Annotated in this window: 52 protein-coding genes and 1 riboswitch (2 of these 53 only partly in view); of the genes, 37 read left to right on the plus strand and 15 right to left on the minus strand. The window is 50.3% G+C overall.

The features are described from left to right. On the minus strand, positions 1-258 hold the 5' end (the start) of the coding sequence (locus PaeBR_RS07135) for an aminotransferase class I/II-fold pyridoxal phosphate-dependent enzyme (RefSeq protein ID WP_410515111.1). The gene continues 1,044 nt to the left of window position 1, outside the view; only the first 258 of its 1,302 coding nucleotides appear in the window; its start codon is at positions 256-258; its stop codon lies beyond the left edge, outside the window. Positions 259-493: 235 nt separating this feature from the next. On the opposite strand from PaeBR_RS07135, the gene PaeBR_RS07140 reads away from it, so the two are divergent. The 3 genes from PaeBR_RS07140 (at position 494) to PaeBR_RS07150 (ending at position 3,135) form a co-directional block, all read left to right on the plus strand. After that, complete coding sequence (locus PaeBR_RS07140) at positions 494-1,279, plus strand: helix-turn-helix domain-containing protein (protein ID WP_410514158.1); 786 nt, start codon at positions 494-496, stop codon at positions 1,277-1,279. Between the two features lie 589 nt (positions 1,280-1,868). Then, a complete protein-coding gene (locus PaeBR_RS07145; RefSeq protein ID WP_410514159.1) occupies positions 1,869-2,075 on the plus strand; it encodes a hypothetical protein in 207 nt (68 codons plus the stop codon). Positions 2,076-2,268: 193 nt separating this feature from the next. Continuing rightward, entirely contained in the window at positions 2,269-3,135 is an 867-nt protein-coding gene (locus tag PaeBR_RS07150) for an SDR family oxidoreductase (protein ID WP_410514160.1), read from the plus strand. A 146-nt stretch (positions 3,136-3,281) separates the two neighbouring features. Here the strand turns inward: PaeBR_RS07150 and cysC are convergent, their stop codons facing one another. The 4 genes from cysC to PaeBR_RS07170 form a co-directional block, all read right to left on the minus strand. Beyond that, positions 3,282-3,809 (minus strand): adenylyl-sulfate kinase, encoded by a 528-nt coding sequence (gene cysC / locus PaeBR_RS07155; protein WP_410514161.1) that lies wholly within the window; start codon positions 3,807-3,809, stop codon positions 3,282-3,284. Positions 3,810-3,842: 33 nt separating this feature from the next. Further along, positions 3,843-4,433, minus strand: coding sequence for a sulfotransferase domain-containing protein (locus PaeBR_RS07160; protein ID WP_410514162.1), 591 nt, complete (start codon positions 4,431-4,433; stop codon positions 3,843-3,845). 228 nt (positions 4,434-4,661) lie between these two features. After that, the gene (asd, locus tag PaeBR_RS07165; RefSeq protein ID WP_410514163.1) at positions 4,662-5,453 is read right to left on the minus strand and encodes an archaetidylserine decarboxylase; all 792 of its coding nucleotides are present in this window, start codon (positions 5,451-5,453) and stop codon (positions 4,662-4,664) included. Between the two features lie 99 nt (positions 5,454-5,552). Further along, positions 5,553-6,638: a YheC/YheD family protein gene (locus tag PaeBR_RS07170; protein WP_410514164.1), complete on the minus strand. Its 1,086-nt coding sequence runs from the start codon at positions 6,636-6,638 to the stop codon at positions 5,553-5,555. 216 nt (positions 6,639-6,854) lie between these two features. Here PaeBR_RS07170 and PaeBR_RS07175 point away from each other — a divergent pair, with 216 nt between their 5' ends. From PaeBR_RS07175 to PaeBR_RS07195, 5 genes are all read left to right on the plus strand, one after another. Continuing rightward, positions 6,855-13,700, plus strand: coding sequence for a WIAG-tail domain (locus PaeBR_RS07175; RefSeq protein WP_410514165.1), 6,846 nt, complete (start codon positions 6,855-6,857; stop codon positions 13,698-13,700). Between the two features lie 179 nt (positions 13,701-13,879). Continuing rightward, complete coding sequence (locus PaeBR_RS07180) at positions 13,880-14,728, plus strand: glycosyltransferase family 2 protein (RefSeq protein WP_410514166.1); 849 nt, start codon at positions 13,880-13,882, stop codon at positions 14,726-14,728. 7 nt (positions 14,729-14,735) lie between these two features. Next, positions 14,736-15,755, plus strand: coding sequence for a glycosyltransferase family 2 protein (locus tag PaeBR_RS07185; protein WP_410514167.1), 1,020 nt, complete (start codon positions 14,736-14,738; stop codon positions 15,753-15,755). After that, positions 15,752-16,489 (plus strand): glycosyltransferase family 2 protein, encoded by a 738-nt coding sequence (locus PaeBR_RS07190; protein ID WP_410514168.1) that lies wholly within the window; start codon positions 15,752-15,754, stop codon positions 16,487-16,489. Before PaeBR_RS07185 ends, PaeBR_RS07190 begins: the two co-directional genes overlap by 4 nt. Positions 16,490-16,571: 82 nt before the next feature. Beyond that, complete coding sequence (locus PaeBR_RS07195; RefSeq protein WP_410514169.1) at positions 16,572-17,303, plus strand: sugar phosphate nucleotidyltransferase; 732 nt, start codon at positions 16,572-16,574, stop codon at positions 17,301-17,303. A gap of 140 nt (positions 17,304-17,443) precedes the next feature. Here the strand turns inward: PaeBR_RS07195 and PaeBR_RS07200 are convergent, their stop codons facing one another. After that, on the minus strand, positions 17,444-17,959 hold the full coding sequence (locus tag PaeBR_RS07200) for a GNAT family N-acetyltransferase (protein ID WP_410514170.1): 516 nt from the start codon (positions 17,957-17,959) through the stop codon (positions 17,444-17,446). A 161-nt stretch (positions 17,960-18,120) separates the two neighbouring features. On the opposite strand from PaeBR_RS07200, the gene PaeBR_RS07205 reads away from it, so the two are divergent. The 9 genes from PaeBR_RS07205 (at position 18,121) to PaeBR_RS07245 (ending at position 26,042) form a co-directional block, all read left to right on the plus strand. Further along, entirely contained in the window at positions 18,121-18,408 is a 288-nt protein-coding gene (locus tag PaeBR_RS07205) for a nucleoside-diphosphate sugar epimerase (RefSeq protein ID WP_410515112.1), read from the plus strand. A 22-nt stretch (positions 18,409-18,430) separates the two neighbouring features. Then, the gene (locus tag PaeBR_RS07210; protein WP_410514171.1) at positions 18,431-18,772 is read left to right on the plus strand and encodes a restriction endonuclease subunit S; all 342 of its coding nucleotides are present in this window, start codon (positions 18,431-18,433) and stop codon (positions 18,770-18,772) included. Further along, a complete protein-coding gene (locus PaeBR_RS07215; RefSeq protein ID WP_410514172.1) occupies positions 18,769-19,071 on the plus strand; it encodes a hypothetical protein in 303 nt (100 codons plus the stop codon). The genes PaeBR_RS07210 and PaeBR_RS07215 overlap by 4 nt, the downstream gene beginning before the upstream one ends. Before the next feature lie 4 nt (positions 19,072-19,075). Then, positions 19,076-19,516, plus strand: coding sequence for a hypothetical protein (locus tag PaeBR_RS07220; protein WP_410514173.1), 441 nt, complete (start codon positions 19,076-19,078; stop codon positions 19,514-19,516). A gap of 184 nt (positions 19,517-19,700) precedes the next feature. Next, positions 19,701-20,219 (plus strand): GNAT family N-acetyltransferase, encoded by a 519-nt coding sequence (locus PaeBR_RS07225; RefSeq protein WP_410514174.1) that lies wholly within the window; start codon positions 19,701-19,703, stop codon positions 20,217-20,219. 158 nt (positions 20,220-20,377) lie between these two features. Continuing rightward, a riboswitch (purine riboswitch) is annotated at positions 20,378-20,476 on the plus strand. A 76-nt stretch (positions 20,477-20,552) separates the two neighbouring features. Beyond that, positions 20,553-21,890 carry a 5'-deoxyadenosine deaminase gene (locus PaeBR_RS07230; RefSeq protein WP_410514175.1) on the plus strand — a complete coding sequence of 446 codons (1,338 nt, stop codon included), beginning with the start codon at positions 20,553-20,555 and terminating at the stop codon, positions 21,888-21,890. Positions 21,891-22,121: 231 nt separating this feature from the next. Beyond that, positions 22,122-22,259 carry a hypothetical protein gene (locus tag PaeBR_RS07235; RefSeq protein WP_410514176.1) on the plus strand — a complete coding sequence of 46 codons (138 nt, stop codon included), beginning with the start codon at positions 22,122-22,124 and terminating at the stop codon, positions 22,257-22,259. 445 nt (positions 22,260-22,704) lie between these two features. Next, complete coding sequence (locus tag PaeBR_RS07240; RefSeq protein WP_410514177.1) at positions 22,705-24,603, plus strand: LTA synthase family protein; 1,899 nt, start codon at positions 22,705-22,707, stop codon at positions 24,601-24,603. 14 nt (positions 24,604-24,617) lie between these two features. Beyond that, on the plus strand, positions 24,618-26,042 hold the full coding sequence (locus tag PaeBR_RS07245) for a hypothetical protein (protein WP_410514178.1): 1,425 nt from the start codon (positions 24,618-24,620) through the stop codon (positions 26,040-26,042). 664 nt (positions 26,043-26,706) lie between these two features. Here PaeBR_RS07245 and PaeBR_RS07250 read toward each other — a convergent pair. Further along, the gene (locus PaeBR_RS07250) at positions 26,707-27,453 is read right to left on the minus strand and encodes an AAA family ATPase (protein WP_410514179.1); all 747 of its coding nucleotides are present in this window, start codon (positions 27,451-27,453) and stop codon (positions 26,707-26,709) included. A 254-nt stretch (positions 27,454-27,707) separates the two neighbouring features. On the opposite strand from PaeBR_RS07250, the gene PaeBR_RS07255 reads away from it, so the two are divergent. The 8 genes from PaeBR_RS07255 (at position 27,708) to PaeBR_RS07290 (ending at position 36,352) form a co-directional block, all read left to right on the plus strand. Beyond that, positions 27,708-28,784, plus strand: a complete 1,077-nt coding sequence (locus tag PaeBR_RS07255; protein WP_410514180.1) for a DUF3880 domain-containing protein — start codon at positions 27,708-27,710, stop codon at positions 28,782-28,784. Between the two features lie 32 nt (positions 28,785-28,816). After that, a complete protein-coding gene (locus PaeBR_RS07260) occupies positions 28,817-29,956 on the plus strand; it encodes a glycosyltransferase (protein ID WP_410514181.1) in 1,140 nt (379 codons plus the stop codon). 192 nt (positions 29,957-30,148) lie between these two features. Continuing rightward, positions 30,149-31,723 carry a glycosyltransferase family 4 protein gene (locus PaeBR_RS07265; protein WP_410514182.1) on the plus strand — a complete coding sequence of 525 codons (1,575 nt, stop codon included), beginning with the start codon at positions 30,149-30,151 and terminating at the stop codon, positions 31,721-31,723. Positions 31,724-31,767: 44 nt separating this feature from the next. After that, the gene (gene wecB, locus PaeBR_RS07270; RefSeq protein WP_410514183.1) at positions 31,768-32,859 is read left to right on the plus strand and encodes a non-hydrolyzing UDP-N-acetylglucosamine 2-epimerase; all 1,092 of its coding nucleotides are present in this window, start codon (positions 31,768-31,770) and stop codon (positions 32,857-32,859) included. Continuing rightward, entirely contained in the window at positions 32,852-33,838 is a 987-nt protein-coding gene (locus PaeBR_RS07275; protein WP_410514184.1) for a polysaccharide biosynthesis protein, read from the plus strand. The genes wecB and PaeBR_RS07275 overlap by 8 nt, the downstream gene beginning before the upstream one ends. Next, positions 33,835-34,662 carry an SDR family oxidoreductase gene (locus tag PaeBR_RS07280; protein ID WP_410514185.1) on the plus strand — a complete coding sequence of 276 codons (828 nt, stop codon included), beginning with the start codon at positions 33,835-33,837 and terminating at the stop codon, positions 34,660-34,662. The genes PaeBR_RS07275 and PaeBR_RS07280 overlap by 4 nt, the downstream gene beginning before the upstream one ends. Then, positions 34,644-35,654 carry an NAD-dependent epimerase/dehydratase family protein gene (locus PaeBR_RS07285; protein WP_410514186.1) on the plus strand — a complete coding sequence of 337 codons (1,011 nt, stop codon included), beginning with the start codon at positions 34,644-34,646 and terminating at the stop codon, positions 35,652-35,654. The genes PaeBR_RS07280 and PaeBR_RS07285 overlap by 19 nt, the downstream gene beginning before the upstream one ends. Beyond that, complete coding sequence (locus PaeBR_RS07290; protein WP_410514187.1) at positions 35,651-36,352, plus strand: glycosyltransferase family 2 protein; 702 nt, start codon at positions 35,651-35,653, stop codon at positions 36,350-36,352. The genes PaeBR_RS07285 and PaeBR_RS07290 overlap by 4 nt, the downstream gene beginning before the upstream one ends. Before the next feature lie 167 nt (positions 36,353-36,519). On the opposite strand, the gene PaeBR_RS07295 is transcribed toward PaeBR_RS07290, so the two are convergent. Both PaeBR_RS07295 and PaeBR_RS07300 read right to left on the minus strand, forming a co-directional pair. Beyond that, on the minus strand, positions 36,520-36,975 hold the full coding sequence (locus PaeBR_RS07295) for a hypothetical protein (protein WP_410514188.1): 456 nt from the start codon (positions 36,973-36,975) through the stop codon (positions 36,520-36,522). A gap of 182 nt (positions 36,976-37,157) precedes the next feature. Next, positions 37,158-38,228 carry a glycosyltransferase family 4 protein gene (locus tag PaeBR_RS07300; protein WP_410514189.1) on the minus strand — a complete coding sequence of 357 codons (1,071 nt, stop codon included), beginning with the start codon at positions 38,226-38,228 and terminating at the stop codon, positions 37,158-37,160. Positions 38,229-38,417: 189 nt separating this feature from the next. On the opposite strand from PaeBR_RS07300, the gene PaeBR_RS07305 reads away from it, so the two are divergent. After that, positions 38,418-39,227, plus strand: a complete 810-nt coding sequence (locus PaeBR_RS07305; protein ID WP_410514190.1) for a YhcN/YlaJ family sporulation lipoprotein — start codon at positions 38,418-38,420, stop codon at positions 39,225-39,227. A gap of 113 nt (positions 39,228-39,340) precedes the next feature. Here PaeBR_RS07305 and nagA read toward each other — a convergent pair whose 3' ends face one another. From nagA to PaeBR_RS07320, 3 genes are read right to left on the minus strand one after another with little or no spacing between them, the layout of a single operon-like run. Beyond that, entirely contained in the window at positions 39,341-40,525 is a 1,185-nt protein-coding gene (nagA, locus tag PaeBR_RS07310; RefSeq protein WP_410514191.1) for an N-acetylglucosamine-6-phosphate deacetylase, read from the minus strand. Then, positions 40,513-41,241: a glucosamine-6-phosphate deaminase gene (gene nagB / locus PaeBR_RS07315; RefSeq protein ID WP_410514192.1), complete on the minus strand. Its 729-nt coding sequence runs from the start codon at positions 41,239-41,241 to the stop codon at positions 40,513-40,515. The genes nagA and nagB overlap by 13 nt, the downstream gene beginning before the upstream one ends. Next, positions 41,238-42,119, minus strand: a complete 882-nt coding sequence (locus PaeBR_RS07320; RefSeq protein ID WP_410514193.1) for a MurR/RpiR family transcriptional regulator — start codon at positions 42,117-42,119, stop codon at positions 41,238-41,240. Before PaeBR_RS07320 ends, nagB begins: the two co-directional genes overlap by 4 nt. A 744-nt stretch (positions 42,120-42,863) precedes the next feature. Between PaeBR_RS07320 and PaeBR_RS07325 the strand changes: the two genes are divergently transcribed. From PaeBR_RS07325 to PaeBR_RS07340, 4 genes are all read left to right on the plus strand, one after another. After that, positions 42,864-43,088 carry a helix-turn-helix domain-containing protein gene (locus PaeBR_RS07325; RefSeq protein ID WP_019908812.1) on the plus strand — a complete coding sequence of 75 codons (225 nt, stop codon included), beginning with the start codon at positions 42,864-42,866 and terminating at the stop codon, positions 43,086-43,088. Between the two features lie 154 nt (positions 43,089-43,242). Beyond that, the gene (locus PaeBR_RS07330; RefSeq protein ID WP_410514194.1) at positions 43,243-44,664 is read left to right on the plus strand and encodes a spore germination protein; all 1,422 of its coding nucleotides are present in this window, start codon (positions 43,243-43,245) and stop codon (positions 44,662-44,664) included. Positions 44,665-44,676: 12 nt separating this feature from the next. After that, positions 44,677-45,771 carry a GerAB/ArcD/ProY family transporter gene (locus PaeBR_RS07335; protein WP_410514195.1) on the plus strand — a complete coding sequence of 365 codons (1,095 nt, stop codon included), beginning with the start codon at positions 44,677-44,679 and terminating at the stop codon, positions 45,769-45,771. Next, a complete protein-coding gene (locus PaeBR_RS07340; protein ID WP_410514196.1) occupies positions 45,764-46,873 on the plus strand; it encodes a Ger(x)C family spore germination protein in 1,110 nt (369 codons plus the stop codon). The genes PaeBR_RS07335 and PaeBR_RS07340 overlap by 8 nt, the downstream gene beginning before the upstream one ends. Positions 46,874-46,881: 8 nt before the next feature. Here PaeBR_RS07340 and PaeBR_RS07345 read toward each other — a convergent pair whose 3' ends face one another. Both PaeBR_RS07345 and PaeBR_RS07350 read right to left on the minus strand, forming a co-directional pair. Then, positions 46,882-47,229: a hypothetical protein gene (locus PaeBR_RS07345; RefSeq protein WP_410514197.1), complete on the minus strand. Its 348-nt coding sequence runs from the start codon at positions 47,227-47,229 to the stop codon at positions 46,882-46,884. Beyond that, complete coding sequence (locus tag PaeBR_RS07350; protein ID WP_410515113.1) at positions 47,207-47,773, minus strand: serine hydrolase domain-containing protein; 567 nt, start codon at positions 47,771-47,773, stop codon at positions 47,207-47,209. The genes PaeBR_RS07345 and PaeBR_RS07350 overlap by 23 nt, the downstream gene beginning before the upstream one ends. A 165-nt stretch (positions 47,774-47,938) precedes the next feature. On the opposite strand from PaeBR_RS07350, the gene PaeBR_RS07355 reads away from it, so the two are divergent. The 4 genes from PaeBR_RS07355 (at position 47,939) to PaeBR_RS07370 (ending at position 52,840) form a co-directional block, all read left to right on the plus strand. Continuing rightward, positions 47,939-48,190 carry an FAD/FMN-containing dehydrogenase gene (locus PaeBR_RS07355; protein WP_410514198.1) on the plus strand — a complete coding sequence of 84 codons (252 nt, stop codon included), beginning with the start codon at positions 47,939-47,941 and terminating at the stop codon, positions 48,188-48,190. Between the two features lie 64 nt (positions 48,191-48,254). Continuing rightward, a complete protein-coding gene (locus PaeBR_RS07360) occupies positions 48,255-48,971 on the plus strand; it encodes a response regulator transcription factor (protein WP_410514199.1) in 717 nt (238 codons plus the stop codon). Continuing rightward, positions 48,964-50,337, plus strand: a complete 1,374-nt coding sequence (locus tag PaeBR_RS07365) for a sensor histidine kinase (protein ID WP_410514200.1) — start codon at positions 48,964-48,966, stop codon at positions 50,335-50,337. Before PaeBR_RS07360 ends, PaeBR_RS07365 begins: the two co-directional genes overlap by 8 nt. 151 nt (positions 50,338-50,488) lie before the next feature. Beyond that, positions 50,489-52,840: a YcdB/YcdC domain-containing protein gene (locus tag PaeBR_RS07370; protein WP_410514201.1), complete on the plus strand. Its 2,352-nt coding sequence runs from the start codon at positions 50,489-50,491 to the stop codon at positions 52,838-52,840. Between the two features lie 299 nt (positions 52,841-53,139). On the opposite strand, the gene PaeBR_RS07375 is transcribed toward PaeBR_RS07370, so the two are convergent. Then, on the minus strand, positions 53,140-53,967 hold the full coding sequence (locus tag PaeBR_RS07375; RefSeq protein WP_410514202.1) for a TerC family protein: 828 nt from the start codon (positions 53,965-53,967) through the stop codon (positions 53,140-53,142). A gap of 578 nt (positions 53,968-54,545) precedes the next feature. Here PaeBR_RS07375 and nifB point away from each other — a divergent pair. The 3 genes from nifB to nifD form a co-directional block, all read left to right on the plus strand. Beyond that, positions 54,546-55,928, plus strand: a complete 1,383-nt coding sequence (nifB, locus tag PaeBR_RS07380) for a nitrogenase cofactor biosynthesis protein NifB (RefSeq protein WP_410514203.1) — start codon at positions 54,546-54,548, stop codon at positions 55,926-55,928. A gap of 6 nt (positions 55,929-55,934) precedes the next feature. Beyond that, positions 55,935-56,801: a nitrogenase iron protein gene (nifH, locus tag PaeBR_RS07385; RefSeq protein ID WP_410514204.1), complete on the plus strand. Its 867-nt coding sequence runs from the start codon at positions 55,935-55,937 to the stop codon at positions 56,799-56,801. 74 nt (positions 56,802-56,875) lie between these two features. Then, a protein-coding gene (gene nifD / locus PaeBR_RS07390) for a nitrogenase molybdenum-iron protein alpha chain (protein ID WP_410514205.1) crosses the window boundary here: on the plus strand, positions 56,876-57,671 show its 5' portion. Its footprint extends 668 nt past the window's final position; the window shows 796 of its 1,464 coding nt (coding positions 1-796); its start codon is at positions 56,876-56,878; its stop codon lies off the right edge, out of view.

The raw sequence follows: 57,671 nt of genomic DNA on the forward strand, positions 1-57,671 counted from the left end.
GGCGTAGCCGTAAAGATCTTTCGGGTGGAAAGCGGACAGTTTGTCCTGAATAACGCCGAGGTGCATAGGAATCCCTTTTTCGGTAGCAATACCGATCGTAGCATTGTACTTTTTGGCATGAGCGGCTGCTTCCGCAGACTGGCTCAGAATTCCCTCTTTTGGAAAATAAATTTCCTTGCCGAGCGTAGAGAGCATTTCGTATACATGTACATTTCCGGACTTGATACTTTCATTCAATTGTCCAGCAAGTTGGTTCATCATTTTCATCCTTCCGGTATCTTGGGGATACATACTGCTAACATTGCCTAACATTATAACATCGCAGAATGCAACCGTCACTTACGAAAGCGCGTAATTTTCAAAATAGTTTGCGAATATTATTCCGTAGCCGGGACATGTATGAGCATCGTCGTCTGGTCCTCGCATGGAATGATGTGCAAAATGTCACGTGACACGGTATGATGGTGGATATAAACGTTCAGGGGGGAAGAGTATGCTGCATGCATCGCCGTCCTCTTTTGTCATCCTGCCTGCCCTTGCCAAAATTGTGTGTGAGCCGGGATGGAAATGGCAAAAAAGAGAGAAGCCGCTGCAAAATTACGATTTATTCTATGTTTGGAGCGGGGAAGGTACGGTTGTGCGCGGGGGTGTTTCTTATCAAGTCGGGAAAGGAAGCTGCTTTCTGTTCCGGCCTGGCGACCATACAAGTGCGACACATCATCCGCAAAAGCCGCTTGTGCTTACATATATTCATTTCGATGTGACCGAAGAAGTCAAGGATATCCCTCTCCCTTACAGGGAGCTTACGGAGACGGTGGAATTCGAGCATATGCTCGCCCGGTATGTGCGCCTGTTTCTGGTCAAGACCTTTGCCGCTAAAGAGGAGGGACAACTGATTCTGAAGCAGCTGATGATTCATCTGCTGCGGGAGGATCGGGTGATGCCCGTGGAGCGCAATGCCAGCAATCAGCTGACGGAAGTGATCCACGAAGTAGCGAACTATGTAAGCCAGCATCCCGGCGCATCGCACAGGGTGGAGGATCTGGCTGCCCGTGCGGGGCTGTCACCGCGTTATTTTTCGATTAAATTTAAGGAGCTAATTGGGTCCTCTGTCCAGTCTTATGTGATCCGTGCCCGTATTGAACGTGCCCAGCATTTGCTACTGTACGCCGGAATGAATGTGACCGAGGTGGCGGATGCGCTGGGTTACCGGGACATTTTCTTTTTCAGCCGCCAATTCAAGCAGCATACAGGTAAAAGCCCGTCCGAGATCCGCTGAGGCTGGGCCTTGTTTCAATATTTTAATGCACGGGTAAATACGTTGGAACCTAGTTTACAGAGATTTTACAAATCAACTGGGAAGGGGAGACTCATGGCGATGATCAACAGACGCCGAATTTGCAATATAGACTACAGGGCTGGAGGCGGGGGAATTTTTAGAAACCGCTTACGGCGTTCGAAGCCAGGCGGTATAGCGAACCATCACTGGTTCTGATTAAGCCGTATTAACCTTACAAATGAAGCTATATAAGTTGAACTAAAGAATACCGGCTCAAAACCAAAATCAGCGGTTGACCGATCGTGAATCAAGCGAATAAGGGTTCGGAGAGGCCCTCCGATCGCTGTTATAGCCGAAAACTATCGTATCTCCAGAATTCCCGTAGGGCCTCCGCTGTGTTGGCGCGTTATTAAATAACGGGAATTTCTCATCTTAATGGAGACGTAACACTCTCACGAAATGAATTAAAGGGAGTTTCTCCCTCTAATGTGAGTGTTCGCCTCATTATTGCTGGATTTAGAGGTATAATTTCCCTTTAATTCTCTTGAAAACGGTTTATTGTCTGAAATAAAGGGAGTTTTTCCTGCTATTGCTATACGCCAAGGCAAGGCCAGTAAACCAAAGAGCCGAGCTTGAGATGGACCTGAAGGGTTCACTGAACGAGCAGAGAGGACGGAACGATTGCCGAAAAGCGGCAGCGGTCGCATGGGTCTCCGGATTTCAACCGGGACAGCGGTATGCCTCAAGAAATCTGGAGATGGACAGCGGCCGGAAGTCCAACATTCGCTGTAGTTAGCAAGTAAATCCATTTTAGAAAATTCATAAGTTCAACTTATATAATAAGAATATATGCAAGGGCCGGGACCTTCAAGGTACCCGGTTCTTTATGTTGTGCGAAACCGGGATTGAAGCCGAGGTTGAAGAGCCAGGCTGCCTATGACAGAATACAAGGGTACAGCTGCTGTTCAGTTACCGGGAGGATGATGTTTATGAGGAGAATAATACCGGCAGGGGATCACCCGACAGCACTAGTTACCGGCACTTCGTCGGGGTTCGGGCTGCTGATCAGCTTGGAACTGGCGAAGAGGGGCTTTAAGGTAGCGGCCGGGATGCGCAGACCACAGGCTGCAGATAAGCTGATGGAGGCTGCGGAGCTGGCGGGAGTCGCCGGGAATATTTCGGTCATCGAGATGGATATTACAAATGAGAATCAGGTTCTGGCGGCAGTAGAAGAAGCAAAGAAACTATTCGGCACCATCGATGTGCTTGTCAATAATGCGGGCGGTGTATGGGGCGGTTTCGCGGAAGAGGTGCCGCTTAATCTATGGCGGGAGCAGATGGAGACAAACTTCATCGGTAATGTCAGCGTGACCCGGGCGGTGCTTCCCTTGATGCGGACTCAGGGCCGGGGGAAGATTATCCAGATGAGCAGTATCAGCGGATTGATCGGATTTCCCGGGTTCGGACCGTATGCAGCCTCCAAGTTTGCGCTGGAGGGCTTCAGCGAATGCCTTGCGCTGGAGGTGAAGCCTTATGGCATCGACGTGGTTCTGGTAGAGCCGGGCTCGTATGGGACAGATATATGGGAAAAGGGCTTCGCGGCCATGCAGGCCCCGCCCCATTCTCCCTACCTGAGCATGCTGGAGTCTGTGCTCGCTTACGCCCGGCGCAGCGCTTCTGCCAGCGGCAATCCGCAGGAGGTAGCGGATCTGGTAGGCGATATTGCCTGCTCGCGCCGTCCACGCTTCCGCTATATGCTGCCCCGGTCCACGGTGTGGACCGCCCGCGGCAGGAAGTGGCTGCCGGACTCCCTATTCCGCATTGTTCTTATGTCTGCACTGAAGCGCAAGGCTTAGGAGGGGAGGGAGGTTCCTTGGTTTTATTGTTGCGGACAGCATCTGCGCGTCATGGCTCCAGAGCTGTGCGGGCTCACCACTCTCCCAAAATAATAAACAAAAACCAGCCGCCCGCTTAATTTGCAGACGGCTGGTTTACGTAGATGCTATCCAATAAATCCATTCGTTTTCAGGTATTCCATGACGCGGGCGGCGCTTTGATTGATCGTCTCCTGATCGGTGTATAACACGAGTTCTGGAAATTCCGGATCCTCGAACGGATCGGATACTCCGGTAAAATGTTGAATTTCTCCGCTGAACGCTTTCTTATAAAGCCCCTTCACATCCCGCCTTGCGCATTCTTCCAGCGGACAGCGGACATATACTTCCGCGAATGATCCGATCGATGCTCGAGCCGATTCCCGCATTGACTTGTAGGGTGAAACAAATGAAGCGAGCACAATGACGCCGTTACGAGTTAAAAGACGAGCGACATAAGCAGCCGTCGCCACATTCTTCCGGCGGTCGTCTTTGGAAAAGCCGAGCCCTGCATTCAGCTGCTCTCTCATCTTGTCGCCATCCAGCAACTCAACCTTCAAACCGCGAAGCTTCAACAGACGGCCGACTTCAAGGCATACTGTAGTTTTGCCGGCTCCTGACAGTCCTGTGAACCACAGGGTCACTCCTTTCTGCAAGGGTCTCCTCTCCTCTCCTTTGTCTGCTTCACTTCACCAATCATTGTTTTTTTCGTATCCGTCTGCGATTAGCCATTTTCCCGCAGTTTGTTTAACGATTTGCTTCACTTCGTCGTCAAACTCATGCTTCCATTCGCCGCTGACGCCTTTGCGAAATGTCAGGGAATTCGATGGATCGATACGGCTCTCCATCGCATTCAACACCGCTCGAAGCGATTGCCGGGCCAGTATATTTCCCGAGAGAAAACGCAGCAATCGTTCCAGCGCTTTCCGGCGGGTCGCTTTTGAAGTCATCAGCTGCTCAAAAGTCAGTCTGCACACATCCTCATGATTCGACCAGCCGTGAAATTGCTGATACCATGATCCGATGTCCGGATATTGAACGGTTTCGGTACGAACCCCCTGTATGAGCGCCAGAAATTGCTCTTTACGGCTTCCGAGCTGAAGCATATGCTCCCGGAGGGGGTGGTAAAGATAAGGGCCGGAAATAAAGTAGGTATACGATACAACGATATCCCGCAAATCGCGAGTCAGGAATACATGCTTGATATTATTGCGCTTCAGCATGTCGGCATAATCAGGTGAATAGTACACATGACCCGATACAAAATTGCCTTGCTCCAACCTCCTGAAGATGGTTTCATGCGGATTGAGGTCGCGCGGATACCCATGAAAAATGGGTTTGTACTGTAACGTATGCTTATCCGGCACCTTTGGAATCGGACAAATACCAGAAATTAGCCTGTACATTTTTCAAAGGGGTGAATACTCAAACTGTCCACAAAAAGAAGAGGCTGCCCCATAAAGCCGTTTTTAACGACCTTTTGGGACAGCCTCTTTCTGGTTTTCAATCTACTGGGGAGGATGCAGAGTTCCCAGCCACTCGCCCATCTTCACCTTGGTATCCGCCGCCAGACCCGGACGCGGGGTAAAGGTTCCGGTCTCCGTAAGCAGCACTACAGTTGATCCGAACTCGAAATAGGCAAGATCAGCACCCTTCTGCCAGGCTTCTGCGTTGTCATCCGAGTAGCGGATACTGCTGACGTTCATGGCGCCCACCTTCACGACTGCGGCTTCTCCGTAGTCCCCCGCAATATAAGTAATGAGCCGTTCATTGCGGCTCAGCACGCTCTTCATGTGTCTCATGCCGAATTCGTTGACAGGATATGCACGGCCCCGGACATAATCACTCTCAGCCTTGCGCCCCTTAAGAGGCGAATGGATTCGGTGATAATCGGTGGGGCTCAAATAAAGCACAAAAAAGAAGCCTTTCTTGTAAAGCTCCAGATGCGGAGAGTGATTAAGCAGATCCTCCAGCTGATAATCCTGTCCTTTTACATTCATAATCGTTCCTGCCGTAATGTCTCCCATCGCGGTTATCATTGCATCCACAGGGCTGACCAGAGCATCCGGCTCTGCTGCAACAGGCCGCATTCCGGACTTCAGCCGGCGGCTGAAAAATTCATTAAGGGAACGGTATTCTTCAGGGTTCTTCTCCGCTTCAGCAGCGGGAATATGATAAATACGAATAAATGCCGGGATAAAAAAGCGGCTGAGTCTGCTGTGGGACAAATAACCCATCAGCCTGGAAAGCCATCTGCGTGAGGACAGCTCGGTCATCAGCCGCAAAAATTGTTTAACCATGCCCATCTCCCTTCCATAATGCAGCAGTACGGTCCTTATGGATAGACTGTCTCCGCTCTGCATTATATTGACATAGAATAGAAGACAAATCAATAAAAGTTATCCCCGTTCAACCCTTTCCAGCAAATAACGGGCATAGCTCATGGGCCGGTTGTAGCTCTCCTTCCACGTCTCTGCAAGCCCTGCCTTGTGAAATCCATAACGCTGATCGCGGCCGTTGCATTCAATGAAATAAGGATGCCCTTCTCCCGTGATGCCGATATCCAGTCCGATATCGGCCAAACCGGGGAGACTCTGCTCAAGACACCGAGCGATTGCGAGTCCCAAACTCCCGGCGGACATCCGGATATTCGAAGCTTTCTCTCCGGAAAAGACGCGCTCCAGAGCCAACGAAGAGGGGACTGCTTCGCCGCCCCGGGCGATATTGGAGACAAAGCCTCCCGGTGGAGCAAGCTTGGCGAAGAGACCGGTTATCTGCCACTCTCCTCCCCACCCGCGCTGTACCGTGACGCGCAGATCGAAAGGGCGGCCTGTAATCTCTGCAAGCGGAATACGCTCCTGTACCAGATAGGGGACGACAGCAAGACGATGCAGCAGCTGCCTTGGCAGGGCATCCTGATCTATGGGGACACTTACCCAGCGCCTTGCCAATTGCGATCTGTAGCTCCAGCTCCAGCCCCCGTTTTCCCTACGGGTCAAGCGCATGACTCCATTTCCTACACTTCCGCGGCAGGGCTTCAGAATGAGATCCGGGAACCGGGTCATCATGTACTTCAATCCGCTCATTCCCTTTTCAGTTGCCGGCAGGAAACGGCGCAGCTCAGGATTTAGTCCAAGCAGCTCATGAATTACATCTTTTCCGTAACGGTTACACGTATTGAACACCAATGGTCCCTTGCGGATTAGCTGCTCCATTCCGGCATTCTCCCGGCTGTAAATAGCCCGGTTGTGAATGACATCCGGTATCGGAATAACCGTTCTCCGGTATCCTTGGGACTCTTTTATATAGGCATAGCAGAATCCTGAATGTGTATCTATATCTTCCAACTTCAGGTAGCAAGGGGTCATGTCATATACGGAGGCGGCTTCCTCATAATTCAAAAGGGATTCCTGTCCCGTTTTTCGCCGGGGAATGCCCCGGTGCATAGCGGAATTAAGCAGTATTCCGACGCGCTTGCGCCCCATGTTGGTCCCTCCTGTCATCCTCTGTCGTTCCGGCGGTTCCCTACTACTACAGTCAGTGTATGTGTGTACGTGCCCGACAGGATGGACGAATGAGGTGCGGCAGATGCCCTTTTTTCGGGAAGGTAAAATGCTGGGGTTTATTTTGAGGGTGTCATCAGCCCACTTCACTGCATATGATGCCTAGGAGAAACAATAGTTGGAAGGAGGAGACTGCTTGTGAGGGGTTCCAAAAAAAAGCAGCCGCGCAGTGCGAAAAATCGACTTTATTATGTTGATAATCCCAATACAAAAGAACTGAGTATGCTGGAGAGCAGTCCAAAAGCGTTCAGGGGTACAGTGACGGACAACGATGAACAAGTGGTAACGCTTGACCAGGCCTTGCAGGTACACGGGGAAGGGACAGCGGAAGCAAGCGAGGTATCGCTGCATGCTGCGCCTGCCCTGCTGCCGGAGCCCGTAGAGACGATCCCGCTTCCGAAGCAGGTGCTTGACCTTGAGCAGGAGCAGGAGCAGGAAAAGGAGCAGGAGCAGGAGCAGGAACATATTCCCGCACCCGTATTCGCCGCACCCATTCCTGTTCCAGAGAAGGAGCGTCTGAAACCGATTTACACAGATGACCTGTCCGATGCAGCAGTGACCGGAGCCAAGATCGCTCCCCGCACGATTGACGGTACCAAGCTGAAGTTCGGTATTATTGGTACACCTTGGCTGCAGGATTACGCTGTACAAAGTATTAATATTGCGGACAAGGCAGTGACCTCCTCCAAATTAGCCCCGGAATCCGTTTCGGGAGAGCATTTGGCGGAAGGCAGTATATCCGGGGGCAAGTTGCTGGATCATTCCATCAGCGGAGAGAAGCTTAGGGATGACAGCATTGGTCCGGAGAAGCTGGCTGACCGGATTATCGGCGGCAATAAAATTGCGGACCGGTCGATTGAGAGCCGGCATTTGAGTGAGTTCGTGATTACAGGTGAGCTGCTGGAAGACGGGGCGGTATCCGGTGACAAAATACTCAGCGGCGGCATAGTCAGACGGCATTTGGCGAACGGCATCATTGACCGCTCCAAATTGGCTGATGAAGCGGTATCCGCCGATAAAATCGCCGATGGTGAGATTACCGGTGCCAAGCTGAAGGACGGTATCATCGATAGCCGTCACTTGACTGAGGGTTCTGTGACGGCGAAGCATCTGGCACCGGGGGCTATTGGCCGGGAGCAGCTGGGGAACCGGCTCATTGGCAAAGAGCAGCTGCAAACAGGAAGCATCGAAAGCGGGCATTTGGCCGATGGTGCCGTAGGATCACGCCAGCTCGGGTCAGAGTCCGTGCGAAGCCAGCATCTGAGCCCGGAAAGTGTAAGCGGACTTCACATTGCGGAAGGGGAGATCCATGGGCATCATCTGGCCGACCGGAGTATTTCCTTTGTGAAGCTGGCTGAGGGGGCTGTCGGTACTGTTCAACTCGTAGAGCAAGCGGTCACCTCCTCGAAAATTGCCGACCAAAGTGTACTGACGCATAAGCTTGCTGACGAAGCTGTGCAAACCCGGCATATCGCCAAGTCTGCCGTACGCGGACCGCAAATCGCACCTCAGACGGTGTCCGGGGCTCATCTGCAGCGTGAATCGATAGACAACACTCACTTAGGAGCAGCTGCTGTAGGGTCCACTCAGCTTCAGGATGGTGCTGTGCAATCCCGGCATATTTCAGATGGAGCAGTGGGTGGCGGACAGCTGGCAGCTGAAGCCGTGACCGAAGGGCATCTTCACCCGCTTAGCGTTACTGCAGGAAAGCTGGCCGACGGTGGTGTTACCTTCACAAAGCTTGCAGCCGGTGCAGTGACGGGGAATGCGATTTCACGGGAAGCCGTAAGCGGAGAACATATCGCTTTTTGTGCAATCGGAGAGAAACATTTAAATGATTCAAGTGTCAGCGGCCGTGTTCTCCAGGGAGCAGTCGTGAATGCTGAGCATTTGATGCCGGGAGCGGTAGAACGCCGACATTTGGCAGAGAACAGCGTAACTGCCAGTGCCCTTCAATCCGGTTCGGTATTGGCAGATAAGCTGGCTTCCGGTGCGGTGAAGGAGACTCATATTGCAGCAGGATCCGTGCAGCCGCATCATCTGGCTGATCATGCCGTAACTTCACTAAAGCTTTCACCGGAAAGTGTATCCACGGACAAAATCAGTGACTTGGCGGTGACCACAGGCAAGCTCGCCGACGGCAGTATCAATTCTGCTAAGCTTGCGGAGTCAGCGGTTCTGGAGGAGCATCTATCTTCAGGCGCTATAGGTTCGGATGCAATCCGTGACAATGCGGTACAGGGCAGGCATTTGTCACCCGGCAGTATCGGCGGGGCGCAAATCAGGCCGCTAACTATAGGCAACGGCCACATTCTTCCGAATGCAGTATCGTCCATTCAGCTGCAGAAGGGAAGTATTAACGCCGACAAGCTGGCGAAGTTGTCCGTGGATTCGTCACACCTGTTGCCGGAAAGTGTGGAAGGGGAGCATCTGGCCAGTAAAGCGATTGAAGGCCGTCATATTGGCTACGGGGAAATCACCCTGCAGCATTTGGCTGAGGAGGTGAGGAGCCCTGACTTGCTGCCGGACGGCAGTATTACCGGCGATAAGCTGGCAGAAGGAACAGTTGACTCATTCCAGTTGGCACCGGGCAGTGTGAATGGAGATCACCTGGCACCTGAGGCAGTAGACAGCCGCCATATAAGTTCAGGCAGTATTACGATGGAGCATCTTGCGGAAGAGACAAAAACTTCCGAGCTGCTTCCGGATGGGAGTATTACCGGCGATAAGCTGGCGGAAGGAGCAGTCGGCTCTTTCCATCTGGCTCCGGGCAGCGTATTTGGAGGTCACTTGACGGCGGAGGCTGTAGACAGCCGCCACATCCGTTCCGGAGGGATTAGACTGGAGCATCTGGCGCTTGAGGTAAGAACTCCCGAGCTGCTGCCGGATGGCGGCATCACCGGAGATAAACTTGCGGTAGGATCAGTCGGCTCACTCCATCTGGCGCCGGACAGTGTGTATGGAGATCACTTGGTACCGGAGGCTGTAAACAGCCGCCATATAAGTTCAGGCAGTATTAAGCTGGAGCATCTTGCGGAAGAGACAAAGACCTCCGAGTTGCTGCCGGATGGCAGTATTACAGGCAATAAGCTGGCGGTAGGATCAGTCGGCTCACTCCATCTTGCACCAGGGAGCGTGTATGGAGATCACCTGGCATCGGAGTCGGTAGACAGCCGTCATATTAACTCAGGCAGCATTACGCTGGAGCATCTTGCAGAAGGAGCCGTAGGCTCCCTACAGCTTGCGCCGGGCAGCGTGTATGGTGGTCACCTTGCGTCGAAGGCCGTAGAGAGCCGTCATATTCGGGCAGGTGGCATCAAGCTTGACCATCTGTCGCTTGAGGTGCGGACCCCTGAGCTGCTGCCGGATGGGAGTATTACCGGCGATAAGCTTGCAAAAGCAACGGTAAGCTCCATTCATCTTGCACCGGACAGCGTCCAGGGAAATCATCTGGCATCTGGGACGGTAGACAGCCGCCATATAAACGCAAGCAGTATTAAGCTGGAGCATCTAGCGGAAGAAGTGCGTAGCCCGGAGCTGCTGCCGGATAGCAGTATTACCGGTGATAAGCTGGCGGAAGCTGCGGTAAGTTCCTTCCATCTTGCCCCTGAGAGCGTGTATGGAGATCATCTGACAACAGAGTCGGTAGACAGCCATCATATAAACGCAGGCAGTATTAAGCTGGATCATCTCGCAAAAGAGGTGCGGAGCTCAGAGCTGCTGCCGGGTGGCAGTATTACCGGGGATAAGCTCGCGAAAGGAGCAGTAGGCTCTCTCCATCTTGCCCCTGGCAGCGTGTATGGAGGACATCTGGCGCCGGATTCCATAGAGAGCCGTCACATTCGAGCCGGAGGCATTAAGCTTGATCATCTGTCAATGGAAGTACGCACTTCCGAGCTGCTGCCGGATGGCAGTATTACCGGTGATAAGCTGGCGGAAGGAGCGGTTGGCTCATCCCATCTTTCACGGGGCAGTGTGTACGGAGATCATCTGCGATCGGAGACTGTAGATAGCCGCCATATAAGTTCAGGCAGTATTAAGCTGGAGCATCTTGCGGAGGAGACGAGAACTTCCGAGCTGCTGCCGGATGGCAGTATTACTGGCAGTAAGCTTGCGAAAGGATCAGTTGGCTCTATCCACCTGACACCTGGCAGCGTGTATGGAGGACATCTCGCGCAGGATTCCGTAGAGAGTCGTCACATTCGAGCCGGAGGCATTAAACTTGATCATCTGTCGATGGAAGTGCGGACTCCTGAGCTGCTGCCAGATGGAAGTATTACCGGCGATAAGCTGGCGGAAGGGGCAGTTGGCTCTATCCACCTGGCACCTGGCAGCGTGAATGGAGGACATCTCGCGCCGGAGTCGGTAGTTAGCCGTCACATTCGAGCCGGAGATATTAAGCTGGAGCATCTTGCGGAAGAGGTGCGGAGTCCAGAGCTGCTGCCGGATGGCAGTATTACCGGCGATAAGCTGGCTGAAGGGGCAATCGGCTCATACCAGCTTGCACCGGGAAGTGTGTATGGCGGTCACTTGACTGCTGAGGCCGTAGAAAGCCGCCACATTCGAGCCGGAGACATTAAACTTGATCATCTGTCGATGGAAGTGCGGAGCCCTGAGCTGCTGCCGGATGGCAGTATTACCGGCGACAAGCTGGCGGAAGGGGCGGTAGGCTCTTTCCATCTGGCGCCGGACAGCGTGTATGGAGATCATCTGATAACAGAGTCTATAGATAGCCGCCATATAAGTTCAGGCAGTATTAAGCTGGAGCATCTTGCGGAGGAGACGAGAACTTCCGAGCTGCTGCTGGATGGCAGCATCACCGGTGATAAGCTGGCGGAAGGGGCGGTTGGTTCCTTCCATCTGGCACCGGGCAGCGTGTATGGAGATCATCTGACAACAGAGTCTATAGATAGCCGCCATATAAGTTCAGGCAGTATTAAGCTGGAGCATCTTGCGGAAGAAACGAGAACCTCCGAGCTGCTGCCGGATGGCAGCATCACCGGAGATAAGCTGGTGGAAGGAGCAGTCAGTGCCTTCCATCTGGCGCCGGGCAGCGTGTATGGAGATCATCTGACAACAGAGTCTATAGAAAGCCGTCATATAAGTTCAGGCAGTATTAAGCTGGAGCATCTTGCGGAGGAGACGAGAACTTCCGAGCTGCTGCCGGATGGCAGCATCACTGGCGATAAGCTGGTGGAAGGAGCAGTCAGTGCCTTCCATCTGGCGCCGGACAGCGTGTATGGAGATCATCTGACAACAGAGTCGATAGAAAGCCGCCATATAAGTTCAGGCAGTATTAAGCTGGAGCATCTTGCCGAGGAGACGAGAACTTCCGAGCTGCTGCCGGATGGCAGTATTACGGGCGGTAAGCTGGCGGAAGGAGCAGTCGACTCGTTCCATCTGGCGCCGGGGAGTGTGTATGGCGGTCACTTGACTGCTGAGGCCGTAGACAGCCGCCATATCCGGGCCGGAGGTATTAAGCTTGATCATCTTTCGATGGAAGTTCGGACCCCTGAGCTGCTGCCGGATGGCAGTATTACCGGCGATAAGCTGGCGGAAGGGGCAGTCGGCTCGTTCCATCTGGCGCCGGGCAGCGTGTATGGAGATCATCTGACAACAGAGTCGATTGACAGCCGCCATATAAGTTCAGGCAGTATAAAGCTGGAGCATCTTGCGGAGGAGACCAGAACTTCCGAGCTGCTGCTGGATGGCAGTATTACCGGCGGTAAGCTTGCGGAAGGATCAGTCGGCTCCCACCAGCTTGCACCGGGAAGTGTGTATGGAGGTCATTTGACTGCTGAGGCCGTAGACAGCCGCCATATTCGGGCCGGAGGCATCAAGCTTGAGCATTTGTCGGGAGAGGTGCGGACCTCTAAGCTGCTGCCGGACGGCAGTATTACCGGAGATAAGCTTGCGGAAGGATCAGTCGGCTCTTTCCATCTGGCGCCTGGCAGCGTGTATGGAGGCCACCTTGCGTCGGAAGCGATAGACAGCCGTCACATCCGGGCTGGAGGCATCAAGCTTGAGCATCTGTCGTTAGAAGTGCACACACCTGAGCTGCTGCCGGAGGGCAGTGTTACCGGCGATAAGCTGGCGGAGGGGGCAGTCGAGGCCTTCCATCTTTCGCCGGGAAGTGTGTATGGAGGCCACCTGACCGAAGAGGCCGTGGAGAGCCGTCATATTAGTTCAGGCAGTATTAAACTGGAGCATCTTGCGGAAGAGACGAAGACTTCTGAGCTGCTGCCGGATGGGAGTATTACGGGTGCGAAGCTTGCAGAAGGTTCAGTAGATTCGCAACATCTGCAGCCGGAGAGTGTATTCGGCGAACATCTGGCCGAGGATATCGTAGATGGCCGTCATTTACGGCATGGCATTATTACACTGGATCACTTTGCTCAGGAGACTCGCATCTCCGAGCTATTGCCGGACGGCAGCATTACCGGCAATAAGCTGTCGCATGGAAGCGTCGGGATGGCTCAGCTCACGCCTGGAGCAGTAGGGAGTACAGAGCTTCAGGATGAAGTTATCGATTCGTCCAAAATTGCCTCCTTCGCCGTTCAGTCCCACCATCTTGAGGAAGAAAGTGTGCAAAGCTTCCATATCGCACCGGCAGCCATTGGCGGTGAGCATCTGTCACGCGGTGCGGTGAAGAGTGAGCATCTGGCCTTTTGTCCGGTGCAGAGCGCCGGGAACCGGGAGGCGCTGCAGCAGTTCGGAATGACGGCGTTCATGTTCAATGGAGACAGTATTAGCGTGGATGTAACTGTGTCTTTTGACGAAAGCTTTGGCCATACCGGCTATGTACTTGTTGCCATGACCAATCAGCCCTTTTTCCATGCTTCATTGAAGAGCAGGGGAAGCGGAGACGCCGTCATACAGGTAGTACGGCTGCGTGAGACACCACAGTTCTACGGTGTAATTTCATGGATCGCCATAGGTACGCCTCTTTATAAAACTGCTGCCGATGACAGAGTTTTTGATTAAACGCCCCATCATAAAAAGAACTTAAACATAAGCGCAGCCGCAGGCTGCGCTCTTGTGTGTGGATACGGCCATTTGTCCCGTTTTCTTGGAGAAGGAGACATTGGCCGTTACCCTGCGTGGCCAATTACATAAACTGTGTTGTACCCTCAGCCTGGGAAAACGCCCTGTAAGGAAGGTGGATGAGCTTGAAAACCCGAAGATCTCTTACCCGCCGCATGGGGCGGAAGCTTTCCCGTACATTGCGACGCCCCTCTCGTCCTGCGCGGCAAACAGCTGCACCGCCCCCGGTTAACCATCCTGAACCCTTGGTTTCGGTCATCATTCCGGCCATGAATGAAGCACGGACGATTGCCAGGGCTATTGCCGGAGCCAGAAGAGTCCACCCGCGCTGCGAGGTAATTGTGGTCGCTAATGGCTCTGCAGATGGTACAGCGGAAATTGCCCGGTCGTGCGGGGCGCACGTAATTGCGTATGACGAACCGCTCGGACATGATGTCGGACGAAGCGTTGGGGCGGATGCTGCAAAAGGTGAAATTCTGTTGTTTACCGATGGTGATTTGGTACTTTCTGCTTCCCAGCTGCGCCCCTTTGTCATGGCCGTAAGCGGTGGCGTGGATGTAGCCTTAAATGATTATTCCGGACCGGTACACCGTTCTCATCCCCACCCGGTCGTGCTCTCCAAGCATGTGCTGAACGTACTGCTGCATCGTCCCGACCTGAAGGGCAGTTCCATGACTGCGGTTCCGCACGCTCTGAGCCGCAAGGCATTTCAAGTGCTGGGTAGCGGCCTGCTGTCCCGGCCTCCGGTTGCTCATGTCCATGCTGTTATGGAGGGTCTCCGGGTAGAGCCTGTGCATATTGTGCCTGTAGGAAAAATGAATGCTGCCCGCCGTAAAAAGGGCGGGAAAGATCCCCTTCAGCAGCTTGTGATCACAGATCATTTGGAAGCTGTAGCTTTATTGCTCAGACGTCGGGGAAGCAGGGCCGGGTTCAGTGACGGCATCAGGCGCCGGGAAATGGTGAGGTGATGCTTATATGATCAGATCCAGTCTAAAACCAAACATCAAGGTGAGTCTGGGCAGCAACCCCCGTGCGGCGCGGATCCCATCATCCACAAAGCGCTCTAACCAGTCATCGGGGTTCGCGAAGACACGGGGCTCAGCGGCGGGCAGGAGGGCGGTTCCGGCGGACAGCTCTTTAGCCAGAACCGGCAAGCCGGGAGTCTCGTCTAGTACTTCCCGTCATCCGAAGTCCCGAAAGTCCAAAACAGGACGATCCTCCCGTTTGTTTTCCGGCTTTCGCGGCACGCTATCGGTTATTATTTCGGCACGCAACGAAGAAGACACGTTATTCCAAGTCATGGAGCAGGCTTCGCTTCTCCGGCCAGCGGAGATTATCGTTGTGCTGAATGGATGCAAGGACCGCAGCTTTCGACGTGCCAGGCTGTGCAAAGAGGCGATCGTCGTGCATTGTCCGGAATCGGCCGGGCATGATGTAGGCCGGGCTATCGGGGCCAAGCTCAGCCGGGGTGATATCCTGGTGTTCCTCGATGGAGATATGGTTATTCCGGCTCCTTTATTGGCCTCTTTTCCTGCTGCGATTGAGCGGGGTATTGATGTGGCACTTAACGATATTGATCCACTCTTGCCCGCGTTTTCCCTATGGGATGATGTGACACGCTGCAAGCTGTTTCTGAATTTGATTCTGGAACGAACCGATCTTGGCACCGGCTCCATGACGGCTGTACCCCATGCATTGTCCCGGCGTGCGGTGGAGGTGATCGGCTGTCAGCATCTGATGATTCCTCCGAAAGCACAGGCTGTTGCCATTATGGAAAAGCTGCGGGTGGAAAAAGTAAGCACCGTGGATGTGATTAAGCAAAATCGGCCGCGAAAGGCCAATACGGGCGAAGGCAACGCTATGGCCAGACTGATATCGGGCGATCATGCCGAGGCGCTTCATGAGGTGCTGGAACGGGGCGGGAGCAGTCTTTCGGATAGCAGCAACGCTGCGGAGCATCGCCGGCAAACGGCGTCATGGAGGAATGGTCTATGACAATGACCAGCATCATTATTCCAACCTATAACGGTCTCGATCTGCTCCAGACCTGTGTGGAATCGATCACAGCCCATACGGATACGCCATACGAAATCATCGTTGTAGACAATGGCTCGGAGGATCGGACAACAGCCTATTGCCGCTCTAAAAAGATAACGTTCATATCCATGCCTGCGAATGCCGGATTTCCGGTTGCCTGCAATGCCGGAATAAATTTGGCTTACGGTGATGAACTGCTGCTTCTGAACAATGATGTTCTCGTCTCCCGGGGGTGGTTATCCAATATGAAGAGAGCCCTGTACAGTGCCCCTGATGTCGGCATCGTCGGACCCGTGACCAATTACGCCAGCGGCAGGCAGCAGGTGGAGACCTTTTATGAGGGAACGGCAGACTTCTATCTTGCAGCAGAAAAGGCCAACATTCCCGATCCTTCCAAATGGACAGAGACCAGGCGGCTGGTGGGTCTGTGCTTTTTGTTCAAAAGAGAAGTGCTGGATAAGGTAGGTTTGCTGGACGAGAGGTTCTCACCCGGACATTATGAAGATGATGATTATTGCTTTCGTGCCCGCTTGCATGGCTACCGGTTGCTTATTGCCGGCGACACCCTGGTTCATCATGAAGGAAGCGCAAGCTTTAAGCAGGTTTTTAACGAAGGGTGGCAGGGACTTGTTGAGCGCAATCGCAAGCTTTTTATAGATAAATGGCATACAGATCCCGCAGTCTTTATATAGGGCTGCGGATCTGAAGTCAGCTTTGTTGTGAAAGAAGGTGCTGGGAGCCCTACACTCCACTACATGTTGAGGAGGAAAGTAAGTGAAAGGAGTCATACTGGCGGGCGGAACAGGATCAAGGCTACATCCGCTGACCCGGCTTATGAACAAACATTTGCTTCCGGTCGGCAATTATCCTATGGTGTGCTACGGCATTGACCGGCTGCGCCGGGGCGGTATAACGGATGTGCTTCTCGTCATCAGCAAACAGTCAGCCGGGCTGTACACGGATTTTTTAGGAAGCGGCGCTGCTTTTGGCGTATCCCTGACCTACAAAATCCAGGAAGCTGCCGGAGGGATTGCGGAGGCGCTGGAGCTGGCGGAGGGATTCATATCCCCCGGTGAACGATTTGTCGTGCTGCTGGGAGACAATCTTTTTCTGGATGATCTCACACCTTATGCCGAGAGTTACCTTCGGCAGCCTGGGGGGACGGCGAAGGTACTGTTGAAGCCGGTAGAGGACGCCCGCAGATACGGAGTGCCAGTCTTCGATAGCATGGATTCAGCCTGGATTGCTTATATAGAAGAGAAGCCGCAGCATCCCAAGAGCGGTTACTGTGTAACAGGCATTTATATGTATGATGATTCCGTGTTCGACATTATCCGGCGGGTATCCCCTTCGAAGAGGGGGGAGCTGGAAATTACCGATGTGAATAATATATACGCTGCGGACCGCAGGCTCAGCTATGATGTGTTGAAGGATTGGTGGAGCGACGCAGGTACGTTCCAGTCTCTGCGCGAGGCCGGCGAGAAGCTGAAGGATACGCTGCCTTAACAAGCTTCACAACCAAGCCCCACTTTGTGGGGTTATTTGGAAATATAAGGAAGTATAAGTTTTACTCCATACTTTTTTCTTATATTTTTACGAGAAACGGGTGCCGTCCTTTTAAGGACGGTAAGGCCGTTTCTTCTTACTTAAGAGGATATCCCGGACTTTGCGATTCTCCACCAGACAAGATCGTCCGTTTCCTGAAACCTCTGTGCGCCTAAATGCTCCAAAACTTTATGTGAGGCTACATTATCCTTCTCGGTATCTGCGACTACATATAGTACTCGGGGATCACTTAATATCCACTCAGTGATCACCTGCAGGGCCTCCGTTGCATACCCTTGCCTTCTATAGTCTTCATCTATAACGTACCCTGCGATAACCTCGCCTTTTTCCTTGGGGCCCTTCAAGATGACAAACCCAATAATACATCGTTCTTCTGAATGAACAATCGCCCAGTTGGTTAGCCACAGGAAGTTCTCCTGATCCTGCAGTACCTTTCTGCGCCTTACGGTCATTGCATATTGCATCTCCTCATCTAGCGCCGCGGCGGTGTCCTTCAGACCTAACCTGCACTGAAGCTCTCCGTAATTCTCAACGGCTAATAACAGCTCCGCTGCTGATAAAGGCACTAAATAAACGCGCTGGCCTTCCAATCTCATAATTTTTCCTCCTATCGTTTCAAAAAAGTCCTTGGTACAAAGCACATCCCATATCCTGATCTCCATTATATGCTCCCGACAGCTTGATGAGTATACCCGGCACCGTCAAGGCTTCTGCCGCATATGCTGTAGCAGGGCGTTTGAGCAAAGGAGACATGAAGGTGCAGAATAAAATTACTAAAGTGCTGCAGCACATGGCCCATACGCACGAGCAGATGGCAAGAATTCTGGATGCTGAACGCCACGTGGCTGTCCGGATGTCGCAAATCGTTCACGATCTGCCGGATGAGCAGCCTGATTTCGGGGATACCAGCGGTTTGATCGAAAGCTCGGGTCAGGTTAACAAGAATATTATTGCTTACTTGAACGCGCTTGCCGATCTGGAAGAGGCCATGGCCGAAGGGGTAGGCAGAGTAATCAAGGAATTAAACGGCCAGGAAGAAGAGTAGCATTAAGAGCGGGAGGCGGATAATGAGCAGAGAAAAGGCTTATCTGCAAATGCTGGAGTCGTCCGCCACCATCCAGTGGAACATCGCAATGATTCTGGAAGCCAAAGCGGTGGAAGCGGAGAAGGTGAAGCTGTGGACGCAGCATCATATCCACGCAAAAGCGTTCGACAATCACGAGGAGCAATTGAAGGAATCCCTTACCATCCATGAACAAATCGTGGAACTTGTGGAGGGGCTGACTAAGCTTGAAAATGGACTGTACAGTAATTTGAAGGCCGTGCTTGGCAGCGGGGAGGAAGAGGGCGGCGGGGAAGGTTTTGGCGGTATGGGTGACGGCTTTGGGTTTGGGGAAGAGAGCAAATGAGCGGCCTGATGCTCTCGGAACGTGCCGTCAAGCTGGAGATGATCCGGTCTATCGCCCGTAGTCAGGCTGCACTGGCGGCCATTCTGGAGAGTATCGCCGAATTAACCGATCATTCCGAACTAACCGCCCGCAAGCTAAGCGACAATGTCAGAATATTAAGCCAATACCAGAGCGCCATGTGCAGGATGATGTCCGGTATTTCGCTGCACCGGCCCAAAACGGGGCTTCCTGCTGCGCCATGGCTGAGCCATTCATGCGCCGGAGGAAGCCGGAAGAGTCACGGAGTACAGGAGGAGTAGAGCGATGAAGAGAAACAAGAGCAGTAGAGTACTGCGCTTAGGGGTAGCCTCACGCAGAAGGACACTTTTACGCTTGCGGAAAGCCAGGGTCCGCAGAGGCCTTGTCCGTAAAGGCCTTGTCCGTAAAGTCCGCAGAGGCCTTGTCCGTAAAGTTGTCCGTTATGGAAAGAGCAAGAAAAGCCTTCTGCTGCGCAGGAAAAGAAGGATCCGCCGCCGTCGTATTGTCCCCAAAGCACAGGTTGTTCAGCCGCTGGTTAGTGTAGCGCCTGTTGTCCTACCCCCTCCGGCAGCAGAGGTAATTGCGCTCCCCCCGGATCTCGGCGTCTCGCCGGAAACGCCGCCGGGAGACGCCTTTCAGCAGGGTTACACCGAAGCATACAACGTGGGATTCGACGCCGGTTTCGCCAAGGGCTTCGAGGACGGGCATAAATTGCAGCTCGGTTGAGACCGGCGGAGGCCAGCTTAATTAATGGTATATTTATCGAGAGAGTACCCTGCCCTTTTAAGGATGCAGGGTACTCTCTTTTTTTGTTTGACGTAATAATTGAGGGCGTTATTAAACAAGTATGGTAGACTTCTTACATAATCATAGGGGTTCAATATACTTGAGACGAGAGCAGGTGCACAGGGTGACAAGCGTAATCAGAGCAGGACGCCAAGATGAAATCGGACAAATTATGGAGCTGATTGCCCGGTGCGTCAAGGTGATGCAGGATAGCGGAAGCGACCAGTGGGACGAGAGCTATCCGAATCGGGAAGTAATCGCACAGGATCTGGAGCGGGGCACACTGTATGTATGTGAAGAGGATGGAGCAGTTACCGGAATTATTGTATTGGATGAGAATCAGGCTGAGGAGTATGGAACCATCCACTGGAAGCAAAATAAAGGCCCTAATTTGATTATGCACCGGCTGGCCGTTCATCCGGAGGTTCAGGGCAAGGGATTGGCACGCAGGCTGATTGCTTTTGCCGAAGAATATGCCGCGCACAGCGGGTATGCCAGTATCCGTTTGGATAGTTACACGAAAAATGCATCCGCATTGAGGCTGTACAACAGCCTGGGCTATGATCGCAGGGGCGAAGTGAACTTTCCGGGGAAAACGGCAAGCTTTCCCGTATTTGAGAAGGTGCTGGCTGCCGCGGAATGATCCGGTTATTGAATCCTCAACTATTATTTTGTGTTATATTATATAACTCGAATACTATATAATCTAAGATTAAGATAAATTATTATGTTTACATGTTAATTTATATCACCTTTGTTGACAAATAAGTTGTCCTTGCTTTAAAATTGAGCTATTCGATGGGCAACTGAATAGCTCAATTTCGTATATCCTTAATAATTGGATTAAGGGTCTCTACCGGGAACCGTAAATTTCTGGCTACGAAAATATGCTCCGGCATATTTTTGTGGCCTTTTTGTGTTAGTTTAATGAACCTGCTGCTGTAAGCGGATCGATCCACAAAGGGGGAGAAAGGCTATGGGAAATATCCTGATCAAAAATGCGGAAATTGTAACAATGAACAAGCAGGAGGAAATTATACAGGGTGATATTAGAATCAAGGACAGCTTGATTGTTGAAATCGGCAGCGGTCTGACTCCCCAAGGTGACGAGAAGATTATAAATGCCTCCAACCGCACGGTCATTCCGGGCTTTGTACAAACGCATATTCATTTATGCCAGACGCTATTTCGGGGCAAGGGTGATGATCTGGAGCTGATGGACTGGCTGCGCAAGCGGATCTGGCCGCTGGAAGCGGCGCATGATGAAGAATCGCTGTACTACTCGGCCATGCTCGGGATCGGGGAGTTGATTACAAGCGGAACAACGACGATTGTCGATATGGAGACTGTGCATCATACGGATTTCGCTTTTCAAGCCATCGCCAAGAGCGGAATAAGAGCATTATCGGGTAAGGTGATGATGGATCAAAGGGGTGGGGATGTTCCTGAAGCCCTTCAGGAGGACACCGCATCTTCCCTTCAAGCAAGTGTAGATTTACTGGAGAAATGGAACGGTTACGGGGGCGGCCGTATACAGTATGCATTTTCGCCGCGATTTGTAATCTCCTGTACGGAACCGCTGTTGACCGAGGTGCGCGATTTGTCGGCACACTATGGGGTCAAGGTTCACACCCATGCTTCCGAGAATTTGGGAGAGATTGAAATTGTGCAGGCCATGACCGGTATGCGCAATATTGTCTATCTGGATCATCTGGGACTTGCGAATGAGCGTCTCATTCTAGCCCACTGTATTTGGCTGGATGAGGAAGAGCACCGAATTCTGCATGACAGGGGAGTTCACGTCAGTCATTGTCCGGGTTCTAATCTGAAGCTGGCTTCAGGGATTGCTGACACCCCCGGAATGCTGAACGGGCATATTTCGCTCAGCCTTGGCGCGGATGGAGCGCCCTGCAACAATAATCTGGATATGTTCAACGAGATGAGACTGGCTGCACTCATTCAAAAGCCGCTGCACGGGCCGACCACGATGGATGCCAGAAGCGTATTCCGCATGGCGACCATAGGCGGGGCAAGAGCCGTGGGGATGGAGGATCAAATCGGCAGCATTGAAGTGGGCAAAAAGGCCGATCTGGCCATTCTGAATTTATACAACTTTCATACATTTCCTTCCCATGATGTGGACCCGATCTCCCGTATTGTCTATTCAGCGACCAGAGCCGATGTGGAGACCACCATTATTGACGGCGAGATCCTGATGGAGAGAGGAATACTCAAGACTGTCGATAAAGAGATTGTGCTGCGGGAAGCAAACCGTTCCATAAAAAGACTGCTCACCCGCACCTCATTGGGTTAACCTTTGTGGAGTAGGATTTAAGTGGGTCCATAGATGGACGCTCCGCGAACGGACCGTTGCTCCAATCGCTGTGCTCGTAAGAATTTTATTTATTTTCCTTAACGGTAAAAATCTGGAGAGCAAGGCGACCGCTGCCGCTTTTCCGCAATCGTTCCGTCCTCTCCGCTGCTTTCAGCGGGAACCATTCTAGAAACTATCTGAAAACAGCAAAAAGAACCTCTCTTTGGTAAAATGAAAGTGCGACCAATCGTTAACACAGTCGTCAATCGGCTGGACGACTCCATTTTTGCCGCCGCTTATCCCGGTGGCGGTCGGGACGGCTACCACACCAAAATGCTCACCAAAGTTATCATATACGCTTACATTTAGCGAATTTACTCGTCTGCAGGACGCTATGGATCAAAAACGCAAATGGCAAGCCTCCAATAACTCGGAGGTTTGCCATTTTTCTAATTTTGAGAGTCATCGAAACGAAGAGAAGTTTGCGCATTCGTAGAGAAATTCACCTTATAGGACAGCCTCTTCTTTTCGTTATTTTTAGTAGTGAGGTAACGCTGACAGCAGCGGAGAGAACGGAACGATTGCGGAAAAGCGTCAGCGTTCGCCTTGGTCTTCGGATGGTTCCCGTTAGGGATAATTTCAAAACCATCTGAAGACCACAGCGATTGCAGCAACGTTCCGTTCGCGGAGCGTCCCCCAGAACACCCAAATTTAATCTTTTGATAAACAAATTAAGTATTGCTATACTAGAAAAATCTGATATTTACAAAAATGAAGAATGAAATTTACAAATTGAGAAGTAAGAGGAGAATGTATGAAGAACAGAATGTATGGGCTGGGCAGAGCCCAATTCTATATGGTCTCGGGTTTACTGCTGTTGAAGCTGCTGCTGCTTAGAATGTTGTTCTTTGACCGGATTGCCTGGGAGTGGGTGGCGGCGGATGCTGCCCCGGTGCTGTTGCTAATGGGAGTTTTGTATCTCATTACACCAGCCAGAATGAAGACCGGAGTATTCTGGACATTTAATATGCTTCTATCCCTATTGCTATTTGCGTCCAGTGTTTACTTCAATCACTTCGGGTCGGTTCCAACCTACCTGGCGCTTTATGAATTAAATCAGGTATTCCAGATCAAAGAGAGTGTAGAATCTACTGTAGAGCTTGTCGACTATTTGTTTTTTGCGGATATCGTGATTTTCCTGGGGCTCTCTTTCTTCCGTAAATGGACCCGGGGAAGGGATTTTTACCGCAGCTCTTATATTTCACCGGCTGCACGCCGGGTTCATTTTATGGTAATCATGGTGGCTATTATTGGAGGATTGTCCTTATCCACTTACTCCATTCACGCAACGCGCGGGATAACAAATGAGCTTGTCCAGGCTGAAAGCGCCGGATTTCTGAATTATGAGGTCGTCGCTGCGGTTAAAGTTAAAGAAGACAATGGACTCATCGAAACGGGTGATATCAAGGACACGGTTGCAAAAGTCGCCGCTCTGGAGTCATCATATAGCTACAGTGATAAAACTGCGGCAGCAGTTCCGGCCTATTTTGGCTCGCAAAAAGGCAAAAACGTAATTGTCATCCAGATGGAAGCCTTTCAGAACTTTCCTCTCTTTCAGTCGTTGAACGGTCAAGTGCTGACGCCGGTGCTGAACAAGCTGGCAAAGGGCGGCCTTTACTTTCCTCGTGTCTTTCAGCAGATTGGCCCGGGGAATACATCGGATGCAGAGTTTATGAGCAATACGTCAATCTATCCCATAGGATCGCAAGCGATGTCGACCGGATTTGGAGACAGGGTGCTGCCGAGCCTGCCGCGGTTGCTGAGGGAAAAGGGATACGGCGCCTATACCTTCCATGTAAATGATGTGTCCTTCTGGAACCGAAAGGAGCTCTATCCGGCCATCGGTTTTGACAGCTATTTTGATAAGGGGAGCTTTACGGACGACCAATTTAATGCATTTGGCGCATCTGATGAGCAGCTATACATCACCGGGGTAAAAGAGCTTGCAAAGCTTAAGGAGAAAGGAAAGCCTTTCTACGCACAGTTTGTTACCACTTCCGGGCATCATCCATTCAAAGTGCCGGAGGCCTTCCAAAAAATCACTGTCCCCGATCATTTGAAAAATACGATGCTGGGTGATTACTTGACAGCGATCAATTATACGGACTATTCACTGGGTACGTTCATTGACGGCTTGAAGAAAAATGGATTATGGGACAATACGGTGCTGGTGATGTACGGTGACCATTTCGGCCTGCAGCCGCAGGCAGTTGACCCTGCGAAGATTGAAGCTGCGCTTGGCATTAAATACGATTTCCGTATCAGCCGCTACAATATCCCCCTTATTATTCATGTACCAGGCATGCAGCAGGGGCAGGTTGTGGACCAGACAGGCGGACAGGTGGATATTATGCCAACAGTGGCCAACCTGCTCGGTGTTTCCCTTCAACAAGAGCGCTTTACGGCATTCGGCCATGATCTGCTGAATATTGATCGTAATGTAATCGGCATGCGTTATTATTTGCCGACAGGTTCTTTCTTCAATAACGACATCCTGTTCGTTCCCGGCAAAACCTTTAAGGATGGGGTGGCAGTATCGCTTGAAACGCTGCAGCCGGTAGCGGACTTCTCCAAGTACGAGAAGGATTATAACTATATATTAAAGTTAATGAGTCTTTCGGATGAATATGTTAAGCTGTTGCCAAAGCGATAAGAGAGGTTAAATTTATGAAAAAACTGTTTAGGCCGGAAAATATTACTGTGCTGGCGGGGTTCGCTCTTGCCGTTTTTCTCCTGTTCTCCCCGACGTTCATCGGAGTCGCTGATAACGGGGATTTCCTGCGGATGATGAATACGATCGGGCTGAATTACTACGATGCAGCCGAGTCCTATGCCGACCGCTTCTTTGGCTTCAGCCATTCCCGGTTTGCGTATGAGAATTTATTCAGAGGCTTCTATCCCTCCAGCCAAATCTTTCTTGTGCTTCTCCCTAGACTGGTCGGGGGCTTGTTCCATGGCAGTTACTTTGATATCCGTTTACTGGGCGCGGTATATGTTGTTTTGCTGCTGGCGGCTACGTGGCTGCTAGTGAAGACTCATGCCCGCGGCTCCTATCTAACGGGACTGCTGCTTGGAGGAAGTCTATTGTTTGTTTTCTACGATATCGGCTATCTGGCCTACTTCAACTCTCTTTTTGGCGAGCCGGTATCCATGGTGTTTATGCTGTTGACCTTCGCGCTTGGATTGCGGCTAACGGGTCAGGAGAACCCCACCGTGAAGGGGCTGACGTGGTTCTTCATAGCAGTGCTCTTTCTCACCAGCTCCAAAATCCAGAATGCGCCTGTAGGAATCGCCTTTGCCCTGATTTTTCTGCGGTTTGCCGCCCTGAAGGGTCAAGGGAACTGGAGGAAGGTGGCGCTAGGGTTCTCAGCTGCTATGTTCCTTATCTCCGTCATTCTTTATGTTACGGCTCCCAAGGATCTGAAGCACATTAACCTGTATCAGACGGTGTTCTACGGAATTCTGAATGAATCACCCGATGTGAGAGGGGATTTGCAGCAGCTTGGACTGCCGGAACGGCTGGAGGTTCTGGCGGGGACGAATTATTTTCAGCAGGATACAGCGATTAAACAGAATGATCCTTCACTTGTGCCTGATTTCTATGATCGCGTATCGCATAAGGATGTGTTGTTCTTTTATATGAAAAATCCGGGCCGGCTGATAAACAATATGAAGTATGCGGCTGCCAACAGCATGTCGATTCGTCCATATTATCTCGGAAACTATGAGAAGGCAGAGAATAAAACCAAGGGTGCCTTATCCTATACGTACAGTACTTGGAGCCAGTTCAAGAACAAACACATACCGCATACGCTAGGATTTCTCTCTATTTTTTATGTCCTGTATTTTGCCGGAGCATGGTTTCAGTATTTCCGCAGCAGGAATATCCGGGAAAGAGTTGCCGGAGAACTGCTGATGCTGCTGGGGCTGATCGGGATTTTTTCGTTTCTGATCCCGATTCTCGGCGACGGAAGGGCGGATATCGGCAAGCATCTGTTCATGTTCAATGTCTGCTTCGATATGATGGCGGTTGTCATGTTCGGGTGGGTAGTCCATAAGCTGGCTGCTGGAATTGGAAAACGCAGGATATAGGGAACAATTTAGCAGTTTCATGAAGTGCAAAGGATTGGAAATGAAAAGCAGCAAATCTCAATAATCGAGATTTGCTGCTTTTCTATTTTTTGAGCTTGGTGCGCTGCAGACATTGGGGCAGAAGTAGCAGCTAATCCATCCTCATGAGTGAGTCATAGAGCGCAGCTGTCAATGCTGCAAACGCACGGATTCAGGCAGTTAGTTGAGGTTCGATGCTGCTAATTGTATTTCGTGCAATTATCTGCTTCATTCTGCTCCCTTTGGTGCATATAACTGCACTTCGTACAGCTAAAAATGAGTCTATATAGTGTTTTAAGCCTATTCCTCAGATTTAATTGTACGCAATACAGTTAAATGTTAATTTGTCACTCCGTTAGGCAAATAATTGCACGTTGTGCAATTAAGGCCTGACGCAGGGGGCAGTTATCAATTTTTCTTAATTCTTTTATTCCTTACCGCAGACGGCGTGAGCCCGTCGTCCCTTCAGGGGCCAAAACGTGGAACACGAAGGTTTAGGGTTTAGGGTTTAAGGTTTTTAAGGTTTAGGGTTTAGGGTGTAATCTTGTATGTTCCCCAGCAGGAGCGCCATTAGTTCAAGTGCTCCCGCAGGGATTAGCGGTCATTTTCAAGAGAGAGCGGGGAGGTCAACTTGATCAGTATATTCCTAGTCCAATAACTGTTTCAGCATGCCTTTCCTGTCATTCATAAATGCTTTCGTGACCGTGTAATGCTCGGTCTCTTCCAGGGCAACCCGGCGGATTCCCTCACCCTCCAGCAGAAAAATATCCGCTTCAGGATAGGACATCAGGATAGGCGAGTGGGTAGCGATAATAAACTGAGAATTCTGCTGCACCAGCTCATGCATGCGCACAAGCAGCGACATTTGCCGCAGAGGGGATAGAGCCGCCTCCGGCTCATCGAGGATGTAAAGACCACGCCCGCCGAAGCGGTGAACGAACGCAGCGAAAAAGGATTCACCGTGGGATTGCTCATGCAGGGACTTGCCGCCGTAGGAGTTTTTAATGGGTGGCCCGCCGCCCCCTTCATCCAATTGATCAATATAGGATGCCACATTGTAAAAGCTCTCCGCTCGCAGGAAAAAGCCGTCTTTCGGGCGTGTAACCCCCCTGGCTATTCTAAAGAACTCGTAGAGACTGGAATGAGAGGGGCGGGTATTAAAGGAAAAGTTAAGCGTCCCGCCCTCGGGGTTAAAGCCCCATGCGGCAGCGATGCCTTCCAGCAGAGTTGATTTTCCTGTGCCGTTCTCCCCTACCAAAAAGGTAACCTGCTTTTGAAAAACAAGGCGTTCCAGTGTCCGCACAGCAGGCAGATCGAACGGATAACAATGGAATGAAGCAACTTTCTCCCGGAGCAGTTCTGCATGGCGCAGGTACAGCTTGGCGTTATTCATGTCTTCCTCCCTCCCGGTCGCTAAGAACAAGCGGCAAGCAGCCGCCTGTCCGAATGGATAGATGATCTTCCGATTATAACAGCTTTAGTTCATAAACTTGATAGCGGCAGCTGCCGCATCGGGCGAAAGACAGGGGGCATGTGCCAATTTTCGCCCTCCCACAGACAGATGTCCATGAGGCGGGTGCTGACTCCGCATATAGTTATACTGTCTTGAGAATATGACAGGGCAAAGTGAAGGACGTGAAATTAAAAATGAAGAGAGACCGTAAGCGGGAATACCGCAATGGCTATCAGGAAGGATACCGTCTCGGAATGTGCGAAGCTGTGCGGAAGCTAAATCCTGAGAAGGTAGAACCATGCAGGCCATTTAAGCTAATGTATGTACCTCAAGGCTTTGAGGCTATCGACACCGGTGTAACGGAGGCGCTGAGTCAGCTGGTCAGTGAACTAATTCTAAGCACTCCGGAGGCCATGCTGGAAACCGCCGCGCGGGAGCTGCCCGGGGCAGTACTCGTTATGAATGGACTCCACGTGTTTCCCGAAAACCATTTAGATCAAATCTCGGAAATACGCAGTATGGGTATCCCGACCGCAATCTGGTTTGTCGATGATCCTTATTTTTCGGAGGATACCTCGGTCATTTGCAAGCATTACGATCATGTGTTCACACACGAAATGGGATGTCTGGAATTCTACCGCTCTCTTGGTGTTGGTTCGGTTCATTACCTGCCGCTGTGTGTGAATCCGCAGATGTTCTATCCGCGCCGGACCGGACCGCAGTACCAACACGACATTGTGTTTATCGGCAACGCCTTTTTTAACCGGACAGAGCTTTTTGACCGGCTTGCGCCCTTTCTCAGTCTTAAGAAGACACTGATTGCAGGGGGCTTTTGGGAAAGATTGACCACTTACGACAAGATGTCTCCTTTTATTAGCAGCGGCTTCATTCCTCCGGAGGAAACGGCCAACTACTACAGCGGAGCTAAGCTTGTAATCAATATTCACCGCCCGTGGGAGGCCGGGCAAGATAACCGGAATTCGTTCCAGCTGCCTTCGCGCTCCATTAATCCCCGCACCTATGAGATCAGTGCCTGCGGTACTATGCAGCTTACAGATGTACGGGAGGATCTGGGCAACTTTTACCGGCCAGGTTATGACCTGGATACCTTCGGGTCAGCCGAGGAACTTAAGTTCAAGATCGAATATTATCTGAAGCATGAGAAGGAACGCCGGCTTTTTGCCTTGAGAGGGCTGCATACAACGCTTAAGAACCATACATTTACTGCCCGTCTGCCACAGCTGCTCGATGTTATTGCCAAACGTGTTTGAAATACAGCCTCGTACAGAAGGAGCGACAACCCATGAATAATGAATTTATATTGCCAGTTCCCCCGTTCCCGCTGACGGTTGCGGAGGAAGAAAAGCTGAGAGGCAGATTGACCGGCTTCAAGGGCGGGTACGATGAGGGCTACCTTAGAGGGAGACTTGCCGTTCTTAATGGCCGTCCGGAGGAACCGATTCCTGTAAGGAATATTCATGTCATGTATGTAGCATCGGGAAAGGGTTACCCCTATTCTCCCCTGGACGATGCCGTTCTCTCCTCCCTGCAGAGCTTAACTGCGGAAGTTACGATAACGGATGTCCGTCAAAATCTGGTGGAGCTCGCCGCAGGTAAACGCCCGGATTTGGTGCTTGTTCTGGATGGAATGGATTTGCCTCTTGAACAGATTGCCGTACTCCGGGGGTCCGGCATACGGACAGCGATCTGGCTCACGGATGACCCGTACTATACCGATTTTACGATGAAAATCGTCGCCCACTATGATTATGTATTCACCCTTGAGCGTAATTGCATTGATTTCTACCGGGGAATGGGCTGCGCCGAGGTGCATTATTTACCCTTTGCCGCTCATCGGGATCACTACCGTCCAACGACAGCGCGTTCGCCCGTGACCCGGGATATCAGCTTTATCGGCTCGGCTTACTGGAACAGGGTAAACTTTTTCCGGCCTATTATGCCGGAGCTGATGCAATTCAATACCGTAATTAACGGGATCTGGTGGGACCGTTTGCCTGAGGCGCCGCTTTACGGGGAACGAATCGAGATCGGCAAATGGATGTCTCCGCAAGAGACAGCTGTAACCTACAGCGGATCCAAAATAGTCATCAATCTGCATCGCTCCCATATGGATGAGGTTGCTAACAATAACACACTATTAATTACTGCAGCTTCGCCCAATCCGCGCACCTTCGAGATTGCTGCCAGCGGCACGCTTCAGTTAAGCGACGTTAGAGAGGATATGGCCCGCTTTTATACACCTGGTGAAGAAATTGAAACGTTCAGCAACCCGCAGGAAATGATGGACAAAATTCGCTTCTATTTGACCCATGAGGAGGAACGCCGGGCTATTGCCCTGCGCGCCCTCGAGCGTACGCTAAAGGACCATACGTACCCTAAACGCCTGAATCAGCTGTTGACTATTATCTTTGGACCGCAGTGATATGTGCGAATACCGGGGGGACAGGTGTCGTTCCGGCATGCTTTCCCTGTGCAATATACTGTAGTACCGGAATGCACATGCTTTCAGGAAAGCTTCGCGCAACTTAAGCACATGCTTACGAAGAAAGCTTCGCAAAACTTAAGCACATGCTTACGAAGTCAGTTTTGCTTCGCAAAACTTTTAGGGAGGTGAATGGCTGCTCCGAACCCTTATTGGGAGCGCCAAGAAGCCATGGCTGACAAAGCTACTATTGTCCTCTTTTCCCATGTATCCAATACACGCAGTATTACTGGCGCCGAGAAGCTGTTGCTCTTCTTCGGCCGGGAGCTTTCCCTATACTTTAACTGTCTGCTTGTTGCTCCCCATGAGGGAAAGCTGACACGGCAGGCCCGGAGCTACGGCATCGAAGTTAAACTGCTGTCAATTTCGCTTTTGTACGGTATGTATACCCCGTATGCAGGACTTGAGGCAGATGCCCGGGTACTGCAGGAAAGCATGGAGTATAAGGAGTTAACGCTATGGCTGAGAACCCTTAACCCGGCACTTATCATTACGAGCACCTGCGTTCATGTACTGCCGGCGATGGCCGCGAAGTCGCTTGGTATTCCGGTGATTTGGAAAATATCAGAGGCGATCACGGACAATGAATTCACATCCATCAGCGTGGGCTTGATCCACCGTTATAGCGACGAGATTCTTGCCATATCGCATACAGCGGCTGCCCCCTTCCCGGAGGACATCCGGGAAGGGAAGCTGACTCTGCTTCCTCCATCATGGAATCCTGCGGAGATGATGCCCGAGGCTTGGAGCAAGCTGCGGGGCGAGCGGAGGCGGGAGCTGCGTATTGCACCGGAGAAGCCGCTCATAGGTTATGTCTCTTCCTTTATTAACAAGGAAAAGGGCCTGGAGCATTTTGTGAACATGGCCGTGCTGGTCACAGCCAGATACCCTGACAGTCAATTTCTCGTTGTAGGTATTCCGGGTGACAAGAGCTACTATGAACGATGCGTGCGTAAAGTGAAGCTGGAGGGACTAACCTCCCGTTTTCGGTTTGTTGGTTATGAGGAGTGTATTCCAGCCGCTTATTGCGCACTTGATTTGCTGGTGGTTCCAAGCCTGATTCGTGAGGGCTTCGGAATGACAGCTCTGGAGGGGCTGGCCTTCGGCAAGCCCGTAGTTGCCTACGATTCCGGCGGACTGCTGGAAATTCTTCATACCGCTGGCTGCGGCAACTATCTCGTTCCAGCGGAGAATATCGCCGAGCTGGCGGAAGCGGTTTGCACTCTGCTGGCGGCGCCGGGGATGGCGGCAGCGGTCGGCAGTCAAGCGCGTGAGCGCGTGGACGCCGTATACGGGCCGGCCGCTTACCGCGCCCGCCTGCAGGGGCTCGCGGAGATGTGGAACCTCCGCTACGCGGCAGCGCAGGCGGAGCGCTCCGCCGCTCTGCTTGCGGCTGAGCCGCCTGCGGCGGAAGCGCCTGGCCCCGCCGCAGAGGCCGCGCCGCGCCGCGCGGGCAGCCGCGCCCGGCTCCGGCGCGGCAGGCTCCGGCGCGGCAAGCTCCGGCGCGCCAAGCTCCGGCGCGGCAAGCTCCGGCGCGGCAGGCTGAGCCGCGCCAAGACCCGGGCGCGCCGGCGCCCCCGCCCGGTCGCGAAGCCGCGCCGCATAGGGCGGGGGCGGCGCGAACGCTCTGCCCGGCGGCGTTCAGCCGGGCACCGCAGCGGCAAGCGCCGAGCCGCGCGGCGCCGTAACCGCCGCAAAGCTGCTTAAGGTCTATAGCCCACAATCCAAAAATAAGGCAGGGGAGTGAACCCATGAAGATCATGACGATTTTGGGCACACGGCCTGAAATCATCCGTTTGAGTGTGATCATCCCGCTTCTCGATCAGCATGCATCCCGGCATGTGCTGGTGCATACGGGGCAGAACTTTACCGCCAGTCTCAGTGGCATTTTCTTTGCCGAACTGGGGCTGCGGGCTCCGGATTACGTGCTGCAGGAGAAGCAGTCAGGACTGGGCGGCCAGCTTGCAGCCATGTTCAGTGGACTGGAGATCATTCTGCAAAAAGAAGAACCGGATCGAATCCTGCTCCTTGGAGATACGAACAGTGCCCTATGCGCTATTCTTGGTGAGCGTATGGGCATTCCGGTCATCCATATGGAGGCGGGCAACCGCTGCTACGATCTGAAGGTACCGGAGGAGAAAAACCGCAGGGTCATAGATGCCGTCTCTACAATTAATATGCCTTATACCCAGCAAAGCAAAAGGCATCTGCTCAGTGAAGGCTTTCCCGGCCCCCGTATTATTCTGACGGGCAATCCCATCCATGAGGTCATGACTCATTATGAGCCTCAAATACAGGCCAGCGATATTCTGGACCGGCTGAAGCTGACACCTGGCCAATATTTTCTCGTCACCGCCCACCGGGCTGAGAATGTGGATGATCCACAGTCTCTTATGCAAATTATGTCCGGCCTGAACGCTGTCGCTGAACATTTCGCAATCCGCTTGATCTGCAGCATTCATCCCCGCACACGCTCCAAGCTTACGGAGCAACTCTCCCTGCAAATGAACCCGCTTGTTGAATTTCATGAGCCTTTCGGATTTTTTGACTTTGTAGCTTTGGAACAGCATGCCTACTGCGCCATAACGGACAGCGGTACGGTTCAGGAGGAATGCTGCCTTTTGGGCGTGCCGACTGTAACGATCCGCAGAACGACCGAACGGCCGGAGACGGTAGATTGCGGCAGCAATGTAGTGTCCGGCGTGAATAGTGATAGCATTGTGCGCTGCGTGAAGCTGATGACGGCATTAGACCGGGAGTGGGAGGCGCCTGAAGGCTATTTGGTTCCGGATGTCTCGTTAAAAGTAGTTAAATTTCTGCTTGGAGGGAACCTGCATGTTTAATAATCAACGGATTCTGGTCACAGGCGGCACCGGTTCCTGGGGGCATGAACTGATCAGGCAGCTTCTGCCGCAAAGCCCGAAGGAAATCATCATATTCTCGCGCAGCGAGTCTGCCCAGGTGGCAATGAGCCGCGAATTCGAGGACGCCCGTCTCAGCTTCATCATCGGGGATATCCGCGACAAAGACGCTTTAACTGCGGCCTGCCGGGGTGTAGATTATGTGTTCCATCTGGCCGCATTGAAGCATGTGCCTGTCTGCGAGGACCAGCCTTATGAGGCGCTAAAGACGAATGTTGTCGGCACGCAGAACGTTATCGAAGCGGCTATCGCAAGCAATGTTCATAAGGTCATCTATATCTCTACCGATAAAGCGGCCAATCCATCCAACTTTTACGGCATGACCAAGGCCATCGGCGAAAAGCTTATCGTATACGCAAATCTTCTTGGCTCGAATACCCGCTTTGTTACCGTACGCGGTGGCAATGTGCTCGGAACGAACGGCAGCGTGGTCCATTTGTTCATGAAGCAGATTAAAGATAAAGGCCAGGTACGCATTACGGATATGAAAATGACCCGCTTCTTTCTGACGCTGCGTGACGCGATTACACTGCTGTTCAAAGCTTCAGAAGTCAGCGTAGGCGGAGAAATCTTCGTGATGACGATGCCGACCTGCAAAATTGTCGATCTGGCCGAGGTGCTGATTAAGGCGTCCGGGAAGGAACATGTGAGTATTGTTGAGGCAGGCATCCGTCCTGGAGAAAAAATCCACGAAATCCTGATGAGTGATTTCGAAAGCCAGACGACTGTGGTGTATGACGAGCAGTATTTGGTAATTTTACCTACGCTGGATATGCCTGAACTGAAATCGCATTACAGCCAGTACACCCCGGTTTCCTTTAACAGCTTCAGCTCCGAGACTAACCTTATGAGCCAGAAGGAGATCAAGGACATTCTGATTCGAGGAGGTTTTCTGCAATGAAGCTGCTTATCCTCGGCGGAAACGGTATGGCGGGGCATATGCTGGTGGATTATTTTACCCGGCAAGGGCGATTCACGGTGTTTTATACAACTCGGAATGCGTACGACCCCAAAGGCCTCGTCGTCGACGTGACGGATATGCATGCGGTCGGGAAGCTGATTGAAATGGTACGGCCGCAGGTGATCATCAATGCGGTGGGCGTCCTTAATCAATTCGCAGCGGCGGATATCATTAATGCCTACCATGTGAACGGGCTCCTTCCGCACATGTTGCGCAAAAAGGCAGACGAGGTTTCGGCCCGGCTCGTACACATCAGCACGGATTGCGTTTTTGAGGGGACAAAAGGGGGATACAAGGAAGACGACCCCACCGACGGAACGTCTGTATACGCTTTGTCCAAAGCGCTCGGTGAGGTTCGGGAAGAGGGGCATATCACGATCCGGACGTCGATTATAGGGCCCGAAATCCGTAAGGACGGCATCGGGCTTATGCACTGGTTTTTTCGTCAACGGGGTGTTGTTCCCGGATATTTAAACGTCCGCTGGAACGGGGTGACGACTCTTGAACTTGCTAAAGCAGTCGATTACTTGCTTGAATCGCCGTTGTCAGGCCTCTTTCATCTTGTCCATCCCGAATCGGTCAGCAAGTACGACCTGCTGAAACTTATCGGGGATATATGGAAGAAGCGCGATATGGAGCTTATACCCGTGGAAGAACCGGTTTCGGATCGGACACTGGTCAGCACGCGGCAGGACCTGGATTATCAGGTTCCCGATTACCATATCATGCTGGAGGAGATGTATGCATGGACGAATCACGTCTGAGAAATCATTCGATTCTCATCACGGGTGCGAACGGTTTCACTGGACAGCATGCCTGCCGCTATTTCAGCGGATTGGGGATGCGGGTCACGGGAATGGTTCGTTCCCCGGTGATGCCGGATAACCGGATTCAGGGCGTGAACTATGTCGAATGCGACCTGCTGGACCGCGAAGGTGTGATAGAGCTTGTTCGCCATTTGGCTCCGGAGTTCGTCCTGCATCTTGCGGGGAAAAACTCGGTTCCGGAATCCTGGCGGGAGCCTGTTCAGTATATCGAGAGCAATGCGCTTGCCGCGATATACCTTCTTGACGCGCTGCGCGAATTCAAAAATACCGTCATCCTGATCGCGGGCTCGCGACTGAGCTTTCAGCCGGACGATCATCCGGCACCGCCGCATCCGTATAGCCTGAGCAAGACAATCGAGCATCTTTCCGCTCTTTCCTGGCATGCTCTTTTCGGGCAATCGATCTTGCTCGCGGAGCCCGGCAATCTGATTGGTCCGGGCCCGTCGACAGGATTCTGCTCGCTGCTCGGACGGTATATCGTGGCTGTGGAACGGGGAGAAAATCCCGCGCCTTTCCGGATCTCTTCCCGCGAGGAAAGGAGGGATTTCCTCGATGTGCGCGACGCGGTTTCAGCTTACGCATGGCTGCTTGCGTATGGCCGCGCCGGTGAGAAGTATCCCGTCTGTTCCGGCAGGGAGACGACGCTCGAACATTCTGCCACCGTTATGCTGAATCTCGCAAAATGTCCCGTTCCCCTGCAATGGGGAGCGGGAGAGCGTTCAGAACGACTTGCAGACCCTGTGAAGGACTCCCTGACAAGCGCTGACGGCAAAGCCGGAGAGCCCACGCCGCCCTTGCCAGCCAGAGAAACCGCCGAAACCCTTCCGACCGGGTTGTCCGGATGGGGCTGGAGTCCGAGCTATTCGCTTAAAGCTTCCGCAGCAGATATATTGTCTTATTTCCGAAACCAGGAGGTGGTGGTGTCATGACGCCCAGAGTGACGATTGTCATTCCTTTTTACAACTGTCCTTATATTGCGAATGCGGTGGAAAGCGCACTGAACCAATCTTACGGCAATACGGAGATCATCGTAGTGGACGACGGATCGACCATGCATGCGGAAGCGATCAATCCCTACCGTCCCTATATCCATTATCTCGGCAAAAGCAACGGCGGCACCGGCAGTGCGCTGAATCACGGCATCCGCCACGCTTCGGGTGATTATATCGCCTGGCTAAGCTCTGACGATGTGTTTTATCCCGACAAAATCAACAACCAGGTATTGTTCATGCAGGAACACAATTCGCTCGTTTCTTTTACCAATTTCAATTATATCAATGCCCAGGGTCAAGTCGTTCAATACAATGCAGGCGCGGAATTGGCGAGCGAAAAAGACTTGTACCGCATCCTGCTGCAGGGCAACCCGATTAACGGCTGCACGGTCATGATCCGCAAAGACCTGTTAGGAGCAATCGGTCTGTTCGACGAAGCGCTTCTGTATACGCAGGATCTTGATCTGTGGATGCGTATACTGGTGAACGGCTTCCGCTTTCTTTATCTGAACGAATCGCTAACTGGATACCGCTGGCATGAAGGGATGGGGACCTTGCGGTTCCGCGAGGCGATAGAGGCAGAATCTGCTTATACCTTCGCCAGATACCGGGATATTCTGCGGCAGTTTATCTAGTCGGATGCAGATAAACTCGCATGAAAGATAGCTCCTTCCCTTGAAATTGGAGGTGGAAATGCGAAAAAAATGGTTGAGTAGCGTGTTGGATCTGCTCAACCATTTTGTCTTGTCTTCCCCTCTGATGTCATTTATACATCTTGAGAGAAGGAGGGGTTTTCCTGAGATTAGGATGTTGTCGTTCCGGCAGCCGCTACGCCGCTGAAGTTTCTGGCGCCGAGCGTGGCCAAGGAGACAGCCGCTGTCGAAGAAACGGTAAGCGTGTAGTTAATCTCGCCTGCGAGTACGTCTGCTGCAGGGGGGGTGTCGGTAGCGGTGATATCTGCCAGTTCGGAGTCTGTTAAGGCATTGATCTGAACGATAAAGTCCGTAGTGAAGATCGGCACGCCGTTTCTGAGCACAGTAAAGGTAATCGTCTCGGCAGCTTCTACTACTCCTGTGTTAATTGTGACATGGCCGGCAAGCAGCACCCGTACATCGCCTTCATTGCCGGGAAGAACGCCGGCGGTTTGAATACCGATGTCGCCGATCAGCGCCGGGGTTGCGGTAGGAGGAACAGGTAGTGGTGGAGCATCGGTGGGATTTTGATTTGACAATCTTAAATCCAGAAATTGAATAGCCATTTTACAAACAACTCCTTTCGTACTTGGCCTTCCAGATGGCTTAATATAATCTATGACTGCTATGAGAAAATGCTTGGGTTGTCTGATATTTTCAACGTCTGTCCTATGAGATTTATATCCTAATAAAAAGCCGTTCCTCCGCGAGTTGACACGGGGAACGGCTTTGTTTTTTATTCTATTAATTAGTAAACTCCGAGAGCGTTCATCATATTGCGGAAAGAGAGGGCGTATTTTTCCGGAGCCATCAGGTCGGTTACATAGTTCACTCCGCCTGTGCGAATGTGTTCGCGCAGCACTTGATCGTCCATTAAATTCATTGCTTCGGCCACGCCTTGATTGACATCGCCTTGCGGAAAGAACTTGCCGGTCTGATTATGGATAATGAAGTTACGAACTCCGTCGGAGTCGGTGCTGAGCACGGGACAACGGCATGCTATAGCTTCTGCAACAGCATAACCGTAACCTTCCAAATAAGACGTGGAGAGGAGCAATCCGCCCGAATCTCCGATAAGTGAATAGTAAGCAGGCATTTGGAAGTGCGGCACGTTGGGAAGCAGTTTTATTTGGTCTTGGATTCCTAGGTGGTTAACCCACAGCCAAAACTCGTTTTTTTCAGCTTCTGCGCTCAATTCATAATCAACAAACATCCATAACTCCACCTGCGGGCGATGCTTGACCATCCAATACCCGATCTCCAGAAACAGCTTCCAGTTTTTGTTGTTTTCAAGCCGACCGACCCACGCGACAACGGGCTTGGGAGGTCTATTTCCAGGAATATAAGTGAAAGCCGAAGTATCGAGCGGGTTCTGGAATACGAAGCGGGGCAATTCTGGAACCAGCCCAAGCATCAATTCAATAAGATGTGAAGTTGGCGGCATAACCGCTGCGGTACAATGCGCCTGCAATTGGGCGCTTCCTTCAGATAGCAGGCGGATTGCCTCCTCGCGAATGCCGAAGCCTTGCGTTTCAAAGACAATCGGACCTCCAAAACTCAATCTTCTGAGTTTTTCCGGCATTGTGAAATCCGATGTTACAATGACCGCATCGTATTTGTGAATTTGTATGAGCTGAAGCAGGTCTTCTTCGTATGGGGTAGTGTAAACGGGAATCGAACCAAAGTTGGTTTGGCCTGATCCCTTGTTCAAGAAAAGAAGATGTCCTTCGATTCCGTACTTGCGCAGTTCTAAGCATCTTAGTCGGTTCAGTGTTTCGACTCCCCCGCCCGGCACAAAAAAAGTGAACAAAAGCTTCAAAAGTTCTCCCCCCGATCATTAGTTATCATGTTATTTTACGCATCCTGTCCGGGACGGTGTGGACGAAAGGCAGTTTCAACGATAATCGGGCGTCGCGAAGTTCCAAATCCTTTCAGCATAGCTTTGCGGGTCTCCGGTCATCCTAATTGTGTTGCACAACTTAATTTTGCAGAAACGGAGGTTGATTACATGTTGCGATCCACAATCAGCAGGTCCCTTTCGGTGGCGCTGCTACTTGGTATGGTTGGAGTTACAGGCTGCGCAACCAATAATGATGCGGCCGGAAATAATAATGTTCGTACAAATAATGTCCAGGAGGCCAAAAGCGGGCGTCTGAATGTGAATTCAGTCCGTGACGGTAGAAATGGAGCACATACCATCAATAAGCTGGAATTGAGTCAGGACTTGGCTGATCGTATTGCTGCCATGAAGGATGTTCGCTCCGCCAACGTTCTGTTGGCCGGGGATAGTGCGTATGTGGCTGTTACTCTGGACGAGGCTGGTTCCGGAACAAATGACAGAAGTACAACAAATGCTGCACCTATTGGCGCAGGATCCGGTAGAGGTGGCGGAGGAATATTGACAGGTCAAGGCGGTTCAATAACGGGTACTGGTGGCACAATGACCGATCCGGCTCGCCACAGAGGGGCTTCAGGCCGCATGGGTATCGGCCGTATGGGATCTGACGGTATGGGGTCGGGCGGTATTGGTACCGGAACAGACCGGGGAATAGGAACTCGCGGCACAACTGCCGGAAATAGGATGAATGGCGATACCGATAGTTTATCAGGTGACATTAAGGCTAAAATTTCTGCTGAAATTAAAAGATACGCACCGCAAATTGATGCCGTGTACGTTTCGGCCAATCCGGATTTTGTTCAGCGCGTTAACAGCTATGCCGATCAGGCTCGCGGAGGACATCCGCTTCAGGGCTTTGTGAACGAGTTCAGAACCATGGTGGAACGCATCTTCCCGACACGGGTTGATAATAACCGATAGTTTATCCTGCATAACGGATAAACTAATAACGCAGCCATTCCTAACGCCGCAAGGGCGAGTGGGTTGGCTGCGTTATTTTAGGTTCCTGGTGGATTGGGCATTGTAATCTTAGTCTAAAGGTTGATTTTACTTCCTTGAATCCAAACGCCGCACAAGTTAAGTTCACTATTGAGCAACAGAATATCGCCCTGCTTACCTGATTCCAAAGAACCGATGTTCCGGTCGAGGCCAAGCGAAATTGCCGGTGTGAGACTGGCAGCACGGGAGGCAGCCTCAAGGGATAGACCTACTTCATGAACAAGGAAACGGAAGCCCTTGATCATTGTTAATGTACTGCCGGCGAGAGACTCAGGATGATCTTTAAGGGTAGCTATGCCTTTTTGTACTAAAACAGGCAAATCACCAATCTTATATTCACCGTCGCTAAGACCTGCAGCCGACATTGCGTCTGTAATGAGCAGAAGGTTATCTTTACCCTTCAATCGGGCCAGTATCGAGACAACAGCGGGATGCACGTGGATACCATCTCCGATAATTTCAGCACGTATGCGCTCGTCACCCAACACGGCTCCAGCTGTGCCGGGTTTACGATGATGCAGCGATGTCATTGCATTGAATGCATGCACCGCCTGATTTAACCCTGCCTCAACGGCGGTAATAACCTCGTCATAAGTAGCATTGGTATGACCGAGGGCGGCTGTAATTCCGCGTTTACGCAGCCAGGTGATAGCTTCAAGAGCCCCTTCCCGTTCGGGAGCAAGCGTTACTTGACGCACCAGACCCGGATATTGTGTTTCCCATTCCTCCAACCAATCGATGTTTGAAAGAACGATGTGCTCAGGGTTTTGTGCACCGGGCCATTTTGGACTGATAAAGGGACCTTCCAGATGTACACCCGCTAACTTGGCATATGGCATCTTGCTGGAACGGTAGCTATTAACCTCGTATAACACACGGTCAATTGCAGCTTTGGGAGCTGTCATTGTAGTGGCGAGCATGGTTGTTGTGCCTTGTGAACAGTGGAACCTGGTTATGGAATCCAGAGCCTCGGCGTCGCTATACATGAAATCATGTCCTGCTCCGCCGTGAACATGCACGTCCACGAAGCCTGGGATGAACAAACCCTCCCGTTCGCTGGTGGAAGGCCAGTTCGAATAGGCTTCTGGCAGCCATTTCGCTTCGCCGGCATAATGAATCTGATCCGTGGATACGGCAATGACTCCCTGCTGAATCAGGCCACGAGGAGTCATTACTTTTCCGAATAACAGTTCTCCTTGGTGTTTATTTATTTCAGCCATTTCCCTGCTCCTTCATCCAGCAGAACGACAACATTGGGATGGCTTTGCAGCAGGGACGCAGGGCATTGCGTAGTAATAGGGCCCTCTATTGCGTTTTTGACAGCTTCTGCTTTTTCCTCGCCGCGAACGAGTAATACAATTTGTTTGGCCTTTAAAATACTGGCTATACCCATCGTTACCGCCTGCCGGGGCACATCATCCAGTGCAGGGAAGAAGCGGGCATTGGCTTCGCGTGTTTCTTCCAGCAAATCCACCACATGCGTACCGCTGCTCAGGCTGGCATCAGGCTCATTGAAGCCTATATGCCCATTGCTCCCTATGCCCAGTATTTGCAGATCGACGGGTCCGTTTTCTTCCAGCATTTTGTCGTAGGCACGGCATTCCTCATCAAGATCTGCTGCGTTGCCGTTCGGAACATACGTCCGGCTCTTATCGATGTCGATATGGTTGAACAGATGGTGGTTCATAAAGCTGCGGTAGCTTTGGGAATGCTCTACGGGCAGACCCACGTACTCATCGAGGTTGTATGAGGAAGCTTTCGAGAAGCTTACAAGTCCTTTTTGGTACATTTCCACCACCCGGGCGTAGACACCTACAGGTGAACTGCCGGTAGCTAAACCCAGCACCGCTTTAGGATTGCTCTGAAGCAGACTTACGATAAGATTTGCGCCGGTCTGTACGAAATCCTCGTCATTTTGAAGCTTGAAAATATTCATGAAGATTGACCTCCCCGTTTATGACGGTATTGTTGGACGTTAAGATAGGATCGTTCGAGCTTTGGAATGTAATCTCCGAAACGGGTACTAACCATTCCGGTAAACAAAATATCAATAATATGCAGCTGGGCGATGCGTGAAGCCATATCTCCCCGGCGCATTCCCTGTTCCAGCGATGAAGAGAATAAAGGGATATCAGCATTAGTAGCCAGGGTGCTGCTCCCGTAAGAGGTTAAGGCAATAGTACGGGCTCCGCTGGCTTTTGCACAGGTTAAGGCGTCGATCGTTTCAGGCGTTTCTCCCGAATAGGATACGGCAAAAGCTACGTCTTCTTCCGATAAGGTGGATGCTGAGGTAATCTGCATGTGCGAGTCGGCAAAAGCGGTACAGTTCACCCCGATACGGATCAGCTTTTGGTAGAAGTCCTGGGCAACAATCGAGGACGTCGCCATCCCGTACAGATCGATTCGCCGCGCCCGGCATAACAGATCGACTGCCTCCTGCAGCCGCTCAATGTTCAACAGGGAGGTAGTGTCTCTTATCGAAGCTAGATGATTGGCCTGCATCGCCTCCACAATCACCGAAAGCGGATTCCCGGCTACAATATCCTGATACGAAGAGCCTCCATCCTGTAAAGCATGTTCATTCTGAGCGATTTCCGCTGCCAGTTTTACTTTGAAGTCTGGGAAGCCTTTGAAATGGAAAGCCTTGCAAAAGCGCGTTACCGTAGCAGGACTAGTGCCGCATTGCTCCGCGAGCTCTCGTATCCCCATATGAATCACCTCGCCGGGGGATGCCAAAATACGTTCCGCCAGCTTACGCTCCATATGGGAAAGCTTGGACATCTCATGGTCCAGGGCATGCAGGATAGGGGCCATCATATCACCTCATCATGATAAACTAAAATTATTTTTATTAATATTCAATAATATAAGAAAATCATTTTCATTTATAGAATAAAATAAAACAGAAAAAGTTGCAATAGTGACTTCATTAGGGTGACCATTATTAGCAAAAATTAAATAGCAAACGGAGCTGCCTTAAAGGCCAAGCAAAAGCCAAGCGAAAAGTTGAGCAAGAGCCCCGCTAAAACTCGTGTGGTGCTTAACACCTAAATCCTGCACGTTGTACAACATTCCGGCTCGTATGGTGCTAAATGCAGCCCAAATCCTGCACGTTGTACAACATTCCGGCTCGTATGGTGCTAAATGCAGCCCAAATCCTGCATGCTGTACAACATTTCAGCTCGGATGGTGTTGAATACAACCCAAATCCTGCACGCTGTACAACATTTCATTTTGATGGGTTCATCGAAAATGGCGACTGATTGAAATATATATTACCGAAACTATCATCATGGAAAACCTACGGCTTACGAAATTATTTATGAACGATTAGTAAATTAAGAAATGATCTAATTACGCTAACGGGAACGATAGTTCTATGACGGACCGGTAAGGTTAGTCTTCCTGCGCCGCAAGTAGAGCTATGTTTTATGTATCCGCTATCGCCCATTTTAGACCCTTAACAGCACCATTAACATCCCCAATACATAGTATGATTTGACTGTATCCCTTTACCTTGTTATACCAAACAAACCCGAGCAAGGAGGGGTGACACCATTGAAAGGGAACGAACATCACAGCAAATTTTTGTTGACACATCGTGAGCGCGAAGTTTTCGAGCTTCTAGTGCAGGACAAAACCACACGCGATATCGCTGGTTTGTTATTCATCAGCGAAAAGACGGTTCGCAACCACATTTCCAATGTAATGCAAAAATTAAACGTAAAAGGCCGTTCGCAAGCGGTTGTCGAGCTGATCAAGCTTGGGGAGCTGAAAATATAGCTGCCTTGCTTCGGAAATGCCGCGTTTAAGCCTTCTTTTACCTTTAGGGGTGAGGGGAGGTTTTTTGTTGTAATTTATATACTTATAATAAATATTAAGGAAGTTCTTGGGGACACTAAATCTACAAATTGTGAAAGAGGGGCAGTCACCTTCTATGAAACAGACTCCAGATGAAACGCTTAATCTGCAGCACATTCTTCATCAATTTGAAAATTGTGCTGATGTCATTCACCGGACATTTCCGGACATACATACGGATATTATATATTTTCCTCTCCTGGTGGACTTTAAGTTGTTTACCAGCGTGATCCTTGAACCTTTTGCCAATATTCAGATCCAGGAGCTGGAACAATTATTCAAACAATCTCAATTTGTCGAAGTTGCCCATTCCAAGGATGCGGTATTAGGCATTTTGGAAGGCAAGACTGCCATCTTTAACGGGGACAAAGTCTTTTTAGTCGATGTTTATGGTCCTAAAGGGCGAAGCGTCCAACCCTCCCAGACGGAGTCTGTAATCGTGGGCCCCCATGATGCTTTTGTCGAGGCTGCCGGTATGAATCTTTCCTTAATCCGCCGCCGACTGCACAGCTCGCATTTAAAAGTTATTAAATGTTCTGTCGGTGAAGTTACAAAAAACGATGTGTATATCCTTTATATCGATCGTATTGCCAACATGGAGTTTGTAAATGAAGTGGTGCATCGGATCAAGGGCATTGAGTACGATGCGGTGACAGACGGGGGGATGCTGAGTCAATTATTTGAAGATAATTCCAATTCGATATTCCCTCAGTTTCTAACCACAGAGCGGCCGGATGTTGCCGTGTCGAAATTGGTTTCCGGGCGGATCATCACGATTGTCGACTGCAGTCCGACAGTTATCTGCACTCCCACAGCATTTTTTGAGTTCTTTTCGTCTCCGGATGACTACTACCAGCGCTGGGCCTTGGGGACTGCCCTCCGGGTATTAAGATTCTCAGCGCTGCTGGTCGCGATCACTTTCACGGCCATGTATGTGTCCGTGACCACCTATCATTATGAGATGATTCCCCAATCACTGCTTATTACCCTGGCTGAATCGAGGAGCAGGGTGCCGTTTCCACCCGTATATGAGGCCTTTCTAATGGAATCCATGATTGAAATGCTGCGGGAGGCAGGGGCACGCCTTCCCACCAAAATCGGACAGACGATTGGCATCGTAGGCGGTATTGTCATTGGACAAGCGGCGGTACAAGCTGGACTGACCAGTAATGTTCTTATTATCGCTGTCGCCTCGTCAGCCATTGCCTCTTTCGTTATACCGAGTTACGTCATGAGCGCATCCATTCGCTTGATGCGGTTCGGTCTGATTATTATGGCCGGCATTTGGGGGAATATGGGGTTGGTCATGGGAATAGCGCTGGTTATTATCCACTTGTCCGGTCTGACAAGTCTCGGGTCCTCGTATGTGACCCCATTGGCACCGATGAAAGGCAGGGACTGGAAGGATGTATTCATCAGAGCGCCATTTTCACTGCTAAAAACCCGGCCCTCCCAGACCAAGACCCCTAATGTGGTCAGGAACAAAATTCGAAAATAGGAATGATTCCCTTTGATTAAGAATGAGAATGAGAAACTTAGTCCCTTTCATATCACTGTACTGGTGTATATGACCCAGTCGGGTATTGTTATGTTCACGCTGCCGCGTTCACTGGCTGATTTCTATGGTACAAACGGATGGCTTTTTTTGTTTATTTGCTTCGTGATCTCTACATTCAATATTTATTTAATTTCTTTGGTATACCGGCTGGGAAAAGGACGATCCATCTTCGAAATCCTTGAAAGCTCCATTCCTAAAGCCGTACTCTATCCTGTTTATTTTGGAATGGCCTCGGTCTGGTCAATATTCGGATGTATGATCGGCAAAAAGTATGTGCTTATGTTTCAAATGATTGCCTTTCCAACAACGAATCCAATGGTATTCAAGGTCGGTGTGGATATCCTTTTATACCTGCTCCTCCTAAAGGGAATATACAATATATCCAAAGCGGCGACCCTTTTCTTTTGGATGACAATCTGGATGTATCCGTTGTTATTAGTGTTTTTACCTAATTTTGAGTGGGTACGCTTAACCCCATTCATCTTCAAGGGAGGCCACGATATGATTAAGGGGGGAGCCGAAATCTATGCTGCCTTTCTTGGTTATGAGCTTTCTATCCTTTTTTTTCCTTATGTGGATAAGAAAAAGAAGGCCATGTTGGCCATATATGCAGGAAATGCTTTTTTAACCTTGATTTATTTCAGCCTGGCGATTGTTTGTTTTGGTTTCTTCAGCTTGGGCCAGTTAAAAAAATTATTATTTCCCCTGATTGATTTGCTCGCCCTTATCCATTTTCCGTTCGTTGAGCGGCTGGAGAATCTTCTGTTTGGCTTCTTTTTGTTTCTTATCCTGATTACAGTAGTGATGTATATATGGGCGGGACTGGAGGCTGTAACAAGAATAACCCCGAAGGCTAAGTCTCCTCTGTTTATCTTCATAACCGTTTTAGTTACCTTTTGCATTGCGATAATTCCCAAGACTATAGATCAAGTAAATGCCTGGATCACAAATCTGGGATACGTAGTGACCGGTATTGGTTTTGGTTTACCGATCATTTTAATAATCGTACTGCTCATTCAGGGAAAAGGAAGGGAATCACATGCTTAGATTTGTGGCAGCCGTTGTTCTAATATGCATGCTTACCGGATGCGATGGGGATCAGAGAATATTGGAAAACTTAGGAATGGTTCAAACCTCAAGCTATGATCTGGGGGACAATAACAAACTTAGGGTGACCTCCAGCCTTCCGATTCCCGATCCCGACGCCACTCTCAAGAGGATCGTTTTAACGGCGGAGACGGACAGCATTAAAGAAGCAAGGCTTATTTTCTCGAACCAAACCGAACTTGATGTAGTCAGCGGACAGTTAAGAAATACCTTATTCGGGTTAAATCTGGCCAAGGACGGGCTTGGAAGTCATATAGATACGCTATTGCGCGATCCGTCAGTTGCTCTTGGAGTCAAAGTAACCATTGTCAATGGCGAAGCCAGTGAACTGCTCGCCAAAAATTATAAACAGCACCAGGACACGGGTCAATATATAACACGATTACTGGAGAAAGAATCAACCGGAAACACGATTCCGAAGATAACTCTGTACGAGTTCTCAAGGGATTACAATGACGATGGGATAGATCCGGTAGCACCTCTACTTAAAGACGCAGGGGAACATGCTGCTGTTGATGGAATTGCTTTATTCCAGGATGACCGCTACATTATGAAAATCCCGGCCAAGGACGGGCTTATATTTGCCATTTTCAGAGGTACTATTAAACAGGGGGAAATTGCTCTTGATTTGGAGGATAGCACAGGGCAGAAAGAAAGCGTTATGTTCAGTTCGGTATCAAGTAAACGGAAGGTAAAGGTACATCATTTGGATAGAAACCGCTTCAAGGTCGATATCACCGCTTCCATTCAAGGGTCGGTGTTGGAATATACCGGTCAGCACAAGCTATTTAAAAAGGATCAACGCCTCGAATTGGAAAAATTAATAGCGGACCATATATCCTCCCGAGCTGAACAAATGATCAAAGAAATGCAGCAGAACAAAGTGGACAGTCTGGGTATCGGACAATACGTGAGAAACAGCCTATCCTATGCCGAGTGGAAGAATCTGGATTGGAGAAAGGTATATCCCGAGATTGAGGTAGAGTGCCACTCCAAAGTACTTATTAAGGACTATGGGAAATACACAAGGACAAAAGGTTAAGTCTCCTTTTAGTTTGGGATATAGCTTTTAACAAGGAGAGGCACGATGTATTCACGGAACACGTCGACAGGCGGGTTCTTCTTTTTAGTGTTTTTATCCGCAGTGATAACAACCACCAGTTCGCAGGACGGAACAACGATAATATATTGGCCGCCAAAACCCAGTGCAAAATGATAAGGGATTTCTGCTGCTTGCTCCGTTCCGGCAGAAAAGGAAGATATCCACCAGTGCCAGCCATAAAAGCCATGGTACGGCTTATCGGCCTCAATAACCGGAGTGGTGGAACGCAGTACGGTACCCGGAAGAAGGAGCTGTCGGCCCTCCCAGCTTCCTTTATGCAGGGTAGAGAAGGCCAAGCTTAGCCATATCCCATGGTTTTAAATACAGCCCGAAGCCTCCGGTATGAATGCCTTGCGGGTCCTTGTCCCAGCGATATCTCTCGATGCCGAGATACCGGAACAGCTGCTGCTCGGCGAATTCAGCTACAGATTGTCCGAAAGCCTGGCTCAATATCGCCGCTAACAACTGGGAACCTCCGGAATTGTATGCCATCACTGTTCCCGGAGACTCAGCCAGCGGCTGCGCCAGGACAAACTTCACCCAGTCCGTAGTCCGGGTCATCGTCGGAAAAGAATTTAACCCGCCGAACTCGTTCCACTGAAAGCCAGCTGTCATCGTTAACAAATGGGTGATCGTGATCTGACGCTTGCGTGTGTCGCTATCCTGGACCAGCTGTGGAAAAAATTCCAGAATCGGCGTATCCGGATGCGGTACGATATTTTTATCTATGGCAATGCTGATCAGCGCGGAGAGCACGCTTTTGGTGCAGGAATTGATTTTGCTAAGTTCATTTGCCGTGCGGGGTCCGCGGTAGTGCTCCAGTAAGGTTGCAGATTCCAGGTGTTTATGCCGTCCCCTCCTTGGTACTTGTTATCTTAGCTACATTATAAGCGCTATTAGTATAGCTTCGATCCCTAATCTTTATAACTTCTTCACAGGTTCCAAATTAGTTCTTCATATCCTTGGGTTATGCTAAGACCATAAGAAGAAGGAGGAGAAAAGACAATGAAGAAAGTATGGATAGGTGTTATTGCGCTGGTGATGGTTATGGGAATCGGGACGAGTGTGTACGCGGCTAGCCCTGATAAAGGGGAAAGCTTCTTCGAACGGATGCTGCCATTCGCGAAGCAAATGCATCCGGATTTGACCGACACTCAAATCAACGATATGTTGAATAACTGTCAATCGAATAACGGAAATGGTATGGGACAGATGATGAACAATTCCGGAAACGGCGGCGGCATGATGAATTTTTAATGAAAGCTTGATAAGATAGACCTCACAGGCAATGTGGAGGTCTATCTTTTTATATATTGAAGGGATGATGAAGGTGGATTCTGCAACAATTCTAATTGTGGATGATGAGAATGATATTCTTCAGGTGATCAAAGCCTATTTGCAGAAAAATAATTACATTGTGTATGAAGCGGATTCGGGAAAAGGAGCGCTGCAGCTCTTCGAGAACCTCCAGCCCGATCTGGTAGTGATCGATTTAATGCTGCCGGATATTTCCGGTGAAGAGGTATGCAGAACCATTCGGAAAACGTCAGATATTCCTATTTTAATGTTAACCGCCAAGAGCAGTGAGGACGACATCGTAAATGGTCTGCTAATTGGAGCGGATGACTATATCACGAAACCATTCAGTCCGCGGGAGCTGCTCGCCCGGATCATCAGTTTGCTGAGAAGATCGCACTTGCAGCCGAACCGGGAAGAGGAGCATGCGCTTGCTTTCGGAGGCGGGCGTTTATCCATAAATTCAGGGCTGCACGAGGTCAGGATGGATGGAGAGATCCTTTCTCTGACGCCGATTGAATTCAAGCTGCTTGAAATTCTGGCGCGTCATCCCAAGAGAGCCTTCAGCCGCTACGAATTAGTGAATCTGATACAGGGAGATGACTTTGAAGGCTTTGAACGGACTATTGATGTTCACATCAAAAATATAAGACAAAAAATCGGGGATGATCCCAAGCGACCCTCGTTTATTGCAACGGTTTTTGGAATCGGCTATAAATTTCAGGTAAGTGCAGATGAATAGAACCGGGCTGCGTAAAAAGCTGCTGTTATCGCACATGAGCGTGGCCTTTTGCTCGCTTCTGTTTATAATGCTGCTAGTAAACCTGGTCATGACTATAGCATTCGGAAAGTATGTCGAGAATCAGCAGAAAGCAGAAGCCGGATTTTTGATTGAAGACCTGAAAGCCTCCTATAACCCTGAGGGACATTGGCCAAGGAGCACATTTATGTCCGTATCCCATCAGGCCATGCAGCGCAGTTATTCTGTGAGTATCTATGATGCCGAAGGAAATCTTGTCTGGGATACTGGGAAGATGGGTATGGGTATGGGTATGGGTATGGGTATGGGTATGGGCATGGCAGTGCCTTCGACCGAAGGGGAGGTTGGCACCCGCTATGCGATCATGAAAGAAGGAGAAAAAATCGGGACGCTCGAAATGCAGGGGAAGAACGGGGCTTTGCTCGCGCAAAATCGTGATTTTTTGCAAATGTTTAACAGGTTATCCTGGGGAGCGCTTATTCTGGTGCTTGCAGCTGCATTCCTTTACAGCAGATTTATTGCTACTGGCATCAGCCGTCCCCTTGTTCAAATCAAGCAGATTGCGGTACGAATGAGGGAAGGGGAGTTAGCGGAACGGATCACTTTTACCGGGAATCACACGGAAATAGAAGAGGTCGGCTTGGCGCTTAACTACCTAGCGGATACGCTGCAGCAGCAGGAGAAAATGCGGAAGAATCTGACGGCGGACGTAGCCCATGAATTACGTACTCCGCTCACCACGATTCAAAGCCATATTGAAGCTTTCCAGGACGGTGTTTGGGAAGCAACGCCTGATAAATTGGAAGTCTGTCATCTTCAAGTCTTGCGGCTGGTCCAGCTCATTAATGATCTGGAGAAGCTTAGTGCTGCCGAGAATCCGATGATTCAGCTGCGTCAGCAAGACCTTTGCCTGAATAGGGTTATTAATGAGGCTATCGATTCTGTTGCCGACCGGTGGGATAGGCAGGACCTAGTATTGGATTTCCATGAGAATGGGAAACAGGTATACATGACAGGAGATTATGAACGTCTGTTCCAGGTATTTGTTAACTTGCTGAATAATGCCTATAAGTATACCAAGGAAGGCCGGATTGATGTGGAAATCACTGAGGAGCCTGCCTGGATCAAAGTCACAATTACCGATACTGGGATGGGAATAGCTTCTGAGGAATTACCGTTTATCTTTGAACGCTTTTACCGGGGGGAGAAATCACGCAACCGGAAAACCGGAGGGGCCGGCATCGGTCTTGCAATCGTGAAAGCGATTGTCGAAGCGCACGGCGGAAGGGTTAGGGTGCGAAGCACAATTAATGAAGGCTCTGTATTTAGCGTTCAGTTTCCCAAATGACGGGATATGGGGATATCCAGGCTCTTTTTCTCCTTTTAATGGGGAAAGAGGGCTTTTTATGATGTAATTTCCTGTCGTAAAGTAATTATGGAAAAATAATGAAATTAACTTTATAATTAGAAGAATCAAACGTTAGGGAGGATGAAATCTTTTGAAGAGCAATAGCACTCATTTCGTTCATCAGACAGCAAAAGCCGCATTAATCACTACAGTAGCACTGGCACTGCTGGTACCTTCAGGTCTTGCAGGAGCAGCATCCAAAAGCATAACGGCCACTGCATCTCCTTCTGCAGTCAGTGTTAAGCCATCATCATCAGAAGCATCTACAGCAGACCAAGCCAAAGTAAAATTTACCAAGGAACAGGCCATTGCCAAGCTGAAGGAATTGTTCCCCGTCCTAAAGGATGCCAGTGTATCCCACGTCGAGCTCGGCTCCAACAACAGCTATCCTGCTCCGGCGAATCAAATGGTCTGGAACATTCAGTGGGAATACCGGGTCGGTAATGGAGGGTACGGCTTTGGAAGTCAGGTTGACGCCATCACCGGGGATCTAATCAATACATATATCTCGTTCCCTCTTCTGGGCAATGAAAACTATTATCCGCCTAAGCTATCCCAGGATCAGGCCTTGGAAAAAGCGCAGGCCTTTGTTGCCAAAGCCGTTCCTTCCATTAAGAGCAGTGATCTGCAGGTGGATGACAATGGTGCCATCAATTTCAATAATGGAGCATTATTCGGCCCTGTTCAATATAACTTTAATTTCCGGCTCCTTAAGAATGGAATTCCATCTGCAGCGGATTCTATCATGGTCACTATAGATGGCAGCGGAAATGTGCTTCAATTCTACAAACAAGCAGAGAATCTGGTCTACCCTGCAGCACAGCCCAAAATCACTCAAGCTCAGGCTGAGAAGAAATTCACCGACAGTCTGGATATCGGACTTTATTATATTCCTGTATACAAAGGCGGAACGGTGAACAGCTGGATTCTGGGCTGGCGTCCGGTTGAGCAGGCTCTATATTCTATCGATGCATTGACCGGGAAGACTATGGATTATGCAGGAACAGTGTCCTCCTCTACACCTGTGACCTATGCGGATGTGCCGCAGGACAAGAATTATTTTAAGCCTAAAAGCTGGGGCAGAGAGCTTACCATGGAGGAAGCGTCCAAGCTGGTGAAGCTGGTTGCTACTATTCCGGCAGATCGAAAGCTGATCTCCAGTTCGCTGGGCAATGATTACCAGAATCCGGAACGGAAGCTCTGGAGATTGACTTGGGGAAAAAATAACGGTTACTCTGCCGGATATCCGCAACAATCCTATGCAGAGCTCGATGCAGAGTCTGGAGAAATACTGCGGTTTGAAGAGGAACAATTTAATTTTCAGGAAGGAACCAAGTCGCAGCCTGCTCCCGCTGGAGGCAAGAAGCTGACCCAGAAGGAAGCCAAGCAAAAAGCCTTGGCGCTTGTAAGCCGAATGTACGATAATGCAAGCAGCAGCCTGAAGCTTATGGAACGAGGAGGGGACTGGAGCGTTATACCGGGCGGTAAAGGATACCGTTATCAATTTGTCCGTTATTACAAAGGCATCCCTATAAGCGACAGCTTCGTTAACGTTAATCTGGATATATACGGCAGGCTGCAATCGTATAACTCTTACCGGATTTCGGGCATTGAGAAGATCACACAAGAGCCTGTTGCAACAATTACCAAGAAGGAAGCTCTGGAACAATATCTGGGCCAATATAAGGTGAAGCTCCAATATATCCGGATTGGCGGGTATACGATGGATAAGTCCTATATCACACCAAAAGTAAAGCTGGTATATTCCCCTATACCGGTTGATATTAAAAAGTCACAAGAGGTAATCGATGCAGTCACCGGGAAATTCGTTTCCATCTACGAGAACTTCGGACAGAAGGGATCGCCTGCGGCTGCGACCGACCTTAAAGGACACTCCGCGGAAAAAGAATTATCGGAGCTTGTAAAATATAATGTGCTGACCCCTGATGCCGATGGTAAAGTGAATCCGGATCAGGAAATAACCGTTGGTGATTGGCTTACATTTATCGTAAAAGCCTCGACACCGTATTATGAAGCTTATTATGGCGGTATGGAACGTAAAGCAATGGCAGGAATTAATCCTGAAAGTCCGTATTATAGCTTTGTCAGCTTTGCTGTTGAGCGCGGGTGGATCAGCAGAGATGCTGTAGTGCAAGCCGATAGCAAGCTCACCCGGGAACAACTCGCTGTCCTGCTGACCTCTTTTGTAAAATACAGCAAAATTTCAGTCTATCTGGAGAAAGATACAACTCTGAGCCAATTCAGTGATATCTCCTCCATTAGCAACAAGGGTGCCATTGCTGTTGCCGTGAAGCTGGGGCTGCTGGAGGGTGCAAACGGCAAGTTTAACCCGCAGCAGACAGTAACAAAGGCTGAGGCCGCTAAAGTCATCATGAAGCTGGTGGAGTTGCAAGGAAAAACGGACCAGACGATTGGTCAATAAGCCGCAATAGGTCGAAAACGTCAAGCAGCAAGTCCCCCATAACCGGGAGACTTGCTGCTTTTTAATTGCGAAAATAAATCGCCATCTGTATTTTGTAACCGTCACGCTGGAAGCAGCGGAGAGGACGGAACGATTGCGGAAAAGCGGCAGCGTTCGCCTTTGTATCCGAGTTTCGACCGTTTAGCGGTCATTCAGGAAACTTGGATACAACAGCGATTGTAGCAACGTTCCGTTCGCGGAGCGGCCGCTCAGAGCACCCAAATAAGATCTTACTCGCAAGGTGTCTTGAAAAATGAAATTTAATTTCCGAGCTGGTTATCCACTTCTCTAACCGGATTCTCGTCGACATTCTCTTCAATCTTATGGCTGCTCATCAACCAGCCAATGGCTGCGATGAGAACAAGTACAACGTAGAAGGTAACTTTCCACCAGGTGCTGTGCGCGAAGTCCTCGGACAGAACTCCAAGTGTTGGATGTGCCAAGGTAATAACGGCCAGCTTCACACCGACCCAGCCGACAATGAAGAAAGCGGCTACTTCAAGACCTGGACGGGTATGCAGCAGCTTGACGAAAAAGGAAGCCGCGAAACGCATAATGACCAGTCCGATAAATCCTCCGGCGAAAATGACCAGGAATTGTCCTCCATCAAGTCCCCCGATCTGAGGAAGTCCGCTTTCCGGGAGAGCAACGGCCAGAGCAACCGCCGCAAGGATGGAATCGACGGCAAAAGCGATATCTGCAACTTCTACCTTAAACACGGTAAACCAAAAGCTGGATTTCTTTTTATCAACGGCGGCTTCTGTTCCGCTTTCGGCTGCTTCTTCCGTAACCGGCTTCTTGAAGAGCAGTTTCCGGAAGATATGGTTTCCGGCGATAAATAATAAATAGATGGCACCTATGGCTTGTACCTGCCAGATGTCAACCAGGTAGGAGATGACAAACAGTGAACCGAAACGGAACACAAACGCCCCGGCCAATCCGTAAAAAAGTGCCTTTTTTCTTTCCTCATCAGGAAGGTGCTTCACCATAATTGCTAAAACCAGTGCGTTATCTGCGGCGAGCAGCCCCTCAAGTGCTACAAGAACGAGCAATACCCATCCATACTCCAATAATAATCCTAAATCCATTTGTTACTTCCTCCCCTTTTTGCGAATGAATACCCTAAGCAGGATATTTGCTTACTGATATGATGACCAATTTTATATAAAAAAGACCTTTACCAAACAAATCAGCCTTTGGAATAAAGGACTAACTTGATTGGTAAAGGTCTCGCTAACAATAATGAATTGCCAATAAAGCCGGAGAATATCCTCATATTCTCGTATTGACGACTTTATTTAACAGCTACTCCCCTTTACGGGATATATTCAATTTTAGTATTTGCGGGATTGCTTACAAATTATCATATAGGAGTTGAGAGTCATTGTCAATCACACAATTCGTTATTATAGGCTTTAGTCTATTGCAGAATGTGACCTGTGGAAACGGAAACATGATAACTATAAGTCAGTAAACCTTACATATACTATGACGAAACTGCAAACAAAAGGAAATTGAGTGCTTTTTTGCTTGAATATTAATTGACGATACCCCGGTATGAAAATATGATGTAACTAATCAAAGCGAGTCAAGCAATGTACATGTTAGAAAACATGACGTTGTGAATGTCCGCTAGGTAAGTATAACTTTTTAGGAGGTGGGAACAATGGAGCCGCTGCTATCGTCGTCATGTCTATCAAAAGAAGCAGAAGAGGAGATTAGCCGCCACCCTTGCTACAGCGAGGAAGCCCACCGTTATTTTGCCAGGATGCACATCCCGGTCGCTCCCGCCTGTAATATCCAGTGCAATTACTGCAACCGCAAATTCGACTGTGTGAATGAAAGCCGGCCGGGTGTTGTCAGTGAGGTGCTTACTCCATCCCAGGCAGAGCACAAGGTAAAAGGGGTCGCTGCACAATTAATGCAGCTATCGGTTATAGGTATTGCCGGTCCAGGCGATCCGCTGGCCAACCCGGAAAAAACGTTCGATACGTTCGAAAGGGTCAAGAACCATGTGCCCGATGTAACTCTTTGCTTAAGTACAAACGGTTTGACGCTTTACAGGCATATTGATCAAATCGTGGAGCTGGGCATCCGACATGTAACGATTACCATTAACGCTATCGACCCGGAGGTCGGCCGTGAAATTTACCCTTGGGTGTTCGATGAGGGAGTGCGGTACGAAGGAAGAGAGGCAGCGGAACTGCTGATTAGCCGTCAGCTTCAGGGTCTGGAGCTGCTTGCAAAGCAGGGAATTCTTGTTAAGGTCAATTCGGTGATGATTCCGGGTGTCAACGACCAGCATCTTCCTGAAGTCTCCAAAAGAGTTAAAGAGCTCGGGGCCACACTGCACAATGTAACACCGCTGATTATCGCACCAGGCAGCCAGTATGAAAAGGATGGCCGTAAAGCCCCTCGTCCAAAGGAGCTTCACAATCTTCAGGAGATTCTGGGCCGTGACGGCATGAAGGTCATGCGCCACTGCCGCCAGTGCCGTGCCGATGCGATCGGCCTGCTCGGTCAAGATCGTAACCAGGATTTTGTTCTGGAAAAGATGGAGGCGGAGCCGGTAATAAATGAAGCCGCCCGGGCTGAATTCCAGAGTGAGCTTGACGGCAAGATCCGGCAGCGCATAAAGGCAAAGCAGCAAAGGCGAAACAGCCTTCAAGAAGGTGGACACACGACGAGGGTCGCTGTTTCCACAAGAGGCGGAGACAAGGTCAATCAGCATTTTGGCCATGCCACAGAATTCATGGTTTACGACACCGATGGAGTGAATGTAAAACTGCTGGGTGTCCGAAAGATACAGGCTTATTGTCATGGCAAAGCCGACTGCAACGGTGACAAAGACGCTACTTTAAAGGAGATATGCTCCATATTAAGTGATTGCCGCATTCTTCTTTGCTCCGGTATCGGAGATGCGCCGCGTGCAAGCCTGAACAAACTCGGTATTTTGCCTCTCGTCCGCAAGGGCGGGATTGAAGAAATGATTCTCGAAAGTGTGAAGTACAGCTCTTATTTTGAAAATATAAACATTTCGAAGGGATGATGAAACATGAGACAAATAGCTTTCTACGGTAAAGGCGGTATCGGTAAATCGACAACTTCACAGAACACTCTGGCTCAACTGGCAACAAAATTTGGACAAAAAACAATGATCGTAGGCTGTGACCCTAAAGCGGACTCCACGCGGTTGATCTTGAACACTAAAGCTCAAAACTCGGTGCTTCAATTGGCCGCAGAAAGAGGAACAGTAGAGGATTTGGAGCTTGAGGATGTAGTTCAATTAGGATACGGCGATATTCTTAACGTAGAATGCGGCGGACCTGAACCGGGTGTAGGCTGCGCAGGCCGCGGAATTATTACAGCCATCAACTTTCTGGAACAGCAAGGTGCTTATGAAGGACTTGATTTTGTATCTTATGACGTACTCGGCGACGTTGTATGCGGCGGTTTCGCAATGCCGATTCGTGAGAATAAAGCACAGGAAATCTATATCGTATGTTCCGGTGAAATGATGGCCATGTACGCTGCCAACAATATCGCCCGCGGTATTTTGAAATATGCCAACAGCGGCGGTGTAAGATTGGGCGGACTGATCTGCAACAGCCGTAACACGGACCGTGAGGATGAGCTCATCATGGAGCTGGCCCGCCGTCTGAATACGCAAATGATTCACTTCGTGCCGCGTGACAACGTTGTTCAGCACGCTGAACTTCGCAGAATGACAGTAGCTCAATATAACCCGGGGCATGCTCAAGCTAGAGAATATGAAATCCTGGCAGAGAAAATTCTGAACAACAAAATGATGACGGTCCCTACCCCGATCACAATGGAAGAACTGGAAGATCTGCTGATGGAATTCGGTGTTATTGAGGATGAAGAGACTGCCATCAAAAAACTGCAAGCCGCTGGCCAATAATTAGGATCGTCCGGTGAACGGGAGTGGAGAGACGGCCGTTCACCGGATGGGTTCAGTGAAAAGGAGGGTCCATCATGGGATTGGATATTGAAGCAAATAAAAAAATTATTGAAGAGATGCTTGAGGCCTACCCGGAGAAAGCGCGGAAGGACCGCGAAAAGCATTTTGAAGTCAATAACGAAGAACTTATGAATTGCGGTAAATGCTCGATTAAATCGAATATGAAATCCCGTCCTGGCGTTATGACCCAACGGGGATGTGCTTATGCCGGTTCCAAGGGCGTTGTATGGGGCCCGATCAAAGATATGGTTCATATCAGCCATGGTCCGGTGGGCTGCGGACAATATAGTTGGGGTACACGCCGCAACTATGCGAACGGTACACTGGGTATCGATAATTTCACCGCTATGCAGGTTACCAGTGATTTTCAGGAAACGGATATTGTATTCGGCGGGGATAAGAAGCTGGAAGTCATTTGCCGTGAGATCAAGGAAATGTTTCCGCTGGCAAAAGGGATTTCGATTCAATCGGAGTGTCCTGTCGGTCTGATTGGAGACGATATTGAAGCGGTATCCAAAAAAATGTCTGCTGAGCTTGGTATACCTATCATTCCGGTTCGCTGTGAAGGCTTCCGCGGTGTCAGCCAATCGCTGGGTCACCATATCGCCAATGATGCAATCCGCGATTTCCTGATGGGCAAGAGAGAGCTTGCCGAGTGCGGTCCTTATGATATCAATATTATCGGGGACTATAACATTGGCGGCGATGCATGGGCCTCCCGTATTTTATTGGAGGAAATGGGCTTGCGTGTAATTGCCCAATGGTCCGGTGACGGTACGATTAACGAATTGGCCATTGCCCATAAGGCTA

The sequence above is a fragment of the Paenibacillus sp. BR2-3 genome, assembly GCF_046529485.1.
Lineage (GTDB): Bacteria > Bacillota > Bacilli > Paenibacillales > Paenibacillaceae > Paenibacillus_AQ.

Bases quoted from the DNA above. Each gene is read 5' to 3' on its own strand.
- PaeBR_RS07245 (WP_410514178.1), top strand. From the start codon at position 24,618: ATGAAAAAACTGTTTAGGCCGGAAAATATTACTGTGCTGGCGGGGTTC.
- PaeBR_RS07295 (WP_410514188.1), bottom strand. From the start codon at position 36,975: ATGGCTATTCAATTTCTGGATTTAAGATTGTCAAATCAAAATCCCACC.
- PaeBR_RS07255 (WP_410514180.1), top strand. From the start codon at position 27,708: ATGAAGAGAGACCGTAAGCGGGAATACCGCAATGGCTATCAGGAAGGA.
- PaeBR_RS07235 (WP_410514176.1), top strand. From the start codon at position 22,122: ATGAAAGTGCGACCAATCGTTAACACAGTCGTCAATCGGCTGGACGAC.
- PaeBR_RS07140 (WP_410514158.1), top strand. From the start codon at position 494: ATGCTGCATGCATCGCCGTCCTCTTTTGTCATCCTGCCTGCCCTTGCC.
- PaeBR_RS07200 (WP_410514170.1), bottom strand. From the start codon at position 17,959: ATGAGATTGGAAGGCCAGCGCGTTTATTTAGTGCCTTTATCAGCAGCG.
- PaeBR_RS07150 (WP_410514160.1), top strand. From the start codon at position 2,269: ATGAGGAGAATAATACCGGCAGGGGATCACCCGACAGCACTAGTTACC.
- nifB (WP_410514203.1), top strand. From the start codon at position 54,546: ATGGAGCCGCTGCTATCGTCGTCATGTCTATCAAAAGAAGCAGAAGAG.
- PaeBR_RS07290 (WP_410514187.1), top strand. From the start codon at position 35,651: ATGACGCCCAGAGTGACGATTGTCATTCCTTTTTACAACTGTCCTTAT.
- PaeBR_RS07360 (WP_410514199.1), top strand. From the start codon at position 48,255: ATGATGAAGGTGGATTCTGCAACAATTCTAATTGTGGATGATGAGAAT.
- PaeBR_RS07180 (WP_410514166.1), top strand. From the start codon at position 13,880: ATGAGCTTGAAAACCCGAAGATCTCTTACCCGCCGCATGGGGCGGAAG.
- PaeBR_RS07330 (WP_410514194.1), top strand. From the start codon at position 43,243: ATGAAACAGACTCCAGATGAAACGCTTAATCTGCAGCACATTCTTCAT.
- PaeBR_RS07340 (WP_410514196.1), top strand. From the start codon at position 45,764: ATGCTTAGATTTGTGGCAGCCGTTGTTCTAATATGCATGCTTACCGGA.
- PaeBR_RS07320 (WP_410514193.1), bottom strand. From the start codon at position 42,119: ATGGCCCCTATCCTGCATGCCCTGGACCATGAGATGTCCAAGCTTTCC.
- nagA (WP_410514191.1), bottom strand. From the start codon at position 40,525: ATGGCTGAAATAAATAAACACCAAGGAGAACTGTTATTCGGAAAAGTA.
- nagB (WP_410514192.1), bottom strand. From the start codon at position 41,241: ATGAATATTTTCAAGCTTCAAAATGACGAGGATTTCGTACAGACCGGC.
- nifH (WP_410514204.1), top strand. From the start codon at position 55,935: ATGAGACAAATAGCTTTCTACGGTAAAGGCGGTATCGGTAAATCGACA.
- PaeBR_RS07220 (WP_410514173.1), top strand. From the start codon at position 19,076: ATGAAGAGAAACAAGAGCAGTAGAGTACTGCGCTTAGGGGTAGCCTCA.
- PaeBR_RS07170 (WP_410514164.1), bottom strand. From the start codon at position 6,638: ATGGGGCGCAAGCGCGTCGGAATACTGCTTAATTCCGCTATGCACCGG.
- PaeBR_RS07305 (WP_410514190.1), top strand. From the start codon at position 38,418: ATGTTGCGATCCACAATCAGCAGGTCCCTTTCGGTGGCGCTGCTACTT.
- PaeBR_RS07185 (WP_410514167.1), top strand. From the start codon at position 14,736: ATGATCAGATCCAGTCTAAAACCAAACATCAAGGTGAGTCTGGGCAGC.
- PaeBR_RS07215 (WP_410514172.1), top strand. From the start codon at position 18,769: ATGAGCGGCCTGATGCTCTCGGAACGTGCCGTCAAGCTGGAGATGATC.
- PaeBR_RS07240 (WP_410514177.1), top strand. From the start codon at position 22,705: ATGAAGAACAGAATGTATGGGCTGGGCAGAGCCCAATTCTATATGGTC.
- PaeBR_RS07355 (WP_410514198.1), top strand. From the start codon at position 47,939: ATGAAGAAAGTATGGATAGGTGTTATTGCGCTGGTGATGGTTATGGGA.
- PaeBR_RS07260 (WP_410514181.1), top strand. From the start codon at position 28,817: ATGAATAATGAATTTATATTGCCAGTTCCCCCGTTCCCGCTGACGGTT.
- PaeBR_RS07230 (WP_410514175.1), top strand. From the start codon at position 20,553: ATGGGAAATATCCTGATCAAAAATGCGGAAATTGTAACAATGAACAAG.
- PaeBR_RS07265 (WP_410514182.1), top strand. From the start codon at position 30,149: ATGGCTGCTCCGAACCCTTATTGGGAGCGCCAAGAAGCCATGGCTGAC.
- PaeBR_RS07285 (WP_410514186.1), top strand. From the start codon at position 34,644: ATGGACGAATCACGTCTGAGAAATCATTCGATTCTCATCACGGGTGCG.
- wecB (WP_410514183.1), top strand. From the start codon at position 31,768: ATGAAGATCATGACGATTTTGGGCACACGGCCTGAAATCATCCGTTTG.
- PaeBR_RS07250 (WP_410514179.1), bottom strand. From the start codon at position 27,453: ATGAATAACGCCAAGCTGTACCTGCGCCATGCAGAACTGCTCCGGGAG.
- PaeBR_RS07365 (WP_410514200.1), top strand. From the start codon at position 48,964: ATGAATAGAACCGGGCTGCGTAAAAAGCTGCTGTTATCGCACATGAGC.
- PaeBR_RS07190 (WP_410514168.1), top strand. From the start codon at position 15,752: ATGACAATGACCAGCATCATTATTCCAACCTATAACGGTCTCGATCTG.
- PaeBR_RS07280 (WP_410514185.1), top strand. From the start codon at position 33,835: ATGAAGCTGCTTATCCTCGGCGGAAACGGTATGGCGGGGCATATGCTG.
- asd (WP_410514163.1), bottom strand. From the start codon at position 5,453: ATGGTTAAACAATTTTTGCGGCTGATGACCGAGCTGTCCTCACGCAGA.
- PaeBR_RS07210 (WP_410514171.1), top strand. From the start codon at position 18,431: ATGAGCAGAGAAAAGGCTTATCTGCAAATGCTGGAGTCGTCCGCCACC.
- PaeBR_RS07275 (WP_410514184.1), top strand. From the start codon at position 32,852: ATGTTTAATAATCAACGGATTCTGGTCACAGGCGGCACCGGTTCCTGG.
- PaeBR_RS07375 (WP_410514202.1), bottom strand. From the start codon at position 53,967: ATGGATTTAGGATTATTATTGGAGTATGGATGGGTATTGCTCGTTCTT.